This is a genomic window from Streptomyces sp. NPDC049585, from assembly GCF_040675615.1.
GTDB classification, from domain to species: domain Bacteria; phylum Actinomycetota; class Actinomycetes; order Streptomycetales; family Streptomycetaceae; genus Streptomyces; species Streptomyces luteosporeus.
The window spans coordinates 1-57671 of the sequence record NZ_JBFAPE010000026.1 but is presented as its reverse complement, the minus strand read 5'-3'; the positions used below and the strand labels follow the sequence as shown (position 1 = coordinate 57671).

The window sequence follows — 57671 nt, the reverse complement described above, 5'->3', positions numbered from 1 at the left end:
TCGCCTTGGTCAGCTCGAAGGCATTCAGCGGTCCGCCGAACCCGGCCTCCGCGTCCGCGACGATCGGGGCGAGCCAGTCCGTACGGTCCCCGGAGTCCTCGGCGGTGGCGATCTGGTCGGCGCGCAGCAGTGCGTTGTTGATCCGACGGACCACCTGGGGAACGGAGTTGGCGGGGTAGAGGCTCTGGTCGGGGTAGGTGTGGCCGGCCTGGTTGGCGTCGGCGGCGACCTGCCAGCCGGAGAGGTAGATGGCCTGAAGGCCGGCCTTCACCTGCTGGACGGCCTGGCCGCCGGTGAGAGCGCCTAGCGCATGGATGTAGTCCTGCTCGTGCAACTGGCGCCACAGTCGTTCGGCGCCGCGCCGCGCGAGGGTGTGCTCCTCGCGGACGCTGCCGGACAGGCGGACCACGTCCTCAGCGGTGTAAGTGCGCTCGATGCCCTGCCACCGGGGGTCAGTGGTCCAGCGGCGCGTCAGTTCCTCGGCCGCCTGTGCCCTCGCTTCTGCCATGACTGTCACCGTCTCCTCGGTCTGTGATGGCTGCCAATCCCACCGTCCGGATGAACAGAGGTGGCACTGCGTGTCGTATTGCTGGGGATGCGGCCCACCTTCACCGGGAGGTGGAGCTGAGCAATGTTGCCGGTGCAGGTCGCTGCCGGTGCCGGGTCTCCGGTGTCAGGGCGGAAATCGCCCCCGGGTTCCGGACGATGACTGCCGGGTCCGGCGGGCCGCGCTACGACTCTCGCACTGGCACTGGGTGCCATCAAGCGGGGATGGGTGCCAATCCTTGCGAATCTTCCTGCCAGGTTTCGCCAATCTTGCCAAGGGTGTGAAGGCGGGTCGTTCCCGTACGCTGACCGGAGTCGGATCCTGGTGGGGAGGAGCGGTTCGGTGGGCAAGACGTATGCGGGTGCGCGGCTGCGGCGGCTGCGCGAGGAGCGCCGGATGAGCCAGGCGGACCTCGCCCGTGTGCTGGCCATCTCCCCCAGCTACCTGAACCAGATGGAGCACGATTCCCGCCCGCTCACCGTGCCCGTGCTGCTCCGGCTGACCGAGGCGTTCGGCGTGGACCCGGGATTCTTCTCCGAGCGGGACACGACACGCTTGCTGGCCGACCTGCGTGAGGCGCTCGCCGGGGAGATCGCCGAGTCCCGGGTCTCCGCCGCCGACCTCGGTGACCTGGCCGCCCGGCTGCCCGGCGTCGCCAAGATCCTGCTCGACCTCGGCCGCCGCAACCAGCAGCTGTCCGAGCGCCTGGCCGGGGCTGCGGACGGCAGGGACCGTGATCGAGGAACCGTTTCGTCACCTCATGAGGAGATCCGCGACTTCTTCTATCGCCGCCAGAACTACCTGCACGAGACCGACCTCGCGGCCGAGCGTCTGGCCAGTGAGATCGGCGTCCGGCCGGGGGAGGTGATCGGGGCCCTTACCGCGAGACTCGCACAGACGCACGGCGTTCATCTGGCCGCCGAGCCCGGCGCACGGCTGCACCACTACGACGACAGAAGCCGTACCCTTCATCTGTCCTCGCGGCTGCGGCCTGGTCAGCGCGCGTTCCGCATGGCGACTCAGCTGGCTCTGCTGGAACACGGCGAGGACCTCGACCGGCTGGCTGCCGAGGACTTCTCATCCGGATCGCCCACCCACGCGCTGGCTCGTATCGGCATCGCCAACTACTTCGCCGCCGCCCTGATCCTGCCCTATGTCGCCTTTCATGCGGCGGCTGAGGAAGCGCGATACGACATCGAGCGTCTGACCGACCACTTCGGTCTCGGCTACGAGACCATCTGCCATCGGCTGAGCACCCTTCAGCGGCCGAGGCTGCGCGGGGTGCCGTTCTCCTTCGTGCGCGTCGACCGCGCCGGAAACCTGTCCAAACGCCAGTCGGCGACCGGCTTCCACTTCTCCCGGGCCGGCGGCACGTGCCCCCTGTGGAACGTCTACGAGGCATTCGCCGCCCCCGGGCGCATTCACGTCCAGATCGCCGAAATGCCCGACGGACAGCGGTTCTTGTGGACAGCGCGAGCCGTCACCCGGCACCGCGGAGGCTGGGGCGAACCCGGCAAGACCTACGCCGTCGGCCTCGGCTGCGAGATCCGCCACGCCCATCGGCTCGTCTACTCCGATGGCCTCGACCTCACCAACACCTCCGCCGCAACCCCCATCGGCATGGGCTGCCGCGTCTGCGAACGCCTCGACTGCTCCCAGCGGGCCGCACCCCCGCTGGGCCGTCCGCTGCTCATCGACCAGAACAGCAGTACCTTCGTGCCCTACCCGGTCGAGAACGACCGGACCGCCCGGTGACACGGTTGTCCGGTTCCTCTTCCGCTCCGGATCACGAGATGTGGCCTTCTGCCTGTTCCGTGGAGGGCGGTGCCCCGGCCGGCCCCGCCGGTGCGGTGTGCCGCCCGTGGCCCCGGGTGCGGGCGAGATCGACGACGGCCGCCGTGCCGAGGGCGGCCGCGCACCACAGGATCCCGAGGACGGCGTGTGCGCCGCCCGGGTCGGTGTGGGTGAACGCCGCGGCGGTGGCGGTCTGGCTGGGACCGTACAGCGGCAGCAGGACCAGCCAGGGCTGGTCCGCTTGCGGGTTGGAGAGGGGGCTTTGCAACGTGAGTTCCATGAAGATGCAGGCGATGATGAAAAACAGTCCGCTCAGCTCGCTGTGCAGCAGTGTGCCGAGCATGGTCCCAACGCCGCCGTAGGCCAGTGCGGCGCAGAAGCCCGCCAGCCACAGCACGCCGGGTTGCGGCGCCCTCACGGCCACTCGGAGCAGCACGGTGACCTGGGTGGCGAGCACCGCGGCCACCAGGGCCAGAGCGACGACTCTCGCCAGCAACAGGGCGGTACGGGAGTATCCGGCGAGGATCAGTCGCTGGTCCATCTCCCGGGCCTTGAAGGTGGCCATGAACATCATGAAGCCGATCACGGTGGTGGCGCTGGGCAGGGCGCTGGCGACCTGCACGGAGTGGCTGACATCGGTGGCGACATGGAGGCCGAGGGCGGGGAGACGGATGGTGAGAGGCGTATGCGGGACGCAAGCACCGGCGACCCAGACCCATCCGGGTGTGAAGACCACAGCCATGAGCAGGGCGAGGCGGTTGTTGAGGTGGCCGAGGACGGTGAAGCGCAGCGCGACCGCGAACGAGGTGCCCCAGTGCCTCATGCCGCCCTCCTCCCCGGGTGCAGGCTGCCGGCGCGCAGATGGTGGAGGGTGTCGAAACGGGCCTGGTTGTGGAGGAGGTGAGAGACCACGACGATGGCGCATCCGGAGTGCCTGAGCTTCTCCATGACGGCCCAGAAGCGTTCATAGGCGTCCCAGTCGAAGCCCTGATGGGGTTCATCGAGGATCAGCAGATCCGGTGTGTGCATCAGGGCGAGCGTGAGGTTGAGTTTCTGCAGCGTTCCGCCGCTGAGTTCGCGGGTTCTGCGCTGTCGGCAGTCGGCGAAACGGAACGTCTCCATGAGTTCGTTCGCCCTGCCGAGGTCGGGCAGCCGGTAGGCGGCCTGGAAAAGGCGCAGATGCTGTCCCACCGTCAGTGCCTCGTCCAGGCGGACGCGCTGGGGGCAGTAACCCAGGGTGCCCGAGCGTTCGACCCGCCCGCGGTCGGGGGCGAGTTGGCCCACGGCGATACGCAACAGGGTGCTTTTTCCCGCGCCGTTCTCACCCACCACACCCACCAGGGAACCGGCCGGCACGGAAAGGGAGACCCCTCGCAATACCGGTGTACGGCCGTAGGACTTGTGGACCCCGCCCAAGCGCAGCCGTTCCTGTCGGATCATCTCTCTCCGCATCACGAAGGGTGGTTGTCGCCGGATGCGCGGCGCTCCCGGGGCACGGAGGTGGCATCCGTCGCGATGACCCGGGCGATGCGGCGGGCCTCGACACCCGCCTGGTACAGGGCTCCGCTGAGGCGATTGGTGTAGCCGGCAAAGTACAGGTGCGGTGCGGCGGCGCAGGTCTGCGGTCCGGTGACGACGGGGCGCCCCGAGTCGTCGAGGACGTCCAGGCCCGGCAACAGCTCTTCGAGGCCCGGGCGGTAACCGGTCGCGGCGATCACAGCGTCGGGGGTCAGGCGGGACCGGTCGGCCAGCTTCACCCGGGCCCCGTCGAAACCGGTCACTGCTGCCACCGGTTGGACGCGGCCCGCCCTGACCGCCGCCACGAATCCGTGGTCCAGCACCGGGTTGTTCCCCTCTTGTGCGTTGCGGGTGAAGGGACCGGTACGGGGGCGGGGAACGCCGAAAGGGGTGAGGTCGGGCAGCGCGCAACGCTGGATCATCAGTGCGGACCGGTCACGCAAGGCCAAGGGCAGGAGCTCTGTCATCCGCCCGGCCAGGTGCCAGCGGCTGGAGTCGCGCGGCAGGATGTTCGGAGGGGTGCGAAGGGACAGCCACACCTTCTCGGCCCCTGCGCCGGCCAGCGCGGTCGCGATCTCCGTGCCGCTGTTCCCGGCACCCACTACCAGCACCGATCGCCCCCGGTAAGGGGCGGGGGCACGGTAGTCGGCCGAGTGCAGCAGCGTGCCGCTGTATTCCGCCAGCCCGGGCCAGTCGGGCACACGGGGGGTGTGGCAGCGCCCTGTGGCCACCACTACCGCCCGCGCCGCCACGATGCCGTCGCCGGTGTGCACCCGCCACCGGCCTCCTGGACCGGCCGGGGCGGGCGTGACCTGGTGGACTGCGGTGCCCGTCCGAACCTGGAGCCGGTGATGTTCGCGGTAGTGCTCCAGGTAGCGTACGAAATCGTCCCGCGCCACCCAGGAGCCGTAGCGACGAGGCAGAGGCAGGCCGGGGAGGTGCGAACCACGGCGAGCGGTGTGCAGTGCGAGATGGTCGTAGTGCCGGGCCCAGCTCGCCCCGATCCGTTCACGTTCCAGCACGACCGACGGCACGCTCGCCCGGCGCAGCATCGCGGCGGCGGCCAGGCCACTCGGCCCGGCCCCGATGATCACGACTGGCGCTGTACCGGTGGCGCACTGTCGGCTCGTCATGAGGCAACGTCCCCTGAAGCTGGATGACTTGGCGTCGGAGGTGCCGTCGGCCGGGGCAGGAAAATGACTCGCGGAGGAAGATTCGGGTGTTACTGCCCCATTTGCTTCCTGCCCATCATGAGATGGGCATATCCTTGGCTTCTCCTCGCCCACTCCGATGAATGTCTGCTCATAAGTTCGAGGGAACGTCATCTTCGGGTAGTCGGCGGTCTGTGGCCGCCCCCTCCGTCTCCGGGCCCCGCAACGGTGCAGACGGCCGCCGGCCCCATGTCTGCTGCGGAGTCCGCCAGTTCCCGAAGTTCGAACAGGCGGCGGCCGCGACCGGCAGCGCGGCCCGCGAGTTCTCCCGCCTGGCGCTGCGGCGGGCCCTGAACCAGCTGGTCACCATGGAACTGACGGCCCGCGGCGCCGCACGCCGGCAGCTGTCCTGGTCCGACTCGGCCACCCTGCGCTATCCCGCCGACGGCTTCGAGGACCAGCTCGGCCCGGCCCTGGACGCGGCCGTCGCGGACCAGCCCGACACCGAATCCCTGCGAACGCTGGTGCTCGCCCCCCGCCGCCTTGTGGTCAGGCCGTCGCCTTGACGGTCCTGATGGCGGAGATGTCGAAGGTCAGCTTGACCTTGTCGCTGACCACGACGCCGCCGGTCTCCAGGGCCGCGTTCCAGGTCAGCCCCCAGTCGGAGCGGAGAATCTCGGCGCTGCCCTCGAAGCCGACACGCTCGTTGCCGTAGGGGTCGGTGGCAGAACCGTTGAACTCCAGGGCGATGGCCAGCGGGCGGGTGATGTCCTTGATGGTCAGGTCGCCGGTGATGCGGTACTTGTCGCCGCCGAGCTGCTCGGCGCCCGTGGAGCGGAAGGTCATCAGCGGGAACTTCTCGGCGTCGAAGAAGTCGCCGCTGCGCAGGTGGCCGTCACGGTCGGCGATGCCGGTGTCGATGCTGTCGACCGTGATGTCGAGGGAAGCGGTGGAGTTCGCCGGGTGCGAGCCGTCGAGTGTGAGCGTGCCCTCGTACTGGCCGAAGGTGCCGCGCACGTTGGTGACCATGGCGTGGCGGACGGTGAAGCCGATGCTGCTGTGGGCCGGGTCGATGGTGTAGTCGCCGGTGAGTGCGGCCAGCGCCGGGTCGACCGGCTGAGCGGCGGCCGGGGCCGGGGCGGTGGTGTTCTTCTTGCGGGTGAAGAGAGCCATGACGAGTTCCTTCGAGAGGGGCATGTGGAGGCTGATGGGAGGGGGGAGCCGGTCCGGCGGGGACCCGGGGGCCGGCTGTGGTGGCGGGCGGAAGGGGGCCGGGCCGTGGCGCCGGCCGCCCGAGTCGGCCCGGGTGGAGCGGTCGGCTGCCTTCGGGGCTGCCGGGGGGCCTACCGCGCGTGCCGTTCCGGCCTGTCGGCCGGGACGACGCCCAGACGGCCGGCCTGGAAGTCGTCGAAGGCCTGGGCCAATTCGGCCTGGGTGTTCATGACGAACGGGCCGTAGTGGCGCATGGGCTCGTGCAGGGGCCGGCCACCCAGGAGGACGACCTCGAAGTTCTCCGTGCGGGAGTCCTGGCGGTCGGCGGCACGCAGTGTCACGGTCCCGCCGGCATCCGCGCCCTGGTCGTCGCGGAAGACGACGGTCTGGCCCTCGCCGAAGGGACGTCCCTCGGCGCCGGCGGTGCCGTGGCCGGCCAGGCCGTACGCCAGGGCGTTGAAGTCGGCCCGCCATGGCAGCGTGATGTCCGCGCCAGGGCTCAGCGACAGGTGGATCATCGTGATCGGGGTGTGGGTCGCGCCCGGGCCGGTGTGGCCCGCGACGTCGCCCGCGATCAGTCGGACCAGTGCCCCACCGTCGGGGGAGGTGAGCAGCTTGACGTTGTCCGCGCGGATGTCCTGGTACTTCGGGGCGATCATCTTCGCCTTCGCGGGGAGATTGACCCACAGCTGGAGGCCGTGGAACAGCCCGCCGCTGAGCACCAACTCCTCGGGCGGCGTCTCGATGTGCAGCAGGCCCGAGCCGGCGGTCATCCACTGGGTGTCGCCGTCGGTGATCACGCCACCGCCGCCGTGCGAGTCACGGTGCACGAACGTTCCGTCGATGATGTAGGTGACGGTCTCGAAACCGCGGTGGGGGTGCCAGGGGGTGCCCTTCGGCTCTCCGGCCTCGTAGTCCACCTCGCCCAGCTGGTCCATCATGATGAACGGGTCCAGGCGCCGGTAGCTGATGCCGGCGAAGGCGCGGCGGACGGGGAATCCCTCGCCCTCCTGACCGCTCGGGGCGGTGGAGACGGCCAGCACGGGACGGGCCACGGCACCCGCGGGCGCGATCACGCGCGGTAGGGCCAGCGGGTTCTCAACAGTCACAGCGGGCATTTCGACCTCCTCGGTTGACACATTCAAGTTAGTTGAATGTTGAACCAACTGCAAGGGGGTCTCATTCCTCCCCGACCGCTCGATCACGCTGAGGAGCGGCTGCTGCTCTTTCAGTCACTCCCATCCGCCGGCAAAGCGGCACTGCGGAGGGCTGCCGCCCTGTCAGTGCTACCCGAACCCGTCAGCGCCGGTGCCCCGGCACGAGCAGGCTCGTCACTCCGGCAATCGCCTCCGGGGGCGGCATGAGTTTCGCAGCCTCACGTTTCCCCTCAGGACGGGCGGCGTTTTTGCAGGGTTGCGGGGGTGCGGTGACATCGTGGAGATGAGGGCTGGGGTGGCGTTCGTTCTCCGTGCTCAATGCCCCTGAGGCCGTTCACGACGTGCTGGTGGCGCAGAGTGGGAAGTTCAGCAAGGGCATGCTGTTCGACCAGGTCCGGCCGTACGGCAGGCCCGCAGCAGCCCGGAGTGCACTTCCACCACTGCGCGATCTTGGCGCTTCACGGCGGTCCGATGCGGCTCGGGGCGGCTGGACGGCGCAGTCCCAGCCGGCCGGCACCTCGTGTGGGTGACCTCCTCCCGGCCTTCCTCTTCCGGGGTCGGCAAAGCGCGGGACGTGCACGCGTGGCGAAGAAACCATCCTGCGATCGCCATATGAGCTGTCCGGAAAGTCTGTTCGTACACACATTTTCATTTCTTTGTCCTCCCGGCAGCGGGAGGATCGGCCTGGCGGTTCGCCTCCGGGTGGGCGAAGAAGGCGATCTCGGGACAGGGGGGCGGTGTGGCGGTGGGTCAGGACGAGGACTCTGCCCGGCCGATCAAAACGGTCGTGGGGACCGGGGATGTGGGATGCAGCGGGGACAAAGGTCCCGCTGTTGCAGCTCAGTTGAACGGTCCCTACGGGATCGTCGTGGACGGCACGGGCGCCGTCTACTTCTCCGATCACCATAACCACCGGGTCCGGAAGCTCACGACTGACGGGAAGATCAAAACGATCGTGGGGACGGGGGAAGCGGGATTCGGCGGAGATGACGGCTCCGCCCTCTCGGCCCGGTTGAACTGTCCGCGTGAGGTGGCGGTGGACGGCGCAGGCGCCGTCTACATCGTTGATGCCGGCAACCACCGGGTCCGGAAGGTTGCGACCGATGGGACGATCAGCACGTTCGCCGGTACGGGCACGGGGGGCTGTAGCGGTGACGGTGGTCTCGCCACCGACGCCCAGCTGAAGTACCCGCACGGAGTGGCGGTGGACAGCACCGGTGCCGTCTACATCTCCGAGTGGGGCAATAACCGGGTCCGGAAGGTCACGGCGGAGGGCAGGATCGACACGTACGCCGGGACGGGCGTCGAAGGATCTGCGGGAGATGGGGGTCCAGCGGCTTCAGCCCAGCTGAAGCACCCGCAGGGAGTGGCGGTGGATGCTGCAGGCAACCTCTACATCGCCGACGGCGACAACCACCGGGTCCGGAAGGTCACGGCCGATGGGACGATCAGCACGTTCGCCGGTACGGGTACCGCGGGATCCGTTGGGGACGATGGCCCGGCCGCGTCCGCGCAGCTGTACTGTCCCATGGGGGTGGTCGTGGACAGCACGGGCGCCCTCTACATCGCCGACTGCGACAACCACCGGGTCCGGAAGGTCACGGCGGACCAGAAGATCCACACGGTCGTCGGCACGGACTCCGCGGGATCCGGTGGTGACGGTGGCCCGGCGCTTTCGGCACAGCTGAACAAGCCGTTCGGGCTCGCTGTGGACTGCGTCGACGCCGTGTACATCGCCGACTACGGCAACCACCGGGTCCGGAAGGTTGTGGCACCGAGGATGGCCGGGCTGCCCGAGTCGGGCACGGTGGTCTGCTGGTCCAACGTCCGCAGCCGGCTGCGGATGGCGGTGGTGCGGGAGTCCACGATGGATGGGGCCGAGATCCACCAGACTCTCGCCGCAGCCAGGGATCACCAGCGGTGGCGGCTGGTCGTGGCAGGTGAGCACGACGGAGAGGCGCTGTACAGGATCGAGAACGTGCGCAGCGGCAAGGTCCTGGAGGCCGGCGGACCGCAGGAGACGGCCTGGGCGGTGATCGCGCAGCGCGCCTACGAGGGTGCCCAGGCACGCCACCAGCAGTGGAGGTTGATCCCGGTGGGGCCGGTGAACGGCACTCCTCGGGTCTACGAGCTCGCGAACCGCAGCAGCGGTCTGCTCCTGCAGGTCCACACCAACGCCCGCGCGACGATCAGGCAGGACGGGGCGGAGGGCGACCACCGGGGCCGGCAGTGGCAGCTGCTTCCGGTGTGACACGAGAGGGGGCAGGAGGGTCCTCACCCCTGCCCCCTCTCGCCGATCGGATCGCTACCGGGAGCCGGACGGGTTGTCGGCGGTCGCCTTGGGTGCCTTGTCGGCCTCCGGGGCCTTGGGGGTCTCCGGGGCCTTGGGGGCCTTGGTGTAGTCGCTCTTCTTCGGCATCTGCAGGTCCTCGTTCTTCCGGAGGCCGGGATGGTCCGTCACCGTCGTGCTTGACCGCCGCATGCCGTCGGACGCCGCCGTGGACACCGAGCCGGAATCCTCGGCGTATCGGGCCTGCGCATCGGCCGACTCCTGGGTGGTCTCGATGAAGGAGCCCAGGAAACCCAGGATGATCCGCGCTTCGGGCGACTGCTCCTGCACGACCTTCGCACGGGAGGTCGCCCCATGGATCGCGCTGTCGAACAGGCTTGTGCTCTTGTCGTCGTACGTGTCGTCGTCGGCGTCCTCGAAGTCGACGCCGGTACCGGGCTGCGCCTTGGTGCCGGTCTTCACGGAGAAGAGCCCCGCGCTGCGGCCCCCGAAGTCGAAGATGTTCTGGAACACCATGGTGGTCACCCCTGGTCGTCGTGATGGCGCTGCCGCCGGCTCAATGCTGTTTGTACTGCGACCGGTCGCTGTCGGTCAGGCTCTGGTGGTCGAACATCGTGTGGTGGACGTCCAGGGCGGAGACGACCTCGGCCAGCCCGTGCATGAAGAAGCCGCCGCTGTCCAGGTCGAGGGTGCCGATGGGGCGGGCGACCATCCGGTCGAGGCCGGGATGGTCCCCGGGCTGGGGCGGAGGCAGGACTGCCACCGGTACGGCGTAATACACCGCGATCAGCCCCGAGAGGGTCACCGGGATCTCGTAGCAGTAGTGCTTGTGGCAACGCCGCTGCGTGACGATGGTTTCCACGCGGCCGCCCGCGGGGACCTCGCCGGAAATCTGCGATTTCGAGGCCCAGCTGGTGGTCAGCGAGCCGCTGACAGAGGCTGCGATGCCCAGCGCCAGCTGGGCGTTGAGCGTGGCGGTACCGGTGGCGCTGCCCGTGGTCGTGAAACCCACCGAGTCCGTCACCGAGTTCGACGCCGAGTTCGTCGCGGCGTTCCGCACGGAATTCTCGGTGGTGTTGGCGTTGTCCACCCCCATGTTGTCCTTGCTGTTCTTGTTGGTCGTCGTGTTGGCGTTCTTGTTCGCCACCTCGTTCTGGCACTGCGTCTGCATCTGCGCCTGGAGGTCCATCCGGAGCTGGTTCTGCAGCTGCAATTGCAGCTGTGCGCCGAGGGTGCCGCCGAAGGTGAGCTTGGCGTCCCCCTGGAGCGACCACGTGATGCCGTTGGACACCGTGAAATCGACCGAGTCGGTGAATGTCATCTTGGACGTCTGGCTGCGGTTGACGTAGGTACGTGAAGAGAACGTGTCGGGTGGGGGCTGGCTGATGTCGCACCGCTCCTCGATCAGCGGCTCCCCGAGGTTCATGTAGGCGATCCAGCCCAGTTGGAACGCGGTCACGGAACCGGGCAGGGTGCCGTAGCGCTGCTTGTTCACGGAGAACCCGATGGGCTTGTGCCGCACGCCGTAGTCGTCGACGTAGACCAGGTTGGGGTGGTTCAGGACGGACTGCCAGTCGATGCTGAGTTCCCGCAGGTTCTTCTTCGTCAGCGGCTGGCGCTTGGTCCGTCCCAGATTGAACGCGTTGGAAGACATTCCCCGTCCTCGACTCATTCCAGCCGAACCGTGTCCGGTGAAATACAAACAGGAATCTGTGCGCGTTGACGAAAATTGAAGCTAGCGCGGAACCCATTATTCGGGAAGGTGTTGATGTGTATAACACTCAATCGGGTGATAGGGGTTCGCCGGGCGTCCAACTCACCTATCAGGATGCTAAGTTGAGGGACTGACCGGTCACTTGGTCGGTGAATCATGAAGCTCTCCGGCCGAATGTGATCGAGCTCGCGGTAATTACCCCGTTCCAGGCCCTGTGCGAACGCCCCGAGCATTGTTCTCCACATCAAGAACAAGTGAGGTTTCCGCGATGTACACCCAAGAACGCACCGCGATGTCGAATCTGGTGGTCGGTGGCCCGGTAGCGGTGAACAGCTACGACAACGCCATCGTGGCGGCACTGGTCGAGAACCGGCCGGTCATGCTCGTCCACGCCTTCAACGGCGGCTACCTCCGGCCGGCCGAACTGGCGGAGGCGAGCCACGACAAGGGCGTCAAACTGGCCACCGCACTCGACCCGGCCACCAAGGAGGCAAAGGGCCACCTCTGGTACATCACCCCCGCCGGCTTCTTCGGGCAGCGACCGCTGTACTTCCTCGAGAGCGCCGCGGGCCAGGTCCCGCCCCGACCCGCCGGAGCGGCCCAGGACGACGACGGCCGCGGCGACGACGGCGTGCCCAAGCCGCAGCGCAGGCGCGTCACCGTCCACCAGGAGGCCCCCAAGAGCACGGCCGACACCGTCCAGGTGGGCCTGCCCGACAAGGTCGACGACAAGTGGCGCGGGAAGAACGGCGCACCCGAGGACACCCAGCTCTGGGTCGTCACGGTGACGCCGTGGGGCGGGATCACGTTCGTGCCGATCACCCACCCCGACGCCATCCTCGGGTTCAAGGACCACGCGGTGGCGGCCGACAGCGAGGTGCGCCTCACCTACAACTGGGGCGGGGACTTCACCGGGACGATCATCAACACCTTCTACCCGCGGCTGCCGAACGAGTGGAACGTCCCCTACCACCACGTCTTCACGTGACCGGCTGCCACCACCGCGCCACCTCCGTCCCGAGCCCACGCCCCGACCGCCCGGAAGAGGCAGCCCGATGCCCGTGCCCACGGAAGAACTGAAACTGCAGATCGTCAACGCCGCCACGGGGAAGACCCTCGCCGTCGACGCCGCGCCGGGCGCGCAGGGGGCGCTCGTCGTCCGCGACGTCCTCGACGGCGGCCCGAGCCCGGAGCAGTGGCAGCTCATCCCCGTGCAGGCCGCTCAGGACGAGCAGGCCTATGTGATCCGTAACGCGGCCGGCGGCAAGGTGATCGACAACCCCGCCGCCGCAGACCGCGGTGTCCGCCAGTGGGACGCCGCCGCCGGCAACAACGATGCCCAGCAGTGGCGCCTCGTCCCCGTTGAAGGGGAAGCGGGCCTCTACCTCATCGAGGGCGTGTCCGACGGTGCCGTTCTCGACCTCGCCGACCCCGACGAGGACGAGACCCGGATCGTCCTGCACGAGTACGACAACACTCGGAGCCAGCACTGGCGCTTCGTCCCGGCGGAGCCCGAGCGCACCAGCGACCCGGTGCTGAGTTGGGAGCCCCTGAGTCACTGGAACAGTCGCCGGTCCTGGCGGCTGGCCCGCTCGACCGCGCTGCGGCCGGTACCCGGCGCGACGCCCGCTTTCAGCGACATGCTGCTGGTCCTTCAGCGGTTCGGGAGCGACCAGGGCGCCGGCGGGTGGAGGAGCGACGGGGTCGACCGCTCTCCCAGCGGGCAGCCGACCTGGTGGGCTGGGCTCGGAGCGCGGTTTCTCACCGACATCGCGGGAACAGGACGGGCGGACATCGTCGGTCTCGAACCCGCGAAGGGGGCTGTGGTGTCCTCCAGCCGAGGCGACGGCACCTTCGACGACGAGCGCGTCCTGCACCCGTCCGTGCCCTCCCCGAGCTCCACGGACCTGTGGACCCTCGTGGACACGACGGGCGACGGCAGGTGCGACGTCGTCGTGCTTGCCTCCGACGGTGTCCCGGTATCCCCCCGAGCCGAGGACGGGACCTTCACCCCGGCGGGCGGTGAGCCGGCCCTCAAGGCGTTCGGACACGGCCCGCAGGCCGGCGCGTGGCAGGCCGACAAGCACCCCCGCTTCCTCGTCGACACCACCGGCGACGGTCGGCTCGACCTCGTGGGTTTCCACGACGACGGCGTCTGGGTGTCCCTCCAGGACGAGGAAGGAAAGTTCGCCCCGCTCACCGACGAGCCGGTCCTGCGGGCGTTCGGCCGCGACGAGGAGGCGGGCGGCTGGCTCGCCGACACGCATCCCCGCTTCCTTGCCGACACCAGGGGTGACGGTCGGCTCGGCCTCGTGGGTTTCCACGACGACGGTGTCTGGGTGTCCCTCCAGGACGAGGACGGCACGTTCCTCGACCCCCTGTACATCCTGGACGACTTCGGGGTCGACCAGGGGTGGAGCTCGGCCGAGGAGCATCCCCGGTTCCTGCTCAGGACCACCGGTGACGGAGCAGTGGACATCGTCGGGTTCGGTCCGCAGGGCGTGGTCGTCTCACGCGGGCGCGGCGACGCCACGTTCGAGCCCCCCAAGCTCGTCCTGAACGACTTCGGGCTCGCCCAGGGGTGGACGAGCAAGAGGCACCTTCGCTTTCTCGCCGACGTCACCGGGGACGGCAACCCGGACATCGTCGGCTTCGGCGACGAGGGGGTCTGGGTGTCGCACGGTCGCGGCGACGGACAGTTCGAGCGGGCTCAGCTCGTGTGCCGCGGGTTCGGGTACCACGACGACGCCGGCGCCTGGCGTGTCGACCGTCATCCCCGCTTCCTCGCCGACATCACCGGTGACGGACGTGTCGACATCGTCGGCTTCGGCGGCCCGGGGGTGTACGTGGCCCGAAACCTCTTCCGCCACTTCAGGACCCGATAGCCCTCCAGTAGGACAGGCTCCAGCTCACGGATGCTCCGGCCGGGCGGCAGCCGGCTCCGCCTCCAACGGCGAGGATGGTTCCCCAGCAGCCCCGGAGGCCGCGGGGGAACCGGTCCGCCGGCCGTTCACGGCCCGGACCAGGGCCGTTACAGCTCGCCCGCGTCCTTCTGTTCGCACCGGGACCCGCAGGACGAGCACGCTCATCACGCGTACTGCAGGAGCCCGTTCTGGATCAGGTTGCCGGTCGTCGCACTGGGGTTGGTCACCACCTGTGTGCTGGTCAGGTTGTTCTCCATGTTGGATATCTTGTTGAGGATGTCGGGTGTGATCCCGTCCGCCGTTTGCAGGTAGAGGTATCGCACGGCATCGACCGCCGCCTGGCTGCCGCTGTCGAGATAATGGGCGACGGATTCCAGTGACGCTTTGAGGCTGTCCCATCCGTTGGCGACGCCCTGCGCCGCAGCGGCGGCCTGGCCCGCCTGCGTCCCGAGATTGGTCAGCCCGGCCTCGCAGGCCTGGAGCAGCTTCACCTCGTCCTGGATCTTCTGCTGCTTCCTGAGGATCTCGCCCTTCTGGTTGTAAAGCTGCGCCAGAGCCTGCCCGTTGGTGCGCCCCATCCCTTTGACGAGCAGCGCGCCGCCGCCGATGGCCAACCCCAGGGACAGACCGCCGGTGAACACCGCGCCGAGAACGCCAACGGCTATCAAGGCCAAGCCGCCGAGGACGGCCAAGCCGTTGGCAGCCCTGGAGGAGTTCGCGTTGATCTGGGCGTTCACCTGCTTCAGCTGGTCGTCCAGCTGCTTCAGGATCCCTTGGTTGCCGCCTACCACGGAGTGCAGTTTGGCGGCGTAGGAGGCGAACTCCCTTCCGCTGTCCCCGAAGGTGTCGCGCAGGTTCTGCATGGTCGTGGCGTACTGCTGTCCTTGCCCGCAAGCACGCCCACTTCGTCCCGAATGGCGCGGAGCAGTTGCGCTACGGTGTTCGCAGGCAAGCCCTGTTGGAGAATGCTGACGAAGGCTCCTTGGAGGGCAAAGTAGGCACGGGTCTCGGCAAGCAGTGCCATTGATTGCGGCTGCACAGTGTTGAGGTAGGTCCTCGCCGTGCCCGCAGCCTTGCCCAGTTCACTGTTGATCCCCGCTGCGTAAGCTCTCACCTGGCTGTTGCCGCTGGCGCTCAGATCCAGCTTCGCCTGCTGCGTCACGCTCAGTGCATACGCCTGAACGATCGCCGTCATTCCCCCTTGCTGTGCGACCGAATTCCCGACCTGTTGCTGCAGCGTGATGCTCGCCTGGATGGCCGTGGTCATGTTCGCCCCTTCGGTTGTCGTGCCCGATGCTCCGCGTCAGTTGCCGGTGATCGCAGCGCTCAGTGCCGTGGTCTGCTCCAGGAGCGATTCCCACCTGACGGCGGCCCCGTCGATTTCCTTGGCCAGCGCGGAACCGTCACCGGGCTGCGTGTGCTTCACCACGGCGGTCGCGTACTCCGCGTACATCTGCTGCCACATGTTGGCAACCGCTCTGGCCGGCCCTGCGGCGGCGCGCACAGTGCGCACATACGCGTCGCAGTCCGCGGCGACCTTCATCACCGCCTGCAACCCCGCCCGCAACGAGGCAAGCTCGCTGTAGAGCGTGTCGAGCTTTTCGCCGTCCTTGCGGAGCTTCTGCAATGCTGTGCCGACATCGCCGGACGAGGAAGTCCCGATCCCCCCGTGCACGGCCTCCGAGCCACCCGCGGCCTTGCCCTTGCCCCCGATTGCCTTGAGGGACTCCACAACGGAGTCGAGGACCTTCCGCGCCTCCTTGCCGGCCTTGGGGGACGCCTCGATGACGTCATCCAGATCCTTGCTCACGGTCTGCTGCATGTCCTTCAGTGCACGGGCCGTGGTGGCGATCTTCCCCTTGCCTGCGGAAAGCCTCCTGATTTCGGCGCCCGTGAGGTCGGCCAGGATGGTTCCCCTGGACTCCGCCTGTTCGCAGAAACTCTCGTACACCTTGGCGAACTCATCCGCCATCAGCTGGAAGTTCCCGAATTCCTTCGTCACGGCGTCGAGGCAGACGGCCGACTGTTCAGGGGCCGTGGCGGCCAGCGTTTTCATGCTGCGGAAGAGCGCGGCTGCGCTCTGGACGTCGACGAGCCTTTTGATGACTCCGGGGATCTGCGTACCCAGGTAGGCGCGAGCACTGTCCCTGACATCCTCCTGAGCCGTGCGCATGGCCTGTGCCCCGCTCCTGTCCGTGGTCGACACAGCCACCTCGGCGGTGCCGACCAGGCTCCAGGTCTGCGCGGCAAGAGCCGCCGCCACCAGCTTGTCCATGGCGCGTCCCAGCGCGATCGGGTCGAGCGACCCGATGGGATCAATGCTCGGTGCGGTCTCCGACGATGACGTCACGCGTACCTCCCCTAGGTGAAGATCAAAGCGCGGGATCACGAGGATGGTGATCCCCGTCGTTGCGGCGACTGGCGAAACGGCGACGAAGCTACACCGCTCAAACCTCTGATCACATGACGCCTATTCGGCCAAGTCCTGGCCGGCGTTACCGACGTGATGGCAACGAGTTGCGTTCCCGCCCCGATGCCCCTCTCCGCCGGTAGTCGGCGGAGAGGCGGGTGGGGCGGGGGAGGCGCGGTTACGGATTCGGTGCTGTGACGCCTATTGCGACGAAGGAGAACCCCAGGGGAGCCCAGGCGCCATTGGTCGCGGTGCGCAGGGTGAACAAGCCCGTATCGACGGTTTCGACCGAGATGGTTCCCCGCTCACCGCCATTCCGTAAAGTGGCCACGACGGTCGGCGGGGAAACGAAGGCCTTGGTGAAGATGATCCTGCACACCCCTGTCAGGCCCGGCATCACGGTGAAGCCGACACCGGAGAGGATGTTTCTGTTCGCATCGACGGTTCCGTGCACCGTGTGCTCCACGGGCTGTGGCGGGCTGATGCGGAAGCTGAGCTGTGCGGTGGTGGAGGCGCCGATGGTGAGACCGTCCGGGAGAGGAGGCCGGTCCTCGGCGTTCGGGAGGGCCTGGACGTTGACGGAATAGAAGCCCTCCGGCTGCGTTCCGATGGCCTTGGCCTTGAAGCGTACGAGGCGGCCGCCGTCTTCGCGGCTCAGGCCGTCCACACCCTCGTTGACACCTCCCCTGATGTAGCGGACCTGGCCGGTGGACGGGAAGATCAGACCCTCCGGTAGCTTCACCCGGATGGTCTCGCCCGGGCCGACCGGGGTATCGGCATACACCTCGATCGTGAACGATTTGGTCTCGTCCCGCGCCAGAACCAGCGGGTTCGGGTGTCCCTGACTGATGTGAAATGCCATGTCCTTTTCCTGTTCTGTCTGCGGGCGCGGACCCAGTGCGTGAGGAATGAAATTTCCGCTACTGCCAAGCTCACCGCATGTGAGCAAATGGTCACTGAACGATCCATTGATGCGCAGGTGGCGGAGCGGAAGCTTCCCGTCGCGGGGCCGAGGAGAAGGTGGTGGGGACGGGTCAGCGGTCGAAGCTGATGGAGCCGGCCTGGTCGTTCATGGCGTCGCCGGCGTTCACCGCGCGGTAGACGGCGCTGTTGTGTGCTCGTCCAGCAGCCGGCGGAGGTGTGCGACGTCCTGCTCGGCCCGCAGCCCCTCGAAGAGTTCCAGCGCGGCCCGCAGGCAGGCGCCGGCGCGGGCCTGCTGCCCCAGGTGGACGAGGCTGCGGCCGAGCGTGCGGAGCAGACCGCCCTCCAGCATCGCGCTGACCTTGCGGGCGAGCGGCAGGAACATTTCGGCGGTCTGCGCCGCGAGCGCGTACCGCTCCTCCTCGGCGTGGAGTTCCGCGATCAGGTTGCCCGACGCGGCCTCGAAGGAGGACACGTTCAGGGTGCGGAAGAGCGGCAGGGCGGCTTCGGCCCGGCGCAGCGCCTCGTCCCGGTCCCCGCACAGGCGCAGCACCCGGGCCAGGTAGTACAGGCCGATGGCCTTGGACACCGACTCCCGCCCGCCGAGCAGCTCCGCGCCGCGCTCGGCCGCCGCCCGCGCCTCGGACAGGCGGCCCTGGCGGGCGTAGTTGAAGGCCAGCTCGCCCAGTGCGGTGCCCTCGGCGGTCGCCGCACCCAGCGTCCGGAAGAACCGTACCGACGCCTCCCCGTGCGCGACCGCGTCGTCGAAGCGGCCGCGTACCCGGGCGTGGGCGCACAGGGTGAGATGAGCCGAGGCGCACAGCCGCAGGTCGGTGTCGTGATCGCAGAGCTCCAGACTGCGGTGGAGTTCGGTCTCGGCCTCGGGGAAGGCGTTGGCGTGCCACAGCGCGTTCCCGCGCACGTAACGAGCCAGGGCCTCGGACGGCCGGTCGCCGCGCCGGGCGGCGACCTCGGCGACCTGCCGGGCCTGTTCCGACACCGCCGTGAGGTGGGTGATGCCGGAGAGCACGGTGTTGAGCCGGTCGAGGAGATCGGCGGCCTGGGACAGCGGCAGGCCGTCGTCGGCGGCGCAGGCGCGGGCGATCAGCGCCCGTTGCAGGGCGGTCTCCTGGCGCATCCAGTCGGTGGCCTCCCGGGCGGTGGCGAAGGCGAGCCCGGGAGAGGCCGGTACGACGTCGATGAGCGTGCGTTCGTCCGGTTCGGCGGAGTGCGCGACCGCATCGGCGTTGCGGGCCGTGGCCAGGCAGAAGTCCAGCAGGCCGGCGAGGGCGCGGGACGTGGTGCCGGGGGCGTCCTCCCGGGCGCCCCGGGCCCGGGCGAAGGCACGGACCAGGTCGTGGAACCGGTAGCGGTCCAGGCGGTGCGACTCCAGCAGATTGAGTTCGACGAGGGATTCGATGAGCTCCTCCGCCTCGTCCGTGCCCAGACCCAGCAGGGCGGCCGCGCTCGGCAGGGCGAGGTCGGGCACATCCGGTAGGGCCAGCAGCCGGAAGGCGCGGGCCTGTTCGGGTGTGAGGGTGGAGTACGAGAGCTCGAAGGCGGCGTCCACGGCGGCGTCGCCGGTGCGCAGTTCGTCCAGGCACCGGCGTTCGTCCGCCAGCCGCCGGACCATGTCCGCCAGCGACCGGCCGGGTTCGGCCGCCAAGCGGGAGGCGACGATCCGCAGGGCGAGCGGGAGGTGTCCGCAGGCGGCCACGAGCGCGACGGCTGCCTCCGGTTCCGCGTCCACGGCGCGGTCGCCGATGGTGCGCCGCAGCAGGCGCAGGGCATCGCCGGGCGGCATGACGTCCAGCCGCAGGTGGCGTGCCCCGGCCAGTCCGGTGAGCCAGGCGCGGCTGGTCACCAGGACGGCACAGTCGGCGGCGCCGGGGATCAGCGGTCTGAGCTGTTCGCAGGAGGCCGCGTTGTCCAGCAGCAGGAGCATCCGGCGGTCGGCCAGCAGGGTGCGGTAGAGCGCGACGCGTTCGTCGGCGTCGTCGGGGACGTCCTCGTCGGCGACGCCCAACCGCTGCAGGAAGCCCTCCAGCACGTGGTGCGGGTGCAGGGGTTCGGTGTCGGCGCCGCGCAGGTCGACGTACAGGCGTCCGTCCGGGAACGCGTCGTCGCCGAGCTCGTGCGCGGTGTGCACGGCGAGCGTGGTCTTCCCGACGCCTGCCATGCCGTTGACCGCCGAGACGACGACGGCCGAGGCGTCCGTCCTGGTCAGCAACCCGGTCAGGTCCCGGAGCTGCTCCTCGCGCCCGGTGAAGCCGGCGACGGGGGAGGGGAAGGCGCCGCCCGCGCCGGGTGTGCGGGGCCGGTGTCCGCTGTCCTCGGGCAGCCGCAGGGCCGGGTCGGAGCGCAGGATCCGCTGGTGCAGCGCGGCCAGTTCGGCGCCGGGCGGGGTACCGAGGTGGCGCCGGGTGTCCTCGTGGACGCCCAGCGCCTCGGCCTGGCGGCCCGCGCGGTACAGGGCCAGCATCTGTATCGCGCGCAGCCGCTCGCTGGCGGGGAACTCCATGACCAGGGCGCCTGCTTCGGCGGCCAGGTGGGGCCGGTCGCCGAGCTCGGCGTCGAGGCCGAGCCGCGCCTCCAGCAGGGATTGCCGCGTCTGCTGGAGGCGGGCGCGCAGGGTCCGGGCGTGCGGTCCGTGGAGCCCGGCCAGTGGCTCGCCCGCCCACAGGTCCAGCGCTTCGGTGAGAACCTCGCGGGCCTGGCCGGCGGTACCGCCGCGGGCCCGGACCTCCTCGGCCCGGGCCGCGGCGCGCTCGAAGGCCCAGATGTCCACGGCATGGGCGGGCACGCGCAGCGCGTACCCTCCGATCCTGCCGCCGCCGACGGTGACGAGCAACGGCTCGGCGGTGTGCCGGGCCAGCGCCCGGCGCAGCCGCCACACGTGGGTACGGACCGAGTGCTCCGGACGGCACGGCCGGTCGGCCTCGTCCCACACGGCGTCCACGAGCAGGGGCATCGACACCGTCCGGCCGGCGGCGGCCAGCAGCACCGCCAACACCTCGTGCGAACGGGGCTGCCCGAGGTCGACCGGCAGCCCGTCGCACCAGGCCCGCACCGGGCCGAGCAGAGCGAACCCCAGGCCTGCGACGGGGGTGTTCACCGGGTGGAGGAACCGCAGGGGAACTGGAGCCCGTAGGAGGCCGACCAGAGCCGGACGACGTAGGGGGCCTCGCTGTCGGTCGTCGCCAGGATCGACATGTCGCCGCCGGAGCGGACGGTGAGCTTGGTCCACGGCATGTGCCGGCAGTCGTCGCTGCCGGTCCGGCTCTGCCAGAGCGCGCCGCCGTCCGGGGCGGTGACGACGAGGTTGCCGTCGGCGCGCAGCTCGGCCTTGTTGCCCTCGCCGGTGGTCCCGGAGTGCCAGCGCAACTGCCGCTCCTCGGCGCCGTCGGCACCGGTGGTGTAGAGGGCGAGATCGCCGTTCTGCTCCATGACGAGACGGGTGTCACCGGAGGTCAGGCTCGCGCCGGGGAACAGGGTGCCGCCGTTGGCGAGGGTGTCGGAGGCGGCGGCGGGCACGGCGGCGTGGGCCGCCCCACCGGTGGCCAGGAGCCCGGTGGCGGCGAGGAGGACGGCGGCTGCGGCGGAGGCGGTGCGCGTGATGGTCGGGCGGTTCGTTCTCAGCGACTTGGCGAGCGACATTGCGAGACCTTTCCGGCTGGGTGGTACACCCTTTGCGTACTGGTCTCGACCATCCCGGGTGCCGCTCTATGGGCGATCAACAACCCGTTAACGGGCGTTGATGGCAGAGGTGTTGGGATGAGTCCTGCCGCTCCGCCGAGGGCGCCCGACCGGCCGGGCGTCGTGCACCGGCAGCGTCCACCGACTCCGTTGAGCCCCGCGATGCCGGCCGTGACCACTCAAGGGCACTGCGCGCCCGTATTGCGCCTCCCTGTTGAATCGTTTCTTGCAGAGATGGTCAATAGCGGACGACGGGCCACCCGAGCCCCTGACCAATGGGAGAGTTCCTCCCTTCAAGTAACGCTGTGTAAGGGGGCGGGTGGCATGGGCAGGATTCCACCGCTGACGGGCGTCAAGGACCTCGTGGCCGTACTGGACGGGCTCGTCGGGCGGCCCGTGGGCCGGCGGGAGCTGCCGGCGGTCGTCCTCGAAGGGAACCACGGGCAGGACGCCGCCTTCGTCACCGGCTACCGCGACCGCCTGCGTGACGCGAGCGGGGCACCCGTGGCCCCGCATGCGCTGCTCGGCGAGGCGCTCGTGGAGCGGGCGCGGCGGTCCGCCGAGCCCGACGTCGTCCTGCTCGACGAGCTGACCCGGCAGCTGGAACAGACCATGCCCGCGGCCGCCGGCGGACTGACGCTGTCCACCTACTGGACCTGCCGCAGGGTGCTGGACATCGACGCGGGCGCCGGTGCGGCGCGCGCCCAGCGCCGTACGCTGGCCGAGGAGCTCTGCGTGGCCTGGGAGAAGGACACGCCCGGCCTGAAGGGACTGCGGTCCTTCATCAGCACCGGCGGGGCCGGACAGATCAGCGAGCGGCTGGGCGCGATCGCCACCGTCCTGGTGGCCTGGCCCCTCGAGTGGGTCTACCGCACCTGGCTCAACCGTACGCGGCGCCTGCGCTGGTACGCCCCGAAGGTGCGCAGCGCGGGCGGTCCGGCGGCGACGCGCTTCCTTGCCGCCGCCGTGTCCCTCAGCAAGAACGGCGAGCTGCGCAACCGCGCGGCGCTGCGGCAGTCCCTGCTGCTGGAGGCGCTGGCGGTGGACCTGGTGCGCGCGGCCCGCCGGGGCGTCCTGCTGCCCCGGCGGCGGCGTCGGGTGTGGCCGTTCGTCGTCCTGCTGCCGCGGGTGGACGAACCGCGCTCGGCCACCCGCAGACTGCTGGACGGCCTGGTCAAGTTGCACCGGCGCGGACTGCCGCTGCTGGTCCTGGCCGCCGACCGTACTCCAGTGGACCAACTGCCCGATGTGCACGACGAGCAGGAAGGCAGGGACGCTCCCAGTGGTCGTCGGCGTGTGCAGACGCCGGCCGGAGCGGCCGACTGCCTTCGGCCGTTGCTGGAGGGCCGGGCCCGCTCGGCCGGTGCCGGGGTGGTGGACGGGCGACTGCGCGTCCGCCTGTCCGGAGAGGACCAGACGGAGGTGAGCGACTGGCTGGACATCAATGTGGCAGTGTCCCCGCGCTCGGTGCCGTGGCCGTCCGCGTACCTGGGCGTCCTCCTGGCCCTCGCGCTGCTGGCCGGCGCCGTCCCCGTGGTGAACTGGGTGCGCCAGGACGCCTGCCACGACACGTGGGCCGCCCAGGGGGTCCGGGTGGGTGTCGACACGGCCTCGGAAGGCTGCTACTTCACGGACGGGGGCAGCCAGGAGCTGCTCCGTACGCTCCAGGACCGGATCCGGGCCCAGAACGCGGTGGCCGACCGCGGCGCGCACCGTACGGTGGTCTTCCTCTCCCCGCTGACCGCCGACCCGCAGGGCAAGGACGAACAGATCACTCCCGCCGGTGTCCTCCAGCTGGAGGGCGCAGCCGACGCGCAGCGCGAGTTCAACAAGCAGGCGGCGGGCGATGCCGAGCGGCCGTACCTGCGGCTGCTGATCGCCAACGCCGGTTACGCGTTCGCCCAAGGGCGGGAGGTTGCCGACCGTCTGAACACGCTGACCGGCGACGGCACGAGCATCTCGGCCGTCATCGGCATCTCCCAGAGCCGTCAGGCGTCCGTCGACGCGATCAACCGCCTCTCACCCGACCTGCCGGTCATCGGGGCCGCGGTCACCGGTGACTTCATGACCACCGACACCGCCACCTTCGTCCAGACCCAGCCCACCAACCGCCATCTCGCCCGGGCCCTGACCCGGCGCGTCATGGAGCTCAAGCGCAAGAAGGCCCTCGTCATCTACGACGACAAGGACCGCTACAGCCTCAACCTCCGCCAGGACCTCGACACCGAGCTGGCCGGGCAGGGCATCGGGCTCGTGGAACCGGAAGTCGTCCGCACGCCGGACTTCGGGCAGCCCGGAGTCGTCAGCACGCTGCCCGAGCTGGCCAAGAAGATCTGTGCCCTGAACCGGGACAACGGCATCACGCTCTTCGCCGCCCGGGGCAGCCAGTTGCCCAAGATCCTCAACGAGGTGCAGGCCGAGTGCGGGAGCGCCACCGGCACGCCGTTCCCGTTCCTGGCCTCCGACGTCGACACCCTGATCGAGTACCCCGAACTCCCCGAATTCGCCCACCTCGGCCGCTACACGGCGGTCGACCTGTCGTACATCGCCTTCTCGCCCGACCATCACAGCGACCACGCGGCCGGCAGTGATGCGTTCCGCGCCGCGGCGGCCGCCGTCTACCGCACCTGGACCGGCACCAAGCTGCCCCCGCGCGCCTCCAACGTCCTGCAGCAGCTCCGCAACAGCGTCGACGTCAAGGACACCGTCGCCCAGGACCGCCCCTTCCACCTCCCCTCCGACGACCGGGCCCTGGCCGAACGCCCCCTGTACCTGTGCACGGTCGCGCACGCGAGTGCGACCACACCGGCGTGCCTGCCGGCAGACGGCAAGCCGCTGAGGTGAGGATGCATGGTCGGCAGGCGCGCTGCGGCACCGGCATGGACTTCCGTGGCCTCGACGGGGTTCCGTCGTGTGCGCCCCCGCCACTCGGTCCGGTACGGGCCACCACGGCGGTCCCATCTGTAGGGGAACCTTCAGCAACGCTGACGACCCGCTCCTGACGCCGGCGTCCCGGGCGACCCCAAGGGCGTACGGGAGAGGTGTCCGCGGTACCAAGGTGCCCAGCACCCCATGCGTTCCAGGGGGCTCGGCCCCGGGGCGACGCCGGCGAGCCGCCAGATGCTGTCGCTGCGGAACCAGTTGTCCTGGGCCAGAAGGCTGAACTGCCGCGGGGAGATGCGTCCCGGGGTCGTGGCGAGCCGTTCCAGGCAGCGGGGCCAGGGCCAGTCGTCCGCCGGGGTGGGTGGCAGGACGTGGTGGTCGGCCAGGGCGTCCATGAGGTCCTGGGCGAGCACCGGCTCGGGGTGGCTGGCATGGTGGACGCCCCGGGGGAGGGGGCGGGGGGCCAGCGCGGTCCTGGCGATCAGCCGGGCCAGGTCCTCCACGGCGACCAGGGAGAGCCGTGCCGAGCCGGACGCCCAGCGGGCGGGTACCCGGCGGCGCAGCTCGGCCAGGGCGGGCACCACCCAGCGGTCCCCCTCGCCGAGGACCAGGCCGGGGCGCAGGACCGTGCCCCCGGCGTTCAGGGCGTACTGTTCGGCGGCCAGCCGCGTCGAGCTCGCGGCGGACACCGGGGCGGGCTCGGCCTGTTCGACGTCCGCTCCCCGGTGCGGACCGTGGCCGTACACCGCAGCGGTCGACAAGTAGGTCACGCGCTCGACGCCGCCGCGGACGGCTTCGGCCATGAGGTGCGCCGAGCCGTCGGTGTTCACCGCGTGGCACTGCTCCGGATCGCCGCTGACGCGGGAGGCCAAGTGGAGCAGCACGTCGACGTCCGTGCAGACACCGCGCAGGGTATGCGGTTCCGCCAGATCCGCCTCGACCCATTCCGCCCCTGCTGCGATCAGCTGCTCCGGGGCCGAGCGTCCGACGACACGGACGTGTGGCTGTGCGGCATCATGCAGAAGTTCGGCCGCGACGGTGCCTCCGATGAAGCCGGTGGCGCCGGTGAGGACGATGCGCAGAGGTTTCAGTCCCATGGCAGGCGCCGCTCGCTGTCCAGGGTGATGCGCGCCGCGGCCTCGGTCGTGGCGATGCCGGGCAGCAGGTAGCGCCACAGGGACATGATGCGAAGCGGCAGGTCGGCCCAGCCGGTCGAGATCTGTGACTTCAGCTGTGTCCCGGTGAAGGCTGCCACCAGCACGTCGGCGAACTCCGCGTCGTCCACGGCAGTCAGCAACTCGCCTTCCTGCCGTGCCACGACGAGCTCCTCGCGGAAGCGGTCCGCCCACCACTTGTACACCGTGTCGTCCTGGACGGCCGGGCCGCCCTGGTCCACGGCGAGCCGCACGCCCGCCCGTAGCAGGGTGTTGCTCTGGAGCTCCCTGGCGAGCGCCAGCGTCACATCGACGAGCTGCTGGAGGCCCCGGGGCTGCTGCGGCAGCGTGACGTCGGTCGCCTGCTCCAGCATGACCGCTCGCGCCAAGGACTCCTTGGACTTGAAGTGGAAGTACATCGCGCCGGACGTCACGCCTGCTCTGGTCAGGATCCTGTTGATCCCGGCTCCGTGATAGCCGCACTCGTCGAACACCTCGGCCGCCGCGCGGATGAGGGTTGCCCGGGTGTGCAGTGCTCGATCGTGCATACGTCTTCCTGTCATCAGCTCTTCAACCAACTGCCTCGACAAACAAACGGAACGACCTCTATGTTACCTATACACATAGTTTCGTGGCCGAGGGCCGTGCCCTGGGCCGCAGCACCAAGGGGGAAGCGTGATCGCGTCGTCATGCCTGGACAGAAAGAGCGTCGTAGAGCCGGTTCACACCCATAAGCAACGCACCGCCGAGGTCTACCTCACGCACTGGCAGCGGACCGGCGACGACCGATTCCGGATAGACGCGCGCCGGCCCGTGGCGCATGCCTTCTACCGGGTGGGCGCACCTTTCGACCCGCTGCTGGTCTGCGAGACCGTACGCCAGGCCCTTCCGATGCTGTGCCACGCCGCGTACGACGTGCCGCTGGGCCACCAGCTGATCTGGGACACGTTGCAGTACACCATCGAAGACCGTGCCTATGCGGGGGAAAATCGCGGCCCGCACGCCGACCTGCACATCGAGTGCTTCGACCTCGCCTACCGCGGCGCTCGCCCCGCGGCGCTGTCCCTGCGGGCGGTCTATTACTGGGAAGGCGTGCGTGTGGCCACCGTCGAGACCCGGTTCGCCCTGCTCTCTCCCGGCGCGTACGAGCGACTTCGCGGCGCGCGTGCGGACGCCGGGGCCGCCATGGCGTCGGCCGTGCCTCCGGGGCAGCCGGTGCCGTTCGCCGCCACAGGCCGTTCCCGGGAACAGGACGTGGTCCTCTCGGCGCTCGACGAGAACCAGTGGCTCCTGCGGATCGACACGAGCCATCCCGTCCTGTTCGACCACCCCGTCGACCATGTCCCGGGAATCGTGCTCCTGGAAGCCGCCCACCAGGCAGTCGCAGGCGCCGATGTCACCCGCCTCGACTGCGAGTTCCATCAGTACGTCGAACTGGACGCCCTGTGCACCGTCACCGCCACTCCTCTCCGGACGGTCACGGAGACCGACGGGTCCGGGGAGCGCACGGTGCGGATCACGGCTGTTCAGAATGATCGGCTCTGCTTCTCCGCGACTGCCACCTGCCGGGCCACCGCTCCACACCTGGAAGAGGGCGGCCGAGGTACACGATGAGCGGTGGGCTGCCAGCGGGGGACTCCGAGGAGGAGAAAAGCCCGTCAATGCGCATATGGGATGTCAACTTCAAGCACCTGCAGGCATTTCTGGCGGTCGCCGACACCCTCAGCTTCACTCATGCCGCAGCCCGGCTCGACAGCAACCAGCCGACGCTGACGCGCTCCATCCGGCGCCTGGAGGAACAGCTCGACGTTCCGCTCTTCCACCGCACCACGCGGCAGGTGACGCTGAGCCCCGCCGGAGTCAAACTCCGCGAACATCTGCAGACGCTGTTACCGCACCTGGAACGGGCCTTGTTCCCGCTGTCCGAACGGCCGGTACTGCGACTGGGGTTCTCCTGGCTCCTGCCGGACGCGTGGATGCAGGAAGCCATCGTCCGTTTCGAGGAGGAGACCGGTGCGGGAGTCGAGCTGCGCCGCCGGGACGACCGCAGCGCGGGCGTCGACCAGGGCATCGTGGATCTGGCTCTGCTGCGCGGACGCACACCGGTCGAGGGGATGAGAGCCACTGAACTCGATACGGAGGAATGTGTTGCTGCCGTTCCCCAAGGGCACCCGTGGAGCGGACGGCCTTGGGCGGACTGGGCCGAACTGGCCGACTACCCCATGGTGATCAATTCGGTCAGCGGTGTCGTCGGGGAGCACGACTGGCCGGCGAGCGGCAAACCCGTCCTCACCGTCCAGTGCCACAACTTCGACGAGTGCCTCGAATCGGTGGCCGCCGGGCGAGGGATCAGCGTGTTGCCCGACCTCGTACTGCGGCGCAATCTGCATCCGTCGGTGCGGTTCGTGCCCTTGCGCGGGGCCCCGGAGGTCCCCATCTCGCTGGTCCGGCCCGCACAGGGGGCCCATCCGCTGGCCGACCGCTTCACCGCGGTGGCCCGCCGGGTGATCTCGGCACGCCGGACCCGGCGCCTGGCTCCGCAACTGTCGGCCCGCCACCACACGGAACGGGAACTGGCCACCCGCTGAGAGCGCCGCTGCAGCGTCCAGCGAAGTGGCCGGCTCCGGTACGGCCGTAACCCCTCCCGTACCCGGCCGGGCGCCCCACACAGTGCGGCGCCCGGCCGGGAGTACGGTTCAGGCCAGCGCCCCGGCGAGCCTGCGGGGCAGGCCGGCGCGCTCCCAGACCCCGTCCAGGGCCCGGGCGAAGCCCACGATCTCGTCCTCGGAGTGCTGCGGGGTCGGGGTGACCCGAAGCCGCTCGGTGCCGGTGGGAACACTCGGAGCATTGATCGGCTGGACGTAGTAGCCGTGCTGGTCCAGCAGTTCGCTCGCCACCTCACGGCACTTGGCGGCGTCGCCGATCAGGACGGGAACGATGTGCGCGGCCTCCGACACCACCGGTATGCCGCGTTCCCGCAGCAGTTCCTGCAGCAGGCCGGCCTTGGCCTGCAGCTGCTTGCGCTCCTGCTCCGAGCGCTTGAGATGGCGAACGGCCGCCAGCGCTCCGGCGGCGACCGCCGGGGGCAGGGAAGTGGTGAAGATGAACGCCGAGGCGAAACTGCGGATCGCGTCCACGACCGCCGCGGGGCCGGCCACGTATCCGCCCGCCGTGCCGAATGCCTTGGCCAGCGTGCCCTGCACCACGTCGAACCGCCCGTCGAGCCCCAGTTCGGCGGCCTTGCCCGCTCCGTGCGGCCCGTACATGCCGACCGCGTGGACCTCGTCGAGGTAGGTGAAGGCGTTGTAGGTACGGGCCAGCTCCGCGACCCGTTCCAGCGGGGCCACGTCGCTTTCCATGGAATAGACGCTTTCCAACGCAATGATCTTGGGCAGGGCCGGGTCGGTGCCGGCCAGCAATTCCTCCAGGTGCTCCATGTCGTTGTGGCGGAAGACATGCTTCTCTGCGCCGCTGTGCCGGATCCCGGCAATCATCGACGCGTGGTTGAGCTCGTCGGAGAAGACCACGCAGCCGGGCAGACGACCGGCCAGGACGGTGAGCGCAGCATCGTTCGCCGCATAGCCCGAGGGAAAGATCAGGGCCGCCTCCATGCCGTGCAGGTCGGCCAGCTCACGCTCCAGCTCCACGTGGTAGCGATGGTTGCCGGAGATGTTGCGGGAACCGCCGCTGCCTGCTCCGGACTCGTCGACAGCCCGTTTCATGGCCTCGAGGACGAGGGGGTGCTGCCCCATGCCCAGGTAGTCGTTACTGCACCACACACTGATCCTGCGCCCGTCGCCGGGACCGTGCTTGAGGGCGGCCGGGAATTCACCGGCCATGCGCGCAACCTCGAGGAATGTCCGGTAGCCGCCGCGTTCCTTCAGCTTTTCGATCTCGGCGGAGAAGAAGTCGATGTACCCGAACATGGGACCTCCGGTGGGAGAATCAGCAGTACTGGACGCCACGAACGTAATCACCCGGCATCCCGAAGAGAAATACCGTTGCGGCAGATTGATCGACCGGCCGGATAAGTCGAGGTGGCGGCGTCGGCGCGGCCAGTTATTCAGTTGCTGTATAGGTCGCTCACCGAGTTCATTTCACTTGCGGCGCGAACGGCCATAGAGTCCTGTTCCGTGATTGCCCAGCCAGACTTAACGCCCCGGCCGGCGACCACCGAGGACATCGACGAGCTGGTCCGATTGCGCGGGTATCTGCTCAGCACCGGGGACGGCCACTACGTGGCGCGTGACCCGGCGCAGGACGCGGCCTGGCGCCACGCCTACCGCGGCTGGCTCCACCGGCACCTGACCGGGGCCGGCGAGCAGGTGCACGTCGCGGTCATCGGCGACGCAAAGGCATTGGTCGCCTGCGCGATCGCCGTGCTGGACGAGCGGGCACCGACGGCCCACAGCCTCAACGGGCGCGTGGGATGGGTGCAGACGGTCGTGGTCGAACCCCGGTGGCGCCGGCACGGCCTGGGTGCCCGGGTCATGAACCACGTCATTTCCTGGTTGCGTGGCCAGGAGGCGTCCGGCGTCGTCCTGCAGACCACTGCCGACGGGGCTGCGCTCTACCGGAAACTCGGATTCCTGCCGACCGGCGAGGATCTGCTGGCCCTTGATGTGCGAGGTGGATAGACCGTGAAAATTCTGATCGTAGGGCTCGGATATGCCGGCACCCGCTTCCGTATGGCGTTCCGGAACACCGGACTTCCCATGGAGTTCGCCCATGTGGGGCGGCGCCGGCGCGACCCGGACATTCCGTACTACGCCTCGGTACGGGAAGGCCTCGACGATTTCCGGCCGGACGTGGTCGTCGTCACCGTTCCGGACGAGGCCCACGCCGAAGTGCTCGCCCAGCTGGCCGGCTACGAGGGATTCGTGGTGGCCGAGAAGCCGCTCGTCACGTCACGTGACGACCTGGCCGCCGTGGAATCCGCGCTCGCCGGGACCCAGGGCTTCTGCATGGATCTCGTGGAACGTTATTCCCGGGCCACGGTGTGGTTGCGCGACCATGTCCGGGAGCATGATCTGCAGCTGGTGCGGGCGCACTTCACCTGGGGCAAGGACCGCATCAACGACCACCGGCCCACCAGCGGGGTGCCCAGCGAGGTCATCCACCCGCTGGACCTCGTCGGCTGGATCGCCGGTCACGGCCGGGAGCTGGCGCTGGACACCGTGCTGGGCACCCGCTCCGACTTCTCGGTCTCGGGACCCGAGGTGCTCGACAGCGTCGCCCTGTCGGCCCGCCTCGGCCCGGGTGTCGTCACCGGCTACAGCAGTTTCGTGAACATCACCCGCAAACGCGAGGTCGACTTCGTCTTCCGCTCCCCGGCCGGTGAGCTGGAATACGCCAGCCTCGTCTACGACACGCCCGAGTGGGACGCCGATCGGTTGCGGGTGTGGCGCCGCACCTCCGAGGGGGACGTCGTCGTCCACGAGCTCGACACCAGCTCCGAGCCGGTCCCCGAAGAGGCTGCCACCGTGGTCAAGCTGGGCCGGATGGCGGCGGACGTGGCCCGCTTCGTGGTCCGGGGCGAGAAGCCCGAGCAGCCTTTCCCCGGCATGCCGGACGCGGTGGCCCTGCAGCGGCTGCTGAACACCATGGAACGGCAGGCCCGCACCACCGCTCCCGTGACGTACTTCCCGGCCGGCCGCACCGTACTCCAGGAGACCGACTGGGAGCGCCTGGGCTGATCGACGCCCCGCGGCCCGTTTCCCCGGGCGTCCTCTCCCTCGCGCCGAAATTCCGACGCACTTTCACCGACTCACCAACCGTCAGCGTTATTTGATCGAGGAGCACCACATGTGTGGAATAGCCGGCTGGGTGGACTTCGCCCGCGACGTTCGCCAGGAGCGTCGGACTCTTGAAGCCGTGACCCGGACCATGGCCTGCCGTGGCCCGGACGCCGAGGGCATGTGGGCCGACGAGCACGCCGCGCTCGGTCACCGCAGGCTTTCCATCATCGACCTCGACGGCGGCCGCCAGCCCATGGTCGCCGAGGAGGACGGCCGCGTACTGGCCTGCCTCACCTACAGCGGCGAGGTCTACAACTTCCAGGAGCTGCGCACCGAACTCGTCTCCCGCGGCCACCGCTTCCGTACCCGCAGCGACACCGAGGTCGTGCTGCGCGGATACCTGGAATGGGGAGAGGGCCTTGCGGACCGGCTCAACGGCATGTACGCCTTCGCCGTGTGGGACACCCGCGAGCAGGCGCTCGTGCTGATCCGCGACCGGATGGGCGTCAAGCCGCTCTACTACTTCCCGACGCCGGACGGCGTGGTCTTCGGCTCCGAGCCGAAGGCGATCCTCGCCCATCCGGCGGTGCCGCGGAAGGTGAGTGCCGAGGGGCTGCGCGAGATCCTGGAAATGGTCAAGACGCCGGAACAGGGCATCTTCTCCGGCATGTTCGAGGTGCGTCCCGGTCAGTTGGTCCGCGTCTCCCGGTCGGGCCTGGTCAAGCGGACGTACTGGGCCCTGGAGGCGCGCGAGCACACGGACGATCTGGACACCACCATCTCCACGGTGCGCGGCCTGCTCGACGACATCGTCGGCCGCCAGGTCGTCGCCGACGTCCCGCTGTGCTCGCTGCTCTCCGGCGGGCTGGACTCCTCGATCATCACCGCGCTGGCGCACCAGAAGCTGGGCGCGCGGGGCGAGGGGCCCGTCCGCTCCTTCTCTGTGGACTTCGCCGACCACGGTGCAAGCTTCGTCGAGGACCCGGTACGCGGTACCTCCGACGCGCCCTTCGTCCGTGACCTGGTGGAGCACATCGGTGCCGACCACAGCGAGATCGTGCTGAACAGCGCGGAGCTGGCGGACCCGGAGCTGCGCGCCAAGGTGCTCAGGGCCCTGGATCTGCCGCCGGCCTACTGGGGCGACATGTGGCCTTCGCTGTACCGGCTGTTCCAGGCCGTACGGGCCCGTTCGACCGTGGCCCTGTCCGGGGAGTCGGCCGACGAGGTGTTCGGCGGCTACCGCTGGTTCTTCGACTCCGAAGCGGTGGAGGCGCAGACGTTCCCCTGGCTCACGTCCGCGACCGGGAAGTACTTCGACGGCAAGTCGCTGTTCGACCCGGGGCTGATGCAGAAGCTCGGGATGCAGGAGTTCTTGCGGGACAGCTACGCGCAGGCGGTCGGCGAGACGCCGCGGCTGCCGGGCGAGAACGCGACGGACCGGCGCATGCGCGAGATGAGCTACGTCAACCTCACGCGCTTCGTCCAGACCCTCCTGGACCGCAAGGACCGGATGAGCATGGCCGTCGGCCTGGAGGTCCGGGTTCCGTTCTGCGACCACCGGCTCGTCGAGTACGTGTTCAACGTGCCGTGGGAGATGAAGTCCTTCGACGGCCGTGAGAAGAGCCTGCTGCGGGCGGCGGCGAAGGACCTGCTGCCGGAGTCGATCGTGCAGCGGGTCAAGAGCCCCTACCCGACGACGCAGGACCCGGCGTACGAGCGGGGGCTGCGCCAGGCGCTGACCGCGGTGGTCGAGGACTCGTCGTCGCCGGTGCTGCCGCTGCTCGACCAGGCCACCGTCCGCGGACTGCTGGCCAGCCCGATGGGCGAGATGAGCGCGCAGTACGACCGCTCGGGGCTGGAGATGGCGCTCGGCGTGAACGAGTGGCTGTCCGCCTACGACGTCGCACTGGACCTGTGAACCGCCCCGCACGCTGAGCGGTTCACCACGGTGCGCGGCCGGTGCCCGTCGTCACACCACGTCCCGGCGGCGGGCATCGGCCGAAGTGTAGCCGTCCTTGACGGCCAGACCGAGCAACTGCCGGAGCAGCCCCGGGAAGCGGCTCTCCAGGTCGGTCAGGCGCAGTGAGTTGTAACAGCGGGTCCCCTCCGAGCGGACGTACAGGACCCCTGCTTCCCGGAGGATCTTCAAGTGGTGGGTCATCGTCGACTTGGCGATGTCGCTGCCCAGCTCCCCGGCGGTGCGCTCACTGCCGTCCGCCAGCGCGACCGCGATGCCGAGCCGGGTCGCGTCGCTCAGCGCGAACAGCACGGCGGGCAGGCTGATGGCGTCGATGTCCGGGTGGAAGTAGTGGCGCATTGTCCAACAATCGCACACCCGGGCAGGCCGGAGAACGGCTGAAAACACTCCGCCGCGGTTGCCGCCGGGGCATCGCGCCCACTAAGTATGAATGTCCCGCGACCATCGAACAATGGGGACCCAGTGAAACTCGTTTACCTCCTGGGGCTCGGAGCCTTCGCGCTCGGCCTCGACGCCTACGTCACCGCAGGCCTCCTGCCGGTCATAGCGGATGACTTCCATGCATCCGTGTCGGCCACGGGGCAGATGGTCACCACCTTCACCCTCGCCTACGCCATCGCATCCCCGATCTTCGCCACCCTCCTGTCCGCGTCACGCGTCCGGCTGGGCCTTCTCGCCTCCCTCGCCGTCTTCGCCCTGGCCAACGCGGGCAGCGCCCTCGCCGGCTCGCTCGGCGTCCTGCTCGTCACCCGTGCCTTCGCCGGTGTGGGAGCCGGCCTCTACCTGGCACTCGCCGCCTCCGCGGCCGCCTCGCTCGTCGACGACAAGCGCCGCGGCCGCGCCCTCGCAGTGATCATGGGAGGCATGAGCTCCGGCACCGTCATCGGCGTGCCCATCGGCGTCCTCATCGCCGAGCACACCGGATGGCGTTCGACGCTGTGGCTGGTGTCCGCCATCGGCCTCGTCTCCTTCGCCGGCCTCGCGGTCCGTCTTCCGGCCCTCCCCGCCGCCGCCCAGGTGACGCTGCGCCAGCGCGTCCAGGTCGTCACCGACCGCCGGGTCGCCTCCATCGTCGGGGTCTCCTTCCTGGCCGCCGTCGCCAGCCTCGGCCTGTACACGTACATCGCCCCGGTCATGGCGACCGATGCCATGGGGAGCGTCGACAGCATCACCCCGTACCTGTGGGCATGGGGCATCGGTGGTGTCATCGGCAGCTTCCTCATCGGACCGCTCGTCGACCGGGTGCGCCGCCCCTACGCGCTGGTCGTCGGCATTCTGGTGCTGCTCACCGTGGCCTTGCTGGTCCTGCGCCCCGCCGCCTCGCTGCACCCGCTCCTCGCCCTGCTGCCCATCGCCGTCTGGGGCGCCGTGGGCTGGGCACTTCAGGTCCCGCAGCAGAACGACCTGCTGGTCGCACGGGGGGAGCGGGGCGGCGCCGTCGCCGTGGCCCTCAACGAATCGGCGCTCTACCTGGGCAGCGCGGTGGGGTCGGGGCTCGGCGGCCTCGCCTTCACCGCCGGATGGAGCGGGGCCGTCCTGCCGCTGTGCGCGGCCGCAGTCGGCTTCGTCGCCCTGCTGCTCCAAGTCACCGCCGTACGCTCCACCGGCAAGAGCGTCGTCCCGCCGGCCTCGCCCGCGCCCGTTCTGCAGGACGCCACCGACTGACCCCTCGTCACGGGTCGGCGGCCACGTCCCCGACCGACACCCCCGAACCGCCTGCGCCGGAGACCCCCGCTCCGGCGCAGGCCCGTACGTTCAACGCTCAGGGCGCAACGCTCAGGGCGCAACGCTCAGGGCACGACGCTCAGGGCACGATGACAATGTTGCCGAACTGCGTCCCTGCCGCCATCTGCTCGTACGCCTCCGCCACGTTCTCCAGCGCGTACACACTGTCCACCACTGGACGGATGCGGTGCTGCTCGACGAAAGCGAGCAACTGCCGGAACTCCTCGGCGCTGCCCATGGACGTCCCCAGAAGACTGAACTGGTGGAAGAAGAACTCCCTCAAGGGAACAGGGAGCTCCGTACCCGTCGTGGCGCCGAACACGACGACACGTCCGCCGGGGCGCAGCACCTTCGGATACTGGTCGAAGACCGCGGGGCCGACCCCGTCCACCACCAGGTCGACCGACGCGCCGCCGAGCTCGGCGGCCCAGTCCGCCGCACTGTCCAGGGCCCGGTCGGCACCGAGGCGCACGGCACGTTCCCGCTTGTCCGCCTTCCGTGACGTCACGGTGACCCGCGCCCCGGCGGCCTTGGCCAGGAGCAGCGCCCATCCTCCGACACCGCCTCCGACACCGGGTACGAGGAGATGCTCCCCGGGCTCGAGCCCGCCTCGTGTGAACACCGCCCGGTAGGCGGTGAGCGCCCCCATGGGCAGCGCCGCCGCTTCCGGCCATGACAGGTGTTCCGGTTTGCGGGCGATGTTGGCGGCGGGCACCACGACGGATTCGGCGAGAGTGCCGTCGGTCGGGCCGCCCAGGATCTCCGGCACGACGGGAGTCTCGCAGGCCTTCTCCCAGCCCAGTGTCGGGTTGATCAGGACTTCATCGCCTTCCCGGACCCCGCTCACGCCGTCCCCGACCGCGTCGACGATCCCGGCCCCGTCGGAGCCGGGGATGAACGGGGCTTCGGCGCCGCTTCGTTCGTCCATGAGGAACAGGTCACGGTGGTTCAGCCCGGCGGCGCGCAGGCGCACCCTGACCCGACCAGTGCCTGGTTCCGGATCGGCGACCTCTGTCAGCCGTAGTCCGCTGGTGCCCGGCTGCCCATGGTGAATGACTGCCCGCATCGTCCGCCTTTCGTCCGGCCCCTGACCGGCAGGGTGAGGGAAAGTCGCTGTCCGTGACCGTGAACAAGTGAGCGGACGGAGGAATTCCGGGCACGGTGCGTGCCACGTCTCCATGATCAACTTATAGCGGGCAGGGGGGCTTGTGGCAAGGCCCCTGTCGTGCCGCAGAATCACCGACCTGAGCCGAAAGACGAGAGTACGGGGGCGCGGAATGCGTGTGTTGTTGGTGGCGTACGGGTCGCGCGGGGACGTCGAACCGATGGTGGGACTCGCACTGAGCCTGCGGGAGCTCGGCGTCGAGGCGCAGGTGTGCGCGCCGCCGGACTTCGCGGAACTGCTGGACGGATTCGGCCTCACCCTGGTGCCGCTCGGCCAGTCGGTGCGCGACATGGCGACCAAGGCGGTGACGGGGACGTCGAAGCCGCTGCCGGCGGAGAGCCTGCCCGAGCGCGCGGCCCGGATGGTCGCCGCGACGTACGAACAGATCGCCGCGGTGGCCGAGGGATGCGACGTAGTGGTGGCGACGGGCCTGCTCCCGGCTGCGGCCGCCGCACGGTCGGTGGCCGAGAAACTGGGCATCCCCTACGTCTTCGCGGCCTACTTCCCGACCTACCTGCCGTCGCCGCACCACCCGCCGCTCGCCTGGCCCGGCCGGCCGGTCCCGCCGGACGTCACGGACAATCAGGCGCTGTGGGACGTGAACACGGAGAGCCTGAACGCGCTCTTCGGCGAGGCGATCAACACCCACCGGGCAGCGATCGGCCTGCCCCCGGTGGACAACGTCCGCGACCACGTCTTCACCGACCGCCCATGGCTGGCGGCCGACCCGACCCTGGCCCCGTGGCTGCGGCCGGCGGACCTCGACGTCGTACAGACCGGTGCGTGGATCCGGCAGGACGACCGCCCGCTCCCGGCCGACCTGGAGGCCTTCCTGGACGCGGGCACGCCCCCGGTGTACGTGGGCTTCGGCAGCATGCCCCTGCGCGATGCGCAGGACGTCGCCCGCGCGGCCGTCGAGGCGATCCGCGCGCAGGGCCGCCGTGTACTCGTCTCCCGCGGCTGGGCCGACCTGGCACTGACCGACGCGGGAGACGACTGCTTCGCCGTCGGCGAGGTCAACCAGCAGGCCCTGTTCCGCCGGGTGGCCGCCGTCGTGCACCACGGCGGCGCCGGCACGACGACGACGGCCGCGCTGGCCGGTGCGCCTCAGGTGGTGGTACCGCAGATGGCGGACCAGCCCTACTGGGCCGCCCGGGTGGCCGAGCTCGGCATCGGCGCGGCACACGACGGCCCGACCCCGACCTTCGACTCGCTCTCGGCTGCGCTGAAGACCGCCCTGACCCCCGAGACCCGCGTGCAGGCAAAGGAAGTGGCCGGCACGATCCGCACCGACGGGGCGACGGTGGCCGCGCAGCGGCTGCTTCGCGGCTGATCGAGATCGGGGCCCCGTACGCCCAGGGCCCCATCAGGGGCCCCGCGCCCCTGATGGGGGCGCCACCGCCGGACGAAGATCTGCCGGACACGTCCTTGACTCGCCCCGCACCCATCCGCTCAGTTGTCGACGATCACAAAGTACGGCTCACCATTGATGATGCGGGCTGAACGGGTCGCTTTGGCCAGCTCGACGCCCGCCGCCTCGTTGTCCTCCTCGGTGACATGGGAGCGCACGCACGCCGCCGTATCGGGGTCGCCCCGCATGACCCTCACATTCGCCACATCCCACACGCCGCCGACCTCCTTGGGCAGGATGTCCACGCACAGGTTGTTGGGCTTGCCGCCCTCGAAGGACCGGGCAAAGGGGAACTCGTCACAGGAGTCTCGCGGTACCAAAAGCGGGTCCGCCGGGAACGGGTACGGGAGGTTCGTGCACGTCCTACGGCGCTTGGTCTTCGTCCAGGACTCATCGGATTTGGGGTCGCGGTGCAGGGGGTTCACCTTGGTACCGGTGACAGCGGACTTGAGTTTCTTCTGCGCCCACTCGTAGCTGACGGCGGCGGCCCTGTATTGCGACTTGTGGAACGTCACGTTGGCCATGTGCGTATCGTCGGCGCAGCCGGGCCCGTTACCGACCTTGTTGTCACAGCGAAGCCAGGGGCCCTGCCAGTTCAGCGAGGTGTTGACGGGCGTTCCGGGCGCGAGGATCGTCCCTGTCATGTGGTAGAGGGGCTGGGACCGTGCCTCGCCATCCTTGACGACCGTGGTCCTGTAAGTGATCTTCGTGAGGAGCTCCTTGCCCACCGCCGGAAGGACCGCTTGCCCGCCGCCAAAAGCCGCGCCGCCTGTACACGGGCCGGTGCAGTCGGACCTCAGGCCAATCGTCATCCTGGGCATTTTGGGTGTTTCCTGAACGATGGCCGCAAGGACCTTCTCCTCCCACTCGGTATTGCCGACCCTGGCCGAGGTCATGACGACGCCCTCGGCGTGCTCGAGCACCTTCTTGTCGGCATCACGAAGTTCGTAGCCGATCGGGTGCTGTACGCAGTACATACTGCGGGAGGTGTTGACCTCCTTATCGCTTTCCTTGCACAGATCGAGCGGATCGGCCGGGTCGACGTCGGGGTCACGGGCCGCGACGCGGGCCGTAGCCGGTCCGTGGGCGCCGGCCAGGCGATGCATGGCGGCCAGGTCGCGGGCGGTGGCCGGGCCGCCCGTCCTGAAGCAGAACCAGGCGGCGCCCTGGCGCCGGAGTGCGGAGCCAGCGGCGATGGCCGCGCAGGCGTCGTGGCCTTTGGGCGCTGCCCGGCCGGCCGACGGCGGTGCGGCGGCGGCCGGTGAGGCGCCCAGGGTGAGGAGGGCTGCGGTGAGGGCGAGTGCGGCTATAGCCGCCAGCAGTCGTCTGGCGCGTTTCAAAGGTGGTCCCCCTTCTCTCCGGTGGCATGGAAATCCACTCGGGATCGAACCGGCGTAGCCCGCACTGGATGCGGTCGTGGATCTGCCCCCATCGTTCATAGGGCCGTTCACACTGGCGCGCACACATTCAAGGCGCCACGGCCGTCGAAGGTCCTCGATTTCGGAATGCGCAAGTTGGCCGAATGGCGTGATGGCTTGGTGGCAGTCGGCCGCGCCGACAGACGATGACATCGGTTCTGGCAGTCGCCGGCCGTCGAGGCGACCAGCGGAATCACGACTGGAACAGCCCATCTGTGCGGCGGCGGTGGCGGATCGTAGCGCCGCAGATGAAATCCTGATGAATCCCGGGCGGGTCAAGACTGCCCAACAGCCTGGGAAAGGCAATGAGTTCCGCCTCGGACCGGCTGATTCCGTCATCGTCACTGCATCGCTGCCGACGCTAAATTCGCCTCAATCGACCACCGCTCCCCACCACATAACTGGCAGGGTTCCGGCCCGGGCCGACATGGCGCCCGGGCCGAAGAAAGGGCATGATGAGCCACTTGAGAACTCCCGGCCGCAGAGCCAGAGGGCTGATCGCCCTCACCGTGACCGCTGCATCGACGCTCGCCGCCATGACTGCCGTGGCCGGCCCCGCCGCCGCCCAGGGCGCCGCCCCCGCCGCCGGTGCCGCCGCCGGCGCCGTTCAGGCCGGGCAGTCCTGCACGGCGGCCGACCTGGGCAAGCGCCACCCGGTCATCAAGTCGACCGAAGTCGCCCCGACGATCACCCACTTCAAGGGCTGGTACGTCACCGAGGGCACGACCGGAAGCCACTCCGTCTCCACCAACACCCAAACGTCCATCTCCGTCTCGGTGGGCCTCACCGGCAACATCCAGGGCAGCTTCGGCACCGAGGCCCTCGGCATGGTCGGAGCGAGCCTGGGCCTGAACGTCCAGGTGACCTACTCCTCCACGTCCAGCGTGTCCGACACGGTGAACTGGAACTTCAACCAGCCCGGCTACTACGGCGTGTACAAGGGCACCAAGAAGGTCACCGGCACCTATGGCAGTCTCAACTGCAACCGCGTCCTGCAGGGCGACGGCAGTTGGGCGCTGAAGTGGATCGAAGGGGCCGACACCGGCAGCTACACCACCTACACCGCGCTCGAAGAAGGCGCGGTGCGCTGCGAGGACAAGGTCCCCGCCAACAGCATCATGGCCAAGGCCCAGGGCCTGTTGGACTGCGGCTCACCCGCCGCCACCGCGAAGCACGAGGCCGGTCCGGTGCCGTCGGCGAAGGCCGACGCCGCCAGGAAGGCTGCCACGAAGGCCACCGCCAGGGATGCAGCCGAGAAGACTGCGGCGAGGAAGGTGGCCGGGAGCACGGCAGTCTCCCGCGCGGCGCAGGGCCTCACCTGTGACTCCGGCTTCTACAAGATCGGTGTACCCGGTCGGTCGCTGTACTGGACCGGGCCCCTCCTGGCGGCCGACGGTGTTCGCCTGCGGACTTCGACGATCTTCAGCGGAGACCTTGATCAGTGGTTGCTGTGCAACAAGGTGGAGAACAACGGCGTCATCGAAGCCACCCTCGTCAACCACCGCAGCCAGTGGTGCCTGACCGTCCCTGAGCAGAACGCGGCCAACGAAGGGGCGGCTCTGCAGACGGCCCCCTGCGCGGAGGACGACCTCCAGCGGTTCTCCATCTACCGCGACGTGCCCGGCAGCGCGAAGATCGGTGTGCAGAACAAGTACACCGGCTCCATGATGGGCTACGACCGGTACGCGGACGGCGAGTTCATACGCCAGTACTCCAGCGGCAAGCAGGACGGTACGGGTACGTTCACCCTGACCGGAGTCTGACGGCCCTCCCGCGAGCGCGGCCCCGTACGTGAACCCCCGGCCTCCCGGTTCCGTGCGGGGCCTTCCGCGGTAGCTGATGAATTCTCGTCTCGGTTCGTCACCGATGCATCAGACAGGCCCTAGTCCCGTTCCTCCCGCCCCTGGCCTCCGTGCGGCTTCCACGTGCGGGTGTCGCGCGGTTCGACGTACGGCTCCTCCTGTGGCGGGTGGCCGCCTGCGACGGCGCGTTCGCGGGCGAGTTCGGCGTCGAACTCCAGGCCCAGCAGGATCGCGAGGTTGGTGATCCACAGCCAGACCAGGAAGACGATCACGGCGGCGAGGCTGCCGTACGTCTTGTTGTACGAGCCGAAGTTCGCCACGTACAGCGCGAAACCGGCGGAGGCGATCAGCCAGATGGCCAGGGCGAGGAAGCTGCCGGGGGTCACCCAGCGGAAGCCCCGCCCTCGCACGTTGGGCGCGGCCCAGTACAGGACCGCGATCATGACAGTGACCAGGAGGACCAGCACGGGCCATTTCGCGATCGACCAGACGGTCACGGCGGTGTCGCCCAGCCCGACGGCCTTGCCGGCCTGGCGGGCGAGGCCGCCGGTGAAGACCACGATCAGCGCGCTGGCGCACGCCATCACCATCATCACCACGGTCAGCGCGAGCCGCAGTGGCGTGAGCTTCCACACGGGCCGGCCCTCGGGCAGGTCGTAGACGGCGTTGGAGGAACGGATGAACGCAGCGATGTACCCGGATGCCGACCACACCGCGCCCAGCAGGCCCACCACGGCCATGACCGAGCCGATGCCGGCGCCGCCCTGCAGCTGACGGACGGCATTGGTGATCACCTGCCGCGCCGCGCCGGGGGTCAGACGCTGCAGATTGTCCAGGACGGTGTCGGTGGTGGACTTCCCCGCGACGCCCAGCAGCGAGACCAGGACGAGCAGTGCGGGGAAGAGAGCGAGCACGCCGTAGTACGTCAGCGCCGCGGCCCGGTCGGCCAGCTCGTCGTCCTTGAACTCCTCCAGCGTGCGCCGGAGCACTGCCCTCCACGACCGCTTCGGCAGCCCCGTCGGCTCGTCGGGAGCATGCTCTTCCACCTCCGGCGCCGGGCCCGCCCGCTGCCGGTCGGCACCGCTGCGCCGGCCCTTGCCGTCGCCCCGGCCGGTGTCACCGGTGCGTCCCTCACCCGACCGGCCGGACAACCACCTCGGTGTTCGGGCCATACCCAGGGGAGTAACCGCTGGGGCGTCGACAAAACCCTCACTTGTCAGTACGACTGATCGCTGCGCGCAGCAGCTCGGCCATCGATCGGCCCGCCACCCGCAGGGGCTCCGGATCGCGCGCGGCCCGGGAGAGGATGAACGCTCCCTCCAAGTTCATGATCAACGAGTAGGCGAGCGACCGTGCCGCGTCGGGATCGGGCACCCACCGGGCGAACCACTGCCCGGCTGCGTCGACCCACTCGGCGAACACCTCCGCCGTCGCCACGCGCAGGACGTCGTTGGTGCTGGCGACCTCCGATGCCACCGTCGCGATCGGGCACGCATCGGCGTACCCGGTCGCAGCGAGGTTCTCCGCAGCCGTCTCGAAGGCGTGCGCGACGGACTCGACGGGGTCGGGGACGCTGTCCAGCAAGGCCAGCACCATGTGGCCGTACGCGGCGCCGGCCGTGCGGATCGCGTCCTCGGCCAGTTGCTGCTTGCCGCCGGGAAAGAAGTGGTAGATCGAGCCGAAGGGCGCGTCGGCTTCCGCCGCGATCCGCTTCAGGCCGGTGCCCGAGTAGCCGTTGCGGCGGAAGAGCACCGTGGCGGCGCTCTGGATCCTGGCTCGCGTGTCCGGCTCGTCCTGTCCCATGCCCATCACCCTTTGCGTACCGAGTCCTTGGCGTTGCCGCACCGCCTCCGCTACGTTCCAGTAGAACAATCTATCAAGGGGGTTCCATGCCGGAAATCGAGCTGTCGTGCGGGCCGATCGACTACCAGGACACCGGCGGCGACGGGCCCGTGCTGGTGTTCGGCCACGGGCTCCCGATGGACGGAAGGCAGTGGCGCAAGGTGGTACCGCTGCTGGACGGCTATCGCTGCATCCTGCCCACGCTGCCCCTGGGCGGTCACCGCCGGCCGATGAACCCGGACGCCGACCTCTCCCAGCGCGGCGTTGCCCGGCTGCTGGGCGAGTTCATCGAACGGCTGGGGCTGGACGACGTGACCCTCGTGCTCAACGACTGGGGCGGCGGCCAGTTCCTCGTCCTGGAGGAGCAGGGCCGGAAGGTCGCCCGGCTCGTGCTGGTGGCCTGCGAGGCGTTCGACAACTTCCCCCCGGGACCGGCCAAGGCGCTGGCCGCCGTATGCAGGGTTCCGGGCGGTGCCCGGCTCCTGACCCGGCTGATGCGCATTCCGGCCGTCCGGTCCCACCGCAAGGGCTACGGCGGGATGAGCCGCCGTGGCGTCCCGGACGAGATCATGGCGGACTGGTTCGCTCCCGCGGCCCGGAACAAGGCCATTCGCAGGGACTTCGTCAAGTTCGCCACGTCCGCGCCCGATCGCGGGACGTTGCTGGCCTGGAGCCGGGAACTGAGCGCTTTCGACCGGCCCGTTCTGGTCGTCTGGGCCACCGAGGACCCCTTGATGCCGCGTGAGCACGGCCGCCGGCTGGCGGAGCTGTACCCCAAGGGCCGTCTCGTCGAGATCACCGACTCGTCCACCCTCGTCCCCGAGGACCAGCCCGAACAACTCGCCGCCGCCCTTGTCGACTTTCTGCGCGGGACGGGTGCCGATCCTGCCGTCGACACCGCGTCCGACCAGGGCAAGGGGTAGTGCCGGGCGCCGCGTGGCGCCCGGCGCGGCACCTTGACCACTCATTACCACCAGCGTAGGCCCGCCCCGGGGAACCGGCAAACGTACACAACTCCGCATTGGTTGCGGGCGATAACAGTATTCCGTAACGCTTGACACCACACCCGCCAACGCTTGACACCACACCCGCCACAGGGCGCACCGTGAAAGCAGATACCCGGTGAGGTAGCAGTGAGGGATGTGAGGCCATGCCCTCCGACAACAGCCATGATGACAAGATCCTGCGCGTCCGCGTGACGGCCCAGGACGCGGACACGCTCCGTGCCCTCCTCCGCAACGAGCGCCCCGATGTCGGCGGCCGGCCCCGCACGCATGCGGACGGCAGCGTCGGCATCGACGCCTACGTGCCCGCGGGGAAGGCCGAGGCGCTGGAGCAACCAGGGGTGACCGTGACGGTGGTGGCCGATGCCACCGCCACCGGCAAGGCCCGGCAGGCCGAGGTCGGGGAGGGCGACCGGTTCGCCGATCCCTCGGCCGTTCCGCGCGGGCTGGGCGACAAGGTCGAGGACTGATCCGGTGAGGTTCCCATGCCGGCCAACACAAAGTACTTCAACACCACCGAGGTCGACTCGGCCGTGGTCCGCCTGGCAGGCGCGTACCCGCAGCTGAGCCGGCTCGTCGCACTTCCCGAGCCGTCGGTCGAGGGCGTGACGTGTCACGCCCTCGAAGTCGGTTCCACGCCTGACGGGGGCAGGGACTGCGTCGTCCTGACGGGCGGGGTGCACGCCCGGGAGTGGGGCAGCTGCGAAGTCCTCGTCGACCTGGCGGCCGACCTCCTGGAGGCGTACGAGCGCGGCACCGGGCTCGCCTACGGCGGTGCACGGTTCGACGCGGCGCAGGTACGGACGCTGCTGGACGGGTTGTCCGTCGTCGTCTTCCCGCTCGTCAACCCCGACGGCCGTCACTACAGCCAGACCGCCGACCCGATGTGGCGCAAGAACCGCAACCCCGCCCACGCGAGCGGCGGTCCGGCCTGCGTCGGCGTCGACATCAACCGCAACTTCGACTTCCTCTTCGACTTCGCCACCGCCTTCGCCCCGCACGCCGGGCCGCGGGTCTCCGACGACCCGTGCGACTACCAGACGTACCAGGGCCCGCACCCGTTCTCCGAGCCCGAGACGCGCAACGTCCGGTGGTTGCTGGACGCCTACCCGGGCACGCGGTGGTTCGTCGACGTGCACAGCTACTCCGAGGACATGCTCTACATCTGGGGCGACGACGAGAACCAGTCGGCCACCCCCACCCAGAACTTCCGGAACCCCTCCTTCGACGGCAAGCGCGGCCTGCCCCACGACACCGCGTACGCGGAGTACATCCCGAAGGCCGACGCGGACAGCGCCCTCGACCTGGCCCGGGAGTTCTGCGCGGGGCTGCACGGCGTCCGCGGGGCAACGTACAAGCCGATGTCCGGCTTCCACCTGTACCCGACCTGCGGGACCAGCGACGACTACGCCTACTCCCGGCACATCGTGGACGACAGCAAAGGCAAGATCCTCGCCTTCACCATCGAGTGGGGCAAGGAGGACCCGGCCTCCGACGCCGCGAGCTTCCACCCGCCGTGGGCGGAGATGCAGCGGATCATCAAGGACGTCGACGCGGGGCTCGTCCGGTTCTGCCTGGCCGCGTTGAAGACCTGAGCCGGCAGTCGACCGGAGCCCGCAGCCGACCAGAAGGTGTTGGTGTTTCCCATGAGCTCGACCAAGATCGTGGTCGTCGACTACCCCGCCATGCGGCACAAGGGGTACACGGAGGCGGGCCTGACATCGGTACGCGACGCGCTCACCCGCCTCGTCGAGGCCGACCGGGGCCGTGGCGTCGACACCACCGTCGTCGACATCGGCAGCCCGGACGACATGGCCCGCTACGGCGCCCCGGCGGTGACGGACCCCGCCGACGCCCGGCAGAACAAGGACGCCGTCGATGCCGTCTGCCACGCGGCCGGCCCCGACTACCTGATGCTCCTCGGGAGCCGCGACGTCATCCCGCATCTCCAGCTGAAGAACCACGCCCCCGACGACGACCCGGTCGTCCCCAGCGACCTGCCGTACGCCTGCGAGACCCCGTACGCGGCCGGCGGGCAGGAGCCGGGCCGGTACACCGGGCCCAGCCGCGTCGTGGGCCGCCTGCCCGACGTGACCGGCGGGCACGACCCGGCCTATCTGACCGGCCTCCTCGGGCGTGCCGCGGCGGCCGCACCCGCGGACCGCGGGCGGTACGAGGGCTACTTCGGGCTCTCCGCCGCCGTGTGGGAGAAGTCGACGCGCGAGAACCTCGCGACCCTCTTCGGTGACGCCTCCGCCCTGCACCTGATCCCGCCCGGCGGATCACCCTGGCAGCCCGGCCCGCTCGCGTCCAGGAGCCACTTCGTCAACTGCCACGGCGCGGCCAGGGACCCCCAGTGGTACGGGCAGGGCCCCGCCGGCTACCCGGTGGCCCTCAAGGCCGGCGACGTCGACCAGCACCTCACCGACGGGACGGTCCTGGCGGCCGAGTGCTGCTACGGGGCCGAGCTCTACCCGCCTCCGACCGCCCCGCACCTGCCGTTGTGCAACACCTACCTCGGCAGCGGCGCCCTCGTCTTCTTCGGCAGCACGACCATCGCGTACGGGCCCGCCGACAGCTGCGACCAGGCCGACCTCATCACCCAGCACCTCATCCGGGAATTCCTCCAGGGCCAGTCCTGCGGCTATGCCGCGCTCAAGGCGCGGCTGGACTACGTGAAGCTCAAGGCCCGCCTCGACCCGGTGGACCTCAAGACCCTTGCGCAGTTCGTCCTCCTCGGCGACCCCTCGGTCAAGCCGGTGCAGGCCCCCGCCAAGCTCGTCGCCGGTACGGACCCGGGCGCCGCCAGGACCGAACGCCGCCGCGAGGCCCGGCTTGTTGCCCACGTGCTGCAGCAGTCCGTCTCCGTACCGGAGCCCCTCCCCGGCACCGAACGCGCGCCCGGGCTCGCCTCGCGCCTGCGCGAGGTCGCCGAGCGGCACGACCTGCCGCCGACCGCCTCCGTGTCCTCGTTCGCCGAGGTCTGGAAGCACGAGAGCGAGGCACACAAGTCCTTCGGACAGCCGCCCCGCCAGCACCTCCTGCACGCCCAGCGCGACCCCGGCGCGCCGGTGCGCACCGACGTCGTCGTTGTCGTCCGCGAACAGGACGGCGACATCGTGTCCGTGGACGAGTACGAGGCCCGGTGACCCGGTGACGACGAGGCGACTGCGCGGCCGGCTCTCCTACGAGCGCGTCGACGTGGGCTCCAAGAGCGAACGCGACGCGCTCGTCCTGCACACCGGCGAGCACGACTACGTGGTGCGGCTGCCGGGCGCCAACCCCTTCGAGGCGAGCGACGTGAGCCACCTCGCCGGCCGTGAGGTGGAGGCCGAGGGCGAGGTCGACCGGCAGTACTTCTTCGTCACCGACTGGACCGTCGAGGACGAGGGCTGAGGTGGTCACGGGCTCTGATGTGATTCCCGCCGCATGTCATCGAGGGCGGCTGTGAACGCGCGCGACGAGCATGTGAGCAGTTGCAGTCGGCAAATCCCACCTCGCTCCGTCGTCGCGCCTGTACCGTCCAGGGAGTCTTCGGCGGGGCCCGCCGGAGCACGTCTGCAGCCATGCACGGGGGAGGCACGGGCATGGAGATCGAACTCGCGGCGGCCGTGGCCGCGTTACGCGACGAACGGCTCACCGGTGAGTGAGGAGGCCTCCGAGGTCTCGGCGGAGGCCCTGGACGCCACCGCCCGGGCGGTCTCCCTCAGCCGCGGTCTGGCCGCCCGCCACCGCGCGGCACACCAGGACCACCTCGCCTTCGCGGTCCACGCGTACGCCAGAACCCGGCTGCTCGCCGGCACCCGACGGGAGGAGGCGCGAGATGCCATCACCGAAGCGGCTCCCCTCTGGGGGACGCTCGCCGAGAACGAACCGGGGCTCGTCGCCCCCTGCTTCGCCATGGTGGCGGACACCCACGCGCGCCTCACCGGCCCGGAGTGAGGTGGCCTTCCTGTGCCGTTGACGGGGGCGCTCGGGACTTTCGCCGGCACCGGTGAGTGCCCGGCCGCGGGGCGAGCCGTAAATTCGTTTGACCGGGACTGCGGGGCCAGGGTGCACTCTGGGAAGGCGCCACACGTCGGCGGTGCCGGTATCCCGGGGAGGCAGCGGCAGCCATGGAGATCCGTCCGACGACCGACAAGGATCTCGACGTCTTCGTCGACACACTTCATGCCGCCTTCGGGAGCTTCCCGCAAACCCCGGCCGAGGACGGCGGCGGGGTCTGGTGGGCGGCGCTCGAGATGGACCGCTCCCTGCTCGCCGTGACCGCCGACGGGCGGCCCGTCGGTACGGCCGGGGCGCTGTCCTTCGAGCTCACCCTGCCCGGTGGGATCCTCGCCCCGGTCGCAGGGGTGACCACCGTCGCAGTCCTGCCCTCGCACCGACGTCAGGGTGTGTTGCGCGCCATGATGCGGCGTCAGCTCGGCGAGCTGAGGGCCCGGGGGGAGTTCCTCTCCGTGCTGCTGGCCTCCGAGGCCACGATCTACGGCAGGTTCGGCTACGGACCGGCGACCTACACGCAGCGGCTGACGGTGCCGCGCCACCAGGCTGCCTTCGCCCTGCCGCGGACGCACGGGACGGCCGGCGTCACGGCAGCCGGTTCGGTCGAGCTGCTGCGGCGTGCCGAGTGCGGCGGGATCCTGGAGGACGTCTACGACCGGTACCGCCGCGCCCAGCCCGGCGCGTTGTCCCGGCCGCACCGCTGGTGGGCCCTGGGCGCGGGGCAGCCCCCGATCTCTCCGGCGCCGCGCTACGTCGCCGTCCACCGGGACGCCGACGGTGTGGCGGACGGGTACGCCAGCTACAGGGTCGAGTCGGGCATCTTGACGGTCGACGAGGTCATCGCCACCGACGACGCCGTCTTCACGGCCCTGGCCCGGTTCGTGCTCGGACACGACCTGGTCACCCAGGTCGTGTTCAAGCGGCTCCCGACCGAGCACCCGCTGCGCTGGCAGCTCGCGGACTTCCGCGCCGGCCAGGTGAGCGAGGAGACGGACTGGCTCTGGGCGCGGCTGCTGGACATCCCCCGTGCGCTGACCGCGCGTGGCTGGTCCGCCGACGGCGAGCTCGTCCTCGACGTCGACGACCCGTTCCTCGGCGAGCACGGCCGCTACCTGCTGACCGTCCGGGACGGCAAGGCCGACTGCGTCCCGACGGACCGGGAGCCCGACCTGTCCCTGGACGTGCGCGACCTGGGCTCGGTCTACCTCGGCGGCACCGCCCCCAGCACGCTCGTACGCGCCGGACACATACGGGCCCACCACCCGGGCGCGGCCGCCCTCGCCGACGCCCTCTTCCGCGCCGACCGCGCTCCGTACTGCCTGCACTGGTTCTGACGGCGCGCTCGCGGGCCCTGCGCAGGACGGCAGCAGCGCACCTGCTCGCGTGGTGGCACGGTCGTCGGCCTGCGGACGACGCCACGCATCCGCAGGCCGCCGAGCGTCGGATCGGTGCCGTGGAAGACGGGGTGGACGCGCGTACGAGCCCATCCGGACGCGTACGAGGTCGCCGTACTCGGGCAGACGGGTCAGGAACGCCAAAGGGGCGCGCAGGAGCGGCACCCGGCATGCCCCGGCAGGGGCAGTGATCCGGGCGCGACGGGAATCGGGGGCGGGGTCATCGTGTGTCGCTTTTACGGCCGGTACGGTTCTGGCGCGCGTCTTCGTCACCGGGCTGCGGCAGACGGGTGGCTGCCTCCGCAACGCGTGTCAGCCGGGCGGTCACCGCTGCGGGCAACCGCGCCTGCTGCAGGGCCTCGTGGGCCCGGCGGCGGCGGGTCGCGATCATCTGCTCGACTTCGTCGCGGGCGCCGGTGGCGGCCAGGACGTGGCGTACGTTCAGTGCTTCCTCGTCCGTGATCCCGTCCGTGCCGACCACGGCGCTCAGGACGGCCCGGGCTTTCGGGTCGGCCCGCTGCCAGGCCAGGGCGAGCAGGACCGTGTGCCGGCCTTCCCGCAGGTCGTCCAGGACCGGTTTGCCGGTGGCGGCGGGGTCCCCGAAGGCGCCCAGCAGGTCGTCGCGCAGCTGGAAGGCTTCGCCCAACGGGCGCGCGAAGGCGGACAGCGCCTTCAGCACGCCGTCCGGGGCCCCGGCCAGCGTCGCGCCGACGCACAGAGGAACTTCGCAGGTGTAGCCGCCGGTCTTGTAGTGCGCGATGCGCAGGGCGGCATCGGTCCCCGGGCTGTCCAGGCTCCCCGGTTCCGCGGGGCCCCGGGCGGTGATGTCGAGGTACTGGCCGTACATCACCTGCTCCCGCATGCCGTCGATCAGCGGCAGCACGCACAACAGCCGGTCGGCGGTGAGGCCGGCGCCGTGGAGCAGTTCGTCCGACCAGGCGAGGGCGAGGTCACCGGCCAGGATCGCCGCACTCGTCCCCAGGTGGTCGGCGTCGGCGACCTCCCGGCCGGCTGCGTAGCGGTTCGCCAGGAGCCGGTGGAGGGACGGCCGGCCGCGGCGGGTGGCCGAGCGATCCATGATGTCGTCGTGGATGAGCGCGAAGGCGTGGAACAGCTCCAGTGAGGCGGCGGCCCGCACCACCGGGGCCGGGGCCGGCCCGCCGCCGGCTGCGGCGCACCAGCCGATCAGGCACAGCTCGGGTCTGAGGAGCTTGCCTCCGTCGCAGACGAAGTCACGGAGGACGTGCACGATCTCGACCGGCAGACACTGCTCGGCGGCGCCGAAGGCCTTCGCCGCCAGGAAGTCGTCCAGGCAGGCACGCACCTCTTCCCCGCTGGTCGTCGCATCCCTCAGGGAACCCGTTGCCGCGGTTTCGTTCACCGATCCCCACCTTTCAACAGGCGCGGTCCGAGGTGCGTCCCCAGCATGTGGTGTCCCGGCATGCCCGGCCAGAAGCCTTCCGGTCACGCGCACGGGGGCGGCGGGGCGGGCGGTGGTGCATGGCCAGAAGCGCTCGCACACCCACCGCACGGTCAGGCCTATTTACCCCCTGACCGGATGAACGGCGGTTCCCCATCGGGGCATAGCGGTCATGCATCACTATCGGGGGCGAGCCGGGACGTCCGTTCGGTACGCAGTGCCGCGGCACACCCGGCACCGGCTCCTGCGCACGGCACCGCACCTTCTCGCTCTCGCCGAGGAGCGCCTCTCGATGAACGCCCACGATGCCGTTCCGGACGACGTACGTACCGCCTATGAGGCCGCTTGCACACGCCTCCTGTCGCTCCAGTCCGACGACGGGTCCTGGGAGGGCGAGATGGAGTGGAACACCACCATCCTCTCCCAGTACGTCATCGTCCTGCGGGTCCTGCAGCGGCCGCCCGACGAGGGGTCACGGCAGGGGATGGTCACCCACTTCCGTAACACGCGGACACCGGAGGGCGGTTGGGGCATGCACCCTGCAGCACCGCCTTCCCCGTACGCCACGCTGCTCGCGTACGTGGCGCTGCGCCTGCTCGGCCTGGGCCCCGGTGATCCGCTGACCGCCGGCGCCAGGAAGTGGCTCGGCACCCAGCCGGGCGGTGCGCGGTGCGTTCCGCAGTGGGGCAGGTTCTGGCTGGCGGTGCTCGGCATCGTCCCCTATCGCGAAGTGGCCCCCTTCCCGCCGGAGGCCATGCTGCTTCCCCGATGGTTTCCGCTCCACCCGGAACGGCTCCTCGGCTGGACCCGCATGCTCTACCAGGCCATGAGCTACCTCTACGGTGCACGGTTCCGCGCCGACCTGGGGCCGCTTGCCGACGCACTCCGACGCGAGCTGTTCGCCACGCCTGCCACCCCATCGGCACCCGGTCCCGACGTCGTCTTCCCGCGCGGTCGCCTCCTGCGCGCCCTCCAGCAGTGCCTGCGCGGCTGGGAGCGTGTGCACAGCCGCCGGCTGCGCCGTGCCGCCCTGGAACGCTGCCACCACGCCGTCGTCGACGAGCAGTACGCCTCGCCGGTGCACGGCCTGTCCTCGGTGAACGCGCTGATGGAGTGCCTGGTGCTGTTCGCGCACGACCGGCGTCACCCCATGCTCGACGCGGCGGTGGCCAGGCTGGAGTACTGGCGCTGGGCGGACGAGAAGAACGGGGTGCGCATCTGCGGCGAGCGGTCCTTGGTGTGGGACACCACCTTCGCCGTACAGGCCCTCCTCGCAGCGGGGCCGCAGCACCGTTCGGAGCAGGCGGCTTCGGCACTCCACAAGGCGTGCACGTATCTGCGTGCCGCCCGGATCACCACGTATCCGGGACTGAACCCTCCGCTGCGCAAGGTGATCGGCGGCTGGGCGTTCTCCGACGGGGACAGTCGCTGGCCGGTCGGTGACTGCACGGCCGAAGCCGTCGACGCCTTGCTGGGCGCGCGCGATGCCCTGGGGTCCGGGGCCGGGCCCGCCGGCACGGACGGTCCCCTCCCGCCACGGTCCCTGTCCGGTGCGCTGGACGTCATCCTGGACCGGCAGAACCGCGACGGCGGTTTCGGGACACTCGACCGGCAACGCACCGGCCGGTGGCTGGACGTGCTCAACCCGACGGAGATGTTCGCCCAGTGCATGGTCGACTCCTCGTCCGTGGACTGCACCGGCTCGGCGCTCACCGCCCTGGCCCGGATGCGCGGACTCCTGCCCCCGCGGGAACGCCGGCGGGCGGACGCGGCGATCAGGCGAGGGGCCACCTACCTGCGTTCCGCCCAGAACCCGGACGGATCCTTCGCCGGCACCTGGGGCATCAACTACACCTACGCCGCCTTCCACGCCGCCCGGGGCCTGCGTGCGGCAGGCGCTCCGCCCGACGACCCGGCCCTGCGCCTCCTGGGGCACTGGCTGACGGCGACCCAGCTGGCGGACGGGGGATGGGGAGAGGACTGGCGGGGCTGCGTCGAGCAGCGCTACATCGCGCTCGGCCACGCCCTGCCCGAGATGACCAGCTGGGCCGTGCTGGCCGGTCTGGACACCCTGGGCCCCGGGAGCCCGTCCGTCGCCGCAGGCGTCCGCTGGCTGTGCACGGCCCAAGAGGCCGACGGCTCCTGGAGCGACGACCACGTCAACGCCGTCTTCTTCGCCACCATGATGATCAACTACCGCCTCTATGCCGCCTACTTCCCGACGCTGGCCCTCGGGCGCTACCTACGGGCCGTCACCCCGATCACTCCACGAGGAGCGGCATGACCACAGAGACCGACGCGACGGCAGAGTTCCTGGCCCTCACCGACGACCCCCGGCGCCGGCGAGAGGAGTCCACGACGATGGTGGAGCAGTACTACACCCTGGCCGGGGACCTCTACCGGGAGGGCTGGGGCAGCCCCCACCAGCACTTCCCGTGCTACAGCCCCGGGCAGAGCCACGAGGAGGCGGCCGAGGCCCAGATGAAGGACCTGGCCGACCGGGCCGGGCTCACGGCCGACTCGTACGTGCTGGACGTGTGCTCCGGCGTCGGTGGCCCCGCCTGCACCGTCGCCGCCCACACCGGCGCCCGGCTGGTGGGCGCCGAGCTGGTGGCCGACCGGGTCCGAGAAGCCCGCGACAACGCCCGCGCGCGAGGCCTGGACGACAGGGTCTCCTTCCGTGTGGCCGACGCCGCCGCCCTGCCCTTCGACGACGCCGCCTTCACCGCCGCCTACAGCATCCAGGCGTTGTGCCACCTGGCGGACAAGCCCCGCGCCCACCGCGAAGCCGCCCGTGTCCTGCAGCCCGGCGCGGTGTGGACCGGCTACGACTGGATGCGCGCCGCGGCAGCGGGCGCGGACGGGATCGCGGAGGACATCTGCCGTGCCCACGCCCTGCCCGCCCTGGCGACGCTGGACGAGCTCCGCCAGCACCTGACGGCCGCGGGCTTCACCGACGTCCACGTCAGCGACGGCCGGGACATCGGCGACTGGGCACCCAACTGGGACCGCCTCGAACAACTCGTCGCACTGCTGCCGTCCCGCGAAGAGCTGCCACCCCTGCTGCGCCTCATGACCGACGGTGCCCGTGCGCTGTGCGCGGGCGCGCGAAGCGGTGACTTCTTCATCGGGTACTGGCACGCCCGCCGCGCGGAGGAACACTCGTGAACGACGATCGACCACCGGACGCCGCGCAACAGCGCCCCGCCCACGAGCAGCAGCCGGATCCCGCCCCGGACACGGCCCGCGAGCTGCCCGCCGTCCCCGGCGGCCTGCCGCTGATCGGCCACGCCGTGCCGTTCCTCCGCGACCCCGGGGCATTCCTGCTGCGCCACCACGCCGCGCTCGGCGAAGCCCTCACCTTCTCGGTCCTGGGCATCGACGTGGCCTCCCTCTGCAGCCCGCAGCTCAACGCCGCCGTCCTGGGACACGACGACACCGAGCTCACCCGCCGGTACACCCACACCCGCCTCGACCTCGTCTTCGGCGAGGGCCACGTGCTCGACGATCCCCCCGAACTCATCGCCTGGCACAGGAGGGTCGCACGCCCGGTACTGCGCCGCGAGGCCATGGCACAGCACGTGACGACCATGTACGAACTGGCCGAGCGGTACACCGCCCGCTGGGGCCCGCGCGGCGAGGCCGACCTCGTCACGACCGTCCGCGAGGTGACCGCGCTCTTCGCCACCCACTGCCTGGTCGGGCCCCGGTTCGGCAGGGCGATGGGCTCGTCGCTGCCCGCCCTGCTCGACCGGCTCGAATCCGCCTTCCACGTGTCCCTGGCGATCAGTCCCAGGGCACCGCTGCCCGTCCACCGCCGGCGGGACCGTGCACGCGACACGCTCACCCGCGCAATCAAGGACATCGCCCCCACCGACCGTCCCGCCGGCGTCGACCGCGGACTGTTCGAAACCATCACCGGCACGCCCCGGCCCGACGGCACCGCACCCGACCCGAACACCGCTGCCGCCATCGTGATCAGCCTGCTGTTCGGCGGCTACGCGACCACCGCCGCACAAGCGGCATGGACCGGCGCCCTCCTGCTGCAACACCCCCGGTGGGTGCCCGTCGTACGCGCCGAACAGGATGCACTCTTCGCACAGGAGGCAGCGCCCACACTGCACCTGCTGACCCGGATGGAACGACTGGGGCACTGCCTCATGGAAGCCGAACGCCTGCACCCCTCCGCACGCGGCATCCTGCGCACGGCGGCCCGGGACGTGACCATCGGCGGCCACCTGGTACCGCGCGGGCACATGGTGATCGTCTCCCCGGCGGCCTCCCACCGTCTGCCCCAGGTCTTCCGCGACCCCGACCGCTACGACCTCGACCGCTACGCCGGCCGCGCAGAACACCGCGGCACTCCCAGCCCGCTGATCGGCTTCGGCGGGGGACACCACCCCTGCCTGGGCATGTCCTTCGCCCAGCAGGCGATGAAGGTCCTGTGGAGCGTCCTCCTGCGCGACTTCGACCTCGAACTCGCCGACCCCGACGTCCGCCCGGTCCGACTGGGCCTGATCACCCCGCCCCGCCGGCCCTGCCGGCTGCGCTACCGCCGCAGGAAGCCATGAGCCGGGCCGCGTACGACGTCGCCGTCCTCGGCGCGGGACCGGCAGGCTGCGCCGCGGCCCTGGCGCATGCACGACGCGGCCTGAGCGTACTGGTGCTGGAGGCCGCGCGCCGGCCCCCGGTCCGGCTCGCCGGTGAGTGGATCCACCCCACCGGGCTCGACGCCCTGCACCGGCTGGGCGTCGACCTGCCGGCGGCCCGCACGATGCCCGCCCTGGGGTTCGTCCTCCACCCCGACGACGGCGGGCCGCCCATCACACTGCCCTGCCCCGATGGCAAACCCGCCGCCGTCATCCGGCACGAGGACCTGGTCACCGCCCTGCGCGCCGGGGCGTCCGGCCACCCGGGCGTCACCCTGGCCCTCGGGACCCGGGTCCGGTCCGTCGAGCACACCACCGTCACCTACACCCAGGGCACCGGCCCCGCGCGGCACGTCCGCGTGCGGCGCGTCATCGGTGCCGAGGGGCAGACGTCCCTCGTCCGGCGCGCGCTGCGGCCCGCCCCCGCACCCGCCGCCATGGTCTCGCGCACGGCCGGGGTGCTCGTACGCGGCGCACCACTGCCGGTGGAGGGCTACGGACACCTCTTCGCGGGCGGACCGGGGCCCGCCCTGGCCTACCGGCTGGACCGCGACACCGTCCGGCTGGCGCTCGACGTCCCCGTGCTGCCGCTCCGTTCGGAGCCGTTGCCGGCCTTCCTGCGACGGTGCTACACGCCCCTCCTGCCGGAGGACCTGGCACGGGCCCTGCACGACGCGCTGGCCCACGGCGGCCTGCAGTGGGCCGTCAGCCGGCTGCGTCCGCGCGACTTCCACGGCCGCGGCCCGTACGCCCTTGTCGGCGACGCGGTCGGCACCTGCCACCCGCTCACCGCGTCCGGACTGACCTTCGCGCTGCGGGACGCCGAATGCCTCGCGCACACCCGCACCGTGCGCGGGCACGGCCGCCGTCGGCGGGCCGCGGGCCGCGCGGGCGAACACCTGGCCGCGGCCCTGCACCGCATCTTCTGCGACCCCGGCCGGACCACGGCCGAGCTGCGCAGGAGCATGTACGCCGTGCTGCGGGAGAGCGCCGGCGAACGCGAACGCATGATGCGGGTGCTGTGCGCCGAGGAGCACCGGACGACGGCCCTGACCGGTGCCGTCCTGCACGTCGCCGTACGCGCCCTGGGCGAGCGCCTCGGCGTGGACGTGCGCGAGGGCCACCCCGCGTGGCGCGCCCGGGGCCGGGCCTGCGCCGAGTACGCCGCCTGGTTGTGGTGGATGTGCCGCAACCGCAGCCATCCGGAACACCCGTCGCCTGCGGACACGCCATGATGGTGATGCTGCCCCTGATGCTGGCCTTGTTCGTCGCGAGCCTGGACCAGACGGTCGTGACGACCGCCCTGCCGGCGATCGCCAGGGACCTGCACGGCACCGCCACCGACGTCCCCTGGGTGGCGACTGCCTACCTGCTGACCAGCGCCGTGACCACGCTGGTCTTCGGCAAGCTCGGTGACGTCCACGGCCGCAAGAGGATCTTCCAGGTCTCCCTCGTGGTCTTCCTCTGTGGCTCCCTGCTCAGCGCCACCGCCGGCAGCGTGCTGTACCTCTCCTTGAGCCGTGCCCTGCAGGGCATCGGCGGCGGCAGCATCACCTCGCTCGTGATGGCCATCACCGGCGACCTGGCGGCACCGCGGCAACGGGCCCGCCACCAGGCGCTCCTGGGCATGGTCGCCGCGCTCGCCCTCGTCGCCGGACCCCTGCTCGGGGGCGCCTTCGCGGACGGGCTGTCGTGGCGCTGGATCTTCTACATCAACCTGCCGATCGGCGCCGTCGCCCTCGCGGCCGTCGCACTGCGGCTCCGCCTGCCGCGACCGGTGGGCGCGGGCGGCGGGCCGGACCTTCTGGGGGCGTCGGTGGTCACCGTGTTCACCACGTCCGTCGTCCTGTTCACCACCTGGGGCGGCCACCGCTACGCGTGGAGGGCGCCGGTGATCCTGGGACTGATCGGGCTCGCTGTCGTGTCCCTGGCCGTGTATCCGTTCGTCGAGCGCCGGGCGGACGAGCCGATCACGCCGCCACGGCTCTTCCGCCGTCCGGTCTTCGGCCTGGCGTCGGCGCAGTATCTGATCGTGGGGATGGTGCTGTTCGCCGGAATGCTCTACGTGCCGCTGTTCCTGCAGCTCGTGCAGCACAAGTCGGCCTTCCGGGCCGGACTGTACGTCATCCCGCTGCTGCTCGGCCTCGTCGCGGCCGCCGCGCTCTCGGGCCCCGTGATCGCGAGGACCGGGCGCTACAAGGCGTACCCGGTCGCGGGCGCGGTGCTGGCCGGCGGGGCGATGGCGGTCGTCAGCCGCGCCGGGCCGCATACGGGGGCGCTGTGGCTCGTCGTCCCGCTGGCGGTCGCCGGCGTGGGCCTCGGCTTCTTCCTCCAGGTCGCCCTGCTGGCGGGTCAGAGCAGCGCCGGCCACGAGGACGTGGGCACGGCAACCGCCGTACTGAACTTCTGCCGCACGCTCGGCGGTGCCTTCGGCACCGCTCTCTTCGGCGCGATCCTCGCCGCCGGACTCCCCTCCCCGCAGCCGGGCCCGGCGCAGGCCGCGGCGGCCTTTCATACCGTCTTCGGCTGGACCGTGCCCTTCATGGCGCTCGCCTTCGTCCTGGCGCTCGCGATGCCCGAGGAACCCCTGCCCGACCGGCAACCGCGACCGGCCGGGTGAGGGGTGTGGCCCATGGGCTCAGCGGGGCGGGATTCGTCCTAGGTGTGTTGTCCCGGCAGGTTGGTGACACGGCTGGCGGGTGTTTGGCCTGCGATGCCGGTGTGGGGTCGGTGGTAGTTGTACCAGTCCAGC

General features: G+C 70.3%; 49 protein-coding genes (1 of these 49 running past the window's edge). 26 read left to right on the top strand and 23 right to left on the bottom strand.

Annotation, left to right across the window (positions count from 1 at the left end; translation table 11 throughout):
• A protein-coding gene (gene aceA / locus AB0K17_RS23715; RefSeq protein WP_365967573.1) for an isocitrate lyase crosses the window boundary here: on the bottom strand, window positions 1-508 show its beginning. Its footprint begins 776 nt before the window's first position; only the first 508 of its 1284 coding nucleotides appear in the window; its start codon is at window positions 506-508; its stop codon lies beyond the left edge, outside the window.
• 381 nt (window positions 509-889) lie between these two features.
• On the opposite strand from aceA, the gene AB0K17_RS23710 reads away from it, so the two are divergent.
• Window positions 890-2302 (top strand): short-chain fatty acyl-CoA regulator family protein, encoded by a 1413-nt coding sequence (locus tag AB0K17_RS23710; RefSeq protein WP_365967574.1) that lies wholly within the window; start codon window positions 890-892, stop codon window positions 2300-2302.
• Between the two features lie 31 nt (window positions 2303-2333).
• On the opposite strand, the gene AB0K17_RS23705 is transcribed toward AB0K17_RS23710, so the two are convergent.
• Genes AB0K17_RS23705 through AB0K17_RS23695 form a run of 3 tightly spaced genes read right to left on the bottom strand, consistent with a single transcriptional unit; the run spans window position 2334 to window position 4950 of the window.
• A complete protein-coding gene (locus AB0K17_RS23705) occupies window positions 2334-3164 on the bottom strand; it encodes a hypothetical protein (protein WP_365984165.1) in 831 nt (276 codons plus the stop codon).
• Window positions 3161-3781 (bottom strand): ABC transporter ATP-binding protein, encoded by a 621-nt coding sequence (locus tag AB0K17_RS23700; protein ID WP_365984164.1) that lies wholly within the window; start codon window positions 3779-3781, stop codon window positions 3161-3163. The genes AB0K17_RS23705 and AB0K17_RS23700 overlap by 4 nt, the downstream gene beginning before the upstream one ends.
• An 11-nt stretch (window positions 3782-3792) precedes the next feature.
• The gene (locus tag AB0K17_RS23695; protein WP_365984181.1) at window positions 3793-4950 is read right to left on the bottom strand and encodes an NAD(P)/FAD-dependent oxidoreductase; all 1158 of its coding nucleotides are present in this window, start codon (window positions 4948-4950) and stop codon (window positions 3793-3795) included.
• Between the two features lie 254 nt (window positions 4951-5204).
• On the opposite strand from AB0K17_RS23695, the gene AB0K17_RS23690 reads away from it, so the two are divergent.
• Window positions 5205-5576 (top strand): hypothetical protein, encoded by a 372-nt coding sequence (locus AB0K17_RS23690; protein WP_365967578.1) that lies wholly within the window; start codon window positions 5205-5207, stop codon window positions 5574-5576.
• Here AB0K17_RS23690 and AB0K17_RS23685 read toward each other — a convergent pair.
• Entirely contained in the window at window positions 5560-6183 is a 624-nt protein-coding gene (locus AB0K17_RS23685; RefSeq protein WP_365967579.1) for a YceI family protein, read from the bottom strand. The genes AB0K17_RS23690 and AB0K17_RS23685 overlap by 17 nt on opposite strands.
• Before the next feature lie 170 nt (window positions 6184-6353).
• On the bottom strand, window positions 6354-7340 hold the full coding sequence (locus AB0K17_RS23680; protein WP_365967580.1) for a pirin family protein: 987 nt from the start codon (window positions 7338-7340) through the stop codon (window positions 6354-6356).
• Between the two features lie 784 nt (window positions 7341-8124).
• Here AB0K17_RS23680 and AB0K17_RS23675 point away from each other — a divergent pair.
• Window positions 8125-9630, top strand: coding sequence for an RICIN domain-containing protein (locus tag AB0K17_RS23675; RefSeq protein ID WP_365984163.1), 1506 nt, complete (start codon window positions 8125-8127; stop codon window positions 9628-9630).
• Between the two features lie 54 nt (window positions 9631-9684).
• Here AB0K17_RS23675 and AB0K17_RS23670 read toward each other — a convergent pair whose 3' ends face one another.
• Entirely contained in the window at window positions 9685-10185 is a 501-nt protein-coding gene (locus AB0K17_RS23670) for a hypothetical protein (RefSeq protein ID WP_365984162.1), read from the bottom strand.
• 40 nt (window positions 10186-10225) lie between these two features.
• Window positions 10226-11323 (bottom strand): hypothetical protein, encoded by a 1098-nt coding sequence (locus AB0K17_RS23665; protein WP_365967583.1) that lies wholly within the window; start codon window positions 11321-11323, stop codon window positions 10226-10228.
• A 328-nt stretch (window positions 11324-11651) separates the two neighbouring features.
• Between AB0K17_RS23665 and AB0K17_RS23660 the strand changes: the two genes are divergently transcribed.
• Complete coding sequence (locus AB0K17_RS23660; protein ID WP_365967584.1) at window positions 11652-12371, top strand: hypothetical protein; 720 nt, start codon at window positions 11652-11654, stop codon at window positions 12369-12371.
• A gap of 67 nt (window positions 12372-12438) precedes the next feature.
• A complete protein-coding gene (locus AB0K17_RS23655; protein WP_365984161.1) occupies window positions 12439-14268 on the top strand; it encodes an RICIN domain-containing protein in 1830 nt (609 codons plus the stop codon).
• Window positions 14269-14471: 203 nt separating this feature from the next.
• On the opposite strand, the gene AB0K17_RS23650 is transcribed toward AB0K17_RS23655, so the two are convergent.
• The 6 genes from AB0K17_RS23650 to AB0K17_RS23625 form a co-directional block, all read right to left on the bottom strand.
• Window positions 14472-15170 carry a hypothetical protein gene (locus AB0K17_RS23650; protein WP_365984160.1) on the bottom strand — a complete coding sequence of 233 codons (699 nt, stop codon included), beginning with the start codon at window positions 15168-15170 and terminating at the stop codon, window positions 14472-14474.
• Complete coding sequence (locus AB0K17_RS23645) at window positions 15092-15574, bottom strand: HBL/NHE enterotoxin family protein (RefSeq protein ID WP_365984159.1); 483 nt, start codon at window positions 15572-15574, stop codon at window positions 15092-15094. The genes AB0K17_RS23650 and AB0K17_RS23645 overlap by 79 nt, the downstream gene beginning before the upstream one ends.
• 36 nt (window positions 15575-15610) lie before the next feature.
• Entirely contained in the window at window positions 15611-16657 is a 1047-nt protein-coding gene (locus AB0K17_RS23640; RefSeq protein ID WP_365967587.1) for a hypothetical protein, read from the bottom strand.
• A 238-nt stretch (window positions 16658-16895) separates the two neighbouring features.
• On the bottom strand, window positions 16896-17579 hold the full coding sequence (locus AB0K17_RS23635; protein ID WP_365984158.1) for a hypothetical protein: 684 nt from the start codon (window positions 17577-17579) through the stop codon (window positions 16896-16898).
• Between the two features lie 225 nt (window positions 17580-17804).
• A complete protein-coding gene (locus tag AB0K17_RS23630; RefSeq protein WP_365984157.1) occupies window positions 17805-20753 on the bottom strand; it encodes a BTAD domain-containing putative transcriptional regulator in 2949 nt (982 codons plus the stop codon).
• Window positions 20750-21295, bottom strand: a complete 546-nt coding sequence (locus tag AB0K17_RS23625) for a hypothetical protein (protein WP_365984156.1) — start codon at window positions 21293-21295, stop codon at window positions 20750-20752. Before AB0K17_RS23625 ends, AB0K17_RS23630 begins: the two co-directional genes overlap by 4 nt.
• 363 nt (window positions 21296-21658) lie before the next feature.
• Between AB0K17_RS23625 and AB0K17_RS23620 the strand changes: the two genes are divergently transcribed.
• Complete coding sequence (locus tag AB0K17_RS23620) at window positions 21659-24178, top strand: ABC transporter substrate-binding protein (protein ID WP_365984155.1); 2520 nt, start codon at window positions 21659-21661, stop codon at window positions 24176-24178.
• 131 nt (window positions 24179-24309) lie between these two features.
• Here the strand turns inward: AB0K17_RS23620 and AB0K17_RS23615 are convergent, their stop codons facing one another.
• Both AB0K17_RS23615 and AB0K17_RS23610 read right to left on the bottom strand, forming a co-directional pair.
• Window positions 24310-25314, bottom strand: coding sequence for an NAD(P)-dependent oxidoreductase (locus AB0K17_RS23615; RefSeq protein ID WP_365984154.1), 1005 nt, complete (start codon window positions 25312-25314; stop codon window positions 24310-24312).
• On the bottom strand, window positions 25305-25919 hold the full coding sequence (locus AB0K17_RS23610; protein WP_365984153.1) for a ScbR family autoregulator-binding transcription factor: 615 nt from the start codon (window positions 25917-25919) through the stop codon (window positions 25305-25307). The genes AB0K17_RS23615 and AB0K17_RS23610 overlap by 10 nt, the downstream gene beginning before the upstream one ends.
• A 127-nt stretch (window positions 25920-26046) precedes the next feature.
• On the opposite strand from AB0K17_RS23610, the gene AB0K17_RS23605 reads away from it, so the two are divergent.
• Together AB0K17_RS23605 and AB0K17_RS23600 are read left to right on the top strand one after the other, a co-directional pair.
• The gene (locus tag AB0K17_RS23605; protein ID WP_365984152.1) at window positions 26047-26985 is read left to right on the top strand and encodes a ScbA/BarX family gamma-butyrolactone biosynthesis protein; all 939 of its coding nucleotides are present in this window, start codon (window positions 26047-26049) and stop codon (window positions 26983-26985) included.
• A gap of 47 nt (window positions 26986-27032) precedes the next feature.
• Window positions 27033-27959 (top strand): LysR family transcriptional regulator, encoded by a 927-nt coding sequence (locus AB0K17_RS23600; RefSeq protein WP_365984151.1) that lies wholly within the window; start codon window positions 27033-27035, stop codon window positions 27957-27959.
• A gap of 108 nt (window positions 27960-28067) precedes the next feature.
• Here AB0K17_RS23600 and hemA read toward each other — a convergent pair whose 3' ends face one another.
• Window positions 28068-29297, bottom strand: a complete 1230-nt coding sequence (hemA, locus tag AB0K17_RS23595) for a 5-aminolevulinate synthase (RefSeq protein ID WP_365984150.1) — start codon at window positions 29295-29297, stop codon at window positions 28068-28070.
• Window positions 29298-29504: 207 nt separating this feature from the next.
• On the opposite strand from hemA, the gene AB0K17_RS23590 reads away from it, so the two are divergent.
• The 3 genes from AB0K17_RS23590 (at window position 29505) to asnB (ending at window position 33027) form a co-directional block, all read left to right on the top strand.
• The gene (locus AB0K17_RS23590) at window positions 29505-30008 is read left to right on the top strand and encodes a GNAT family N-acetyltransferase (protein ID WP_365984149.1); all 504 of its coding nucleotides are present in this window, start codon (window positions 29505-29507) and stop codon (window positions 30006-30008) included.
• A 3-nt stretch (window positions 30009-30011) separates the two neighbouring features.
• Window positions 30012-31067, top strand: coding sequence for a Gfo/Idh/MocA family oxidoreductase (locus AB0K17_RS23585; protein ID WP_365984148.1), 1056 nt, complete (start codon window positions 30012-30014; stop codon window positions 31065-31067).
• A 109-nt stretch (window positions 31068-31176) separates the two neighbouring features.
• A complete protein-coding gene (gene asnB / locus AB0K17_RS23580; protein ID WP_365984146.1) occupies window positions 31177-33027 on the top strand; it encodes an asparagine synthase (glutamine-hydrolyzing) in 1851 nt (616 codons plus the stop codon).
• Between the two features lie 51 nt (window positions 33028-33078).
• On the opposite strand, the gene AB0K17_RS23575 is transcribed toward asnB, so the two are convergent.
• A complete protein-coding gene (locus AB0K17_RS23575; RefSeq protein ID WP_365967600.1) occupies window positions 33079-33426 on the bottom strand; it encodes a helix-turn-helix domain-containing protein in 348 nt (115 codons plus the stop codon).
• Window positions 33427-33549: 123 nt separating this feature from the next.
• Here AB0K17_RS23575 and AB0K17_RS23570 point away from each other — a divergent pair, with 123 nt between their 5' ends.
• Window positions 33550-34752: an MFS transporter gene (locus AB0K17_RS23570; protein WP_365967601.1), complete on the top strand. Its 1203-nt coding sequence runs from the start codon at window positions 33550-33552 to the stop codon at window positions 34750-34752.
• A gap of 139 nt (window positions 34753-34891) precedes the next feature.
• Here the strand turns inward: AB0K17_RS23570 and AB0K17_RS23565 are convergent, their stop codons facing one another.
• The gene (locus AB0K17_RS23565; protein ID WP_365984180.1) at window positions 34892-35878 is read right to left on the bottom strand and encodes a zinc-binding dehydrogenase; all 987 of its coding nucleotides are present in this window, start codon (window positions 35876-35878) and stop codon (window positions 34892-34894) included.
• A 211-nt stretch (window positions 35879-36089) separates the two neighbouring features.
• On the opposite strand from AB0K17_RS23565, the gene AB0K17_RS23560 reads away from it, so the two are divergent.
• Window positions 36090-37310: a glycosyltransferase gene (locus tag AB0K17_RS23560; RefSeq protein ID WP_365984145.1), complete on the top strand. Its 1221-nt coding sequence runs from the start codon at window positions 36090-36092 to the stop codon at window positions 37308-37310.
• 119 nt (window positions 37311-37429) lie between these two features.
• On the opposite strand, the gene AB0K17_RS23555 is transcribed toward AB0K17_RS23560, so the two are convergent.
• Window positions 37430-38728, bottom strand: a complete 1299-nt coding sequence (locus AB0K17_RS23555; RefSeq protein WP_365984144.1) for a hypothetical protein — start codon at window positions 38726-38728, stop codon at window positions 37430-37432.
• Window positions 38729-39261: 533 nt separating this feature from the next.
• Here AB0K17_RS23555 and AB0K17_RS23550 point away from each other — a divergent pair.
• Complete coding sequence (locus AB0K17_RS23550) at window positions 39262-40569, top strand: RICIN domain-containing protein (protein WP_365984178.1); 1308 nt, start codon at window positions 39262-39264, stop codon at window positions 40567-40569.
• Between the two features lie 119 nt (window positions 40570-40688).
• On the opposite strand, the gene AB0K17_RS23545 is transcribed toward AB0K17_RS23550, so the two are convergent.
• A complete protein-coding gene (locus AB0K17_RS23545) occupies window positions 40689-41759 on the bottom strand; it encodes a YihY/virulence factor BrkB family protein (protein ID WP_365984143.1) in 1071 nt (356 codons plus the stop codon).
• A 58-nt stretch (window positions 41760-41817) separates the two neighbouring features.
• A complete protein-coding gene (locus AB0K17_RS23540; protein ID WP_365984142.1) occupies window positions 41818-42411 on the bottom strand; it encodes a TetR/AcrR family transcriptional regulator in 594 nt (197 codons plus the stop codon).
• Window positions 42412-42497: 86 nt separating this feature from the next.
• On the opposite strand from AB0K17_RS23540, the gene AB0K17_RS23535 reads away from it, so the two are divergent.
• The 7 genes from AB0K17_RS23535 to AB0K17_RS23505 all read left to right on the top strand — a co-directional run bounded on the left by AB0K17_RS23535 (window position 42498) and on the right by AB0K17_RS23505 (window position 48790).
• The gene (locus tag AB0K17_RS23535) at window positions 42498-43373 is read left to right on the top strand and encodes an alpha/beta hydrolase (protein ID WP_365967607.1); all 876 of its coding nucleotides are present in this window, start codon (window positions 42498-42500) and stop codon (window positions 43371-43373) included.
• Window positions 43374-43600: 227 nt separating this feature from the next.
• Window positions 43601-43924 carry a hypothetical protein gene (locus tag AB0K17_RS23530; protein ID WP_365984141.1) on the top strand — a complete coding sequence of 108 codons (324 nt, stop codon included), beginning with the start codon at window positions 43601-43603 and terminating at the stop codon, window positions 43922-43924.
• A 15-nt stretch (window positions 43925-43939) separates the two neighbouring features.
• Window positions 43940-45049: a M14 family metallopeptidase gene (locus AB0K17_RS23525; protein WP_365984140.1), complete on the top strand. Its 1110-nt coding sequence runs from the start codon at window positions 43940-43942 to the stop codon at window positions 45047-45049.
• A gap of 51 nt (window positions 45050-45100) precedes the next feature.
• Window positions 45101-46603: a hypothetical protein gene (locus tag AB0K17_RS23520; RefSeq protein WP_365984139.1), complete on the top strand. Its 1503-nt coding sequence runs from the start codon at window positions 45101-45103 to the stop codon at window positions 46601-46603.
• 4 nt (window positions 46604-46607) lie between these two features.
• Window positions 46608-46850, top strand: a complete 243-nt coding sequence (locus AB0K17_RS23515; RefSeq protein WP_365984138.1) for a hypothetical protein — start codon at window positions 46608-46610, stop codon at window positions 46848-46850.
• A 246-nt stretch (window positions 46851-47096) separates the two neighbouring features.
• Entirely contained in the window at window positions 47097-47396 is a 300-nt protein-coding gene (locus AB0K17_RS23510) for a hypothetical protein (protein ID WP_365984137.1), read from the top strand.
• A 173-nt stretch (window positions 47397-47569) separates the two neighbouring features.
• Window positions 47570-48790: a GNAT family N-acetyltransferase gene (locus tag AB0K17_RS23505; RefSeq protein ID WP_365967614.1), complete on the top strand. Its 1221-nt coding sequence runs from the start codon at window positions 47570-47572 to the stop codon at window positions 48788-48790.
• A 280-nt stretch (window positions 48791-49070) separates the two neighbouring features.
• On the opposite strand, the gene AB0K17_RS23500 is transcribed toward AB0K17_RS23505, so the two are convergent.
• Window positions 49071-50231, bottom strand: a complete 1161-nt coding sequence (locus AB0K17_RS23500; RefSeq protein ID WP_365984136.1) for a polyprenyl synthetase family protein — start codon at window positions 50229-50231, stop codon at window positions 49071-49073.
• A gap of 331 nt (window positions 50232-50562) precedes the next feature.
• Here AB0K17_RS23500 and AB0K17_RS23495 point away from each other — a divergent pair, with 331 nt between their 5' ends.
• The 5 genes from AB0K17_RS23495 to AB0K17_RS23475 are packed head-to-tail and all read left to right on the top strand — an operon-like array spanning window position 50563 to window position 57539.
• On the top strand, window positions 50563-52554 hold the full coding sequence (locus tag AB0K17_RS23495) for a prenyltransferase/squalene oxidase repeat-containing protein (RefSeq protein ID WP_365984135.1): 1992 nt from the start codon (window positions 50563-50565) through the stop codon (window positions 52552-52554).
• Window positions 52551-53438 (top strand): methyltransferase domain-containing protein, encoded by an 888-nt coding sequence (locus AB0K17_RS23490; RefSeq protein ID WP_365984134.1) that lies wholly within the window; start codon window positions 52551-52553, stop codon window positions 53436-53438. The genes AB0K17_RS23495 and AB0K17_RS23490 overlap by 4 nt, the downstream gene beginning before the upstream one ends.
• Window positions 53435-54841, top strand: a complete 1407-nt coding sequence (locus AB0K17_RS23485) for a cytochrome P450 (protein ID WP_365984133.1) — start codon at window positions 53435-53437, stop codon at window positions 54839-54841. The genes AB0K17_RS23490 and AB0K17_RS23485 overlap by 4 nt, the downstream gene beginning before the upstream one ends.
• Entirely contained in the window at window positions 54838-56154 is a 1317-nt protein-coding gene (locus AB0K17_RS23480) for an FAD-dependent monooxygenase (protein ID WP_365984132.1), read from the top strand. The genes AB0K17_RS23485 and AB0K17_RS23480 overlap by 4 nt, the downstream gene beginning before the upstream one ends.
• A complete protein-coding gene (locus tag AB0K17_RS23475; RefSeq protein WP_365984131.1) occupies window positions 56151-57539 on the top strand; it encodes an MDR family MFS transporter in 1389 nt (462 codons plus the stop codon). The genes AB0K17_RS23480 and AB0K17_RS23475 overlap by 4 nt, the downstream gene beginning before the upstream one ends.
• Window positions 57540-57671 lie beyond the last annotated feature (132 nt).

Excerpts from the sequence above, each read along its gene's own strand:
- hemA (WP_365984150.1), bottom strand. The coding sequence starts at position 29,297 with ATGTTCGGGTACATCGACTTCTTCTCCGCCGAGATCGAAAAGCTGAAG.
- AB0K17_RS23530 (WP_365984141.1), top strand. The coding sequence starts at position 43,601 with ATGCCCTCCGACAACAGCCATGATGACAAGATCCTGCGCGTCCGCGTG.
- AB0K17_RS23575 (WP_365967600.1), bottom strand. The coding sequence starts at position 33,426 with ATGCGCCACTACTTCCACCCGGACATCGACGCCATCAGCCTGCCCGCC.
- asnB (WP_365984146.1), top strand. The coding sequence starts at position 31,177 with ATGTGTGGAATAGCCGGCTGGGTGGACTTCGCCCGCGACGTTCGCCAG.
- AB0K17_RS23625 (WP_365984156.1), bottom strand. The coding sequence starts at position 21,295 with ATGTCGCTCGCCAAGTCGCTGAGAACGAACCGCCCGACCATCACGCGC.
- AB0K17_RS23655 (WP_365984161.1), top strand. The coding sequence starts at position 12,439 with ATGCCCGTGCCCACGGAAGAACTGAAACTGCAGATCGTCAACGCCGCC.
- AB0K17_RS23525 (WP_365984140.1), top strand. The coding sequence starts at position 43,940 with ATGCCGGCCAACACAAAGTACTTCAACACCACCGAGGTCGACTCGGCC.
- AB0K17_RS23550 (WP_365984178.1), top strand. The coding sequence starts at position 39,262 with ATGAGCCACTTGAGAACTCCCGGCCGCAGAGCCAGAGGGCTGATCGCC.
- AB0K17_RS23660 (WP_365967584.1), top strand. The coding sequence starts at position 11,652 with ATGTACACCCAAGAACGCACCGCGATGTCGAATCTGGTGGTCGGTGGC.
- AB0K17_RS23535 (WP_365967607.1), top strand. The coding sequence starts at position 42,498 with ATGCCGGAAATCGAGCTGTCGTGCGGGCCGATCGACTACCAGGACACC.
- AB0K17_RS23635 (WP_365984158.1), bottom strand. The coding sequence starts at position 17,579 with ATGGCATTTCACATCAGTCAGGGACACCCGAACCCGCTGGTTCTGGCG.
- AB0K17_RS23475 (WP_365984131.1), top strand. The coding sequence starts at position 56,151 with ATGATGGTGATGCTGCCCCTGATGCTGGCCTTGTTCGTCGCGAGCCTG.
- AB0K17_RS23490 (WP_365984134.1), top strand. The coding sequence starts at position 52,551 with ATGACCACAGAGACCGACGCGACGGCAGAGTTCCTGGCCCTCACCGAC.
- AB0K17_RS23520 (WP_365984139.1), top strand. The coding sequence starts at position 45,101 with ATGAGCTCGACCAAGATCGTGGTCGTCGACTACCCCGCCATGCGGCAC.
- AB0K17_RS23645 (WP_365984159.1), bottom strand. The coding sequence starts at position 15,574 with ATGACCACGGCCATCCAGGCGAGCATCACGCTGCAGCAACAGGTCGGG.
- AB0K17_RS23650 (WP_365984160.1), bottom strand. The coding sequence starts at position 15,170 with ATGCAGAACCTGCGCGACACCTTCGGGGACAGCGGAAGGGAGTTCGCC.
- AB0K17_RS23505 (WP_365967614.1), top strand. The coding sequence starts at position 47,570 with ATGGAGATCCGTCCGACGACCGACAAGGATCTCGACGTCTTCGTCGAC.
- AB0K17_RS23565 (WP_365984180.1), bottom strand. The coding sequence starts at position 35,878 with ATGCGGGCAGTCATTCACCATGGGCAGCCGGGCACCAGCGGACTACGG.
- AB0K17_RS23600 (WP_365984151.1), top strand. The coding sequence starts at position 27,033 with ATGCGCATATGGGATGTCAACTTCAAGCACCTGCAGGCATTTCTGGCG.
- AB0K17_RS23665 (WP_365967583.1), bottom strand. The coding sequence starts at position 11,323 with ATGTCTTCCAACGCGTTCAATCTGGGACGGACCAAGCGCCAGCCGCTG.
- AB0K17_RS23610 (WP_365984153.1), bottom strand. The coding sequence starts at position 25,919 with ATGCACGATCGAGCACTGCACACCCGGGCAACCCTCATCCGCGCGGCG.
- AB0K17_RS23670 (WP_365984162.1), bottom strand. The coding sequence starts at position 10,185 with ATGGTGTTCCAGAACATCTTCGACTTCGGGGGCCGCAGCGCGGGGCTC.
- AB0K17_RS23700 (WP_365984164.1), bottom strand. The coding sequence starts at position 3,781 with ATGATCCGACAGGAACGGCTGCGCTTGGGCGGGGTCCACAAGTCCTAC.
- AB0K17_RS23615 (WP_365984154.1), bottom strand. The coding sequence starts at position 25,314 with ATGGGACTGAAACCTCTGCGCATCGTCCTCACCGGCGCCACCGGCTTC.
- AB0K17_RS23680 (WP_365967580.1), bottom strand. The coding sequence starts at position 7,340 with ATGCCCGCTGTGACTGTTGAGAACCCGCTGGCCCTACCGCGCGTGATC.
- AB0K17_RS23620 (WP_365984155.1), top strand. The coding sequence starts at position 21,659 with ATGGGCAGGATTCCACCGCTGACGGGCGTCAAGGACCTCGTGGCCGTA.
- AB0K17_RS23495 (WP_365984135.1), top strand. The coding sequence starts at position 50,563 with ATGAACGCCCACGATGCCGTTCCGGACGACGTACGTACCGCCTATGAG.
- AB0K17_RS23540 (WP_365984142.1), bottom strand. The coding sequence starts at position 42,411 with ATGGGACAGGACGAGCCGGACACGCGAGCCAGGATCCAGAGCGCCGCC.
- AB0K17_RS23685 (WP_365967579.1), bottom strand. The coding sequence starts at position 6,183 with ATGGCTCTCTTCACCCGCAAGAAGAACACCACCGCCCCGGCCCCGGCC.
- AB0K17_RS23560 (WP_365984145.1), top strand. The coding sequence starts at position 36,090 with ATGCGTGTGTTGTTGGTGGCGTACGGGTCGCGCGGGGACGTCGAACCG.
- AB0K17_RS23480 (WP_365984132.1), top strand. The coding sequence starts at position 54,838 with ATGAGCCGGGCCGCGTACGACGTCGCCGTCCTCGGCGCGGGACCGGCA.
- AB0K17_RS23705 (WP_365984165.1), bottom strand. The coding sequence starts at position 3,164 with ATGAGGCACTGGGGCACCTCGTTCGCGGTCGCGCTGCGCTTCACCGTC.